Annotated in this window: 36 protein-coding genes (1 of these 36 cut by a window edge); 14 read left to right on the forward strand and 22 right to left on the reverse strand. The window is 63.7% G+C overall.

From position 1 onward, the window contains the following. Both pheT and H0482_RS10430 read left to right on the forward strand, forming a co-directional pair. On the forward strand, positions 1-1,681 hold the 3' portion of the coding sequence (pheT, locus tag H0482_RS10425) for a phenylalanine--tRNA ligase subunit beta (RefSeq protein ID WP_193729987.1). Its footprint begins 743 nt before the window's first position; the window shows 1,681 of its 2,424 coding nt (coding positions 744-2,424); its start codon lies off the left edge, out of view; its stop codon occupies positions 1,679-1,681. Between the two features lie 105 nt (positions 1,682-1,786). Beyond that, positions 1,787-3,076 (forward strand): bifunctional folylpolyglutamate synthase/dihydrofolate synthase, encoded by a 1,290-nt coding sequence (locus tag H0482_RS10430; RefSeq protein ID WP_193729988.1) that lies wholly within the window; start codon positions 1,787-1,789, stop codon positions 3,074-3,076. A 62-nt stretch (positions 3,077-3,138) separates the two neighbouring features. Here H0482_RS10430 and H0482_RS10435 read toward each other — a convergent pair whose 3' ends face one another. Next, positions 3,139-3,606, reverse strand: a complete 468-nt coding sequence (locus H0482_RS10435; protein WP_193729989.1) for a PTS sugar transporter subunit IIA — start codon at positions 3,604-3,606, stop codon at positions 3,139-3,141. A 48-nt stretch (positions 3,607-3,654) separates the two neighbouring features. Further along, positions 3,655-4,230 carry a ribosome hibernation promotion factor gene (locus H0482_RS10440; protein WP_193729990.1) on the reverse strand — a complete coding sequence of 192 codons (576 nt, stop codon included), beginning with the start codon at positions 4,228-4,230 and terminating at the stop codon, positions 3,655-3,657. Between the two features lie 233 nt (positions 4,231-4,463). Here H0482_RS10440 and H0482_RS10445 point away from each other — a divergent pair, with 233 nt between their 5' ends. Beyond that, complete coding sequence (locus tag H0482_RS10445; RefSeq protein WP_193729991.1) at positions 4,464-4,787, forward strand: hypothetical protein; 324 nt, start codon at positions 4,464-4,466, stop codon at positions 4,785-4,787. Between the two features lie 119 nt (positions 4,788-4,906). Here the strand turns inward: H0482_RS10445 and H0482_RS10450 are convergent, their stop codons facing one another. The 11 genes from H0482_RS10450 to H0482_RS10500 all read right to left on the reverse strand — a co-directional run bounded on the left by H0482_RS10450 (position 4,907) and on the right by H0482_RS10500 (position 22,656). Then, positions 4,907-5,380: a universal stress protein gene (locus H0482_RS10450; RefSeq protein WP_193729992.1), complete on the reverse strand. Its 474-nt coding sequence runs from the start codon at positions 5,378-5,380 to the stop codon at positions 4,907-4,909. 14 nt (positions 5,381-5,394) lie between these two features. Then, positions 5,395-6,432 (reverse strand): tryptophan--tRNA ligase, encoded by a 1,038-nt coding sequence (trpS, locus tag H0482_RS10455; RefSeq protein WP_210319145.1) that lies wholly within the window; start codon positions 6,430-6,432, stop codon positions 5,395-5,397. A gap of 810 nt (positions 6,433-7,242) precedes the next feature. Further along, positions 7,243-8,805 carry a murein biosynthesis integral membrane protein MurJ gene (gene murJ / locus H0482_RS10460; protein ID WP_193729993.1) on the reverse strand — a complete coding sequence of 521 codons (1,563 nt, stop codon included), beginning with the start codon at positions 8,803-8,805 and terminating at the stop codon, positions 7,243-7,245. A 9-nt stretch (positions 8,806-8,814) separates the two neighbouring features. Beyond that, positions 8,815-11,610, reverse strand: coding sequence for a [protein-PII] uridylyltransferase (locus H0482_RS10465; protein WP_193729994.1), 2,796 nt, complete (start codon positions 11,608-11,610; stop codon positions 8,815-8,817). Then, complete coding sequence (gene mutS, locus H0482_RS10470) at positions 11,591-14,293, reverse strand: DNA mismatch repair protein MutS (protein ID WP_193729995.1); 2,703 nt, start codon at positions 14,291-14,293, stop codon at positions 11,591-11,593. Before mutS ends, H0482_RS10465 begins: the two co-directional genes overlap by 20 nt. Before the next feature lie 102 nt (positions 14,294-14,395). After that, complete coding sequence (locus H0482_RS10475; protein WP_193729996.1) at positions 14,396-15,211, reverse strand: DUF2189 domain-containing protein; 816 nt, start codon at positions 15,209-15,211, stop codon at positions 14,396-14,398. A 141-nt stretch (positions 15,212-15,352) separates the two neighbouring features. Further along, positions 15,353-16,624 (reverse strand): O-acetylhomoserine aminocarboxypropyltransferase/cysteine synthase family protein, encoded by a 1,272-nt coding sequence (locus H0482_RS10480; RefSeq protein WP_193729997.1) that lies wholly within the window; start codon positions 16,622-16,624, stop codon positions 15,353-15,355. A 114-nt stretch (positions 16,625-16,738) separates the two neighbouring features. Further along, positions 16,739-18,361 (reverse strand): glycoside hydrolase family 43 protein, encoded by a 1,623-nt coding sequence (locus H0482_RS10485; RefSeq protein ID WP_193729998.1) that lies wholly within the window; start codon positions 18,359-18,361, stop codon positions 16,739-16,741. 163 nt (positions 18,362-18,524) lie between these two features. Further along, positions 18,525-19,832: a xylose isomerase gene (gene xylA, locus H0482_RS10490; RefSeq protein ID WP_193729999.1), complete on the reverse strand. Its 1,308-nt coding sequence runs from the start codon at positions 19,830-19,832 to the stop codon at positions 18,525-18,527. Next, positions 19,829-21,292 (reverse strand): xylulokinase, encoded by a 1,464-nt coding sequence (xylB, locus tag H0482_RS10495; RefSeq protein ID WP_193730000.1) that lies wholly within the window; start codon positions 21,290-21,292, stop codon positions 19,829-19,831. The genes xylA and xylB overlap by 4 nt, the downstream gene beginning before the upstream one ends. A gap of 320 nt (positions 21,293-21,612) precedes the next feature. Further along, positions 21,613-22,656 carry a LacI family DNA-binding transcriptional regulator gene (locus H0482_RS10500; protein ID WP_193730001.1) on the reverse strand — a complete coding sequence of 348 codons (1,044 nt, stop codon included), beginning with the start codon at positions 22,654-22,656 and terminating at the stop codon, positions 21,613-21,615. A 125-nt stretch (positions 22,657-22,781) separates the two neighbouring features. Here H0482_RS10500 and H0482_RS10505 point away from each other — a divergent pair, with 125 nt between their 5' ends. Beyond that, positions 22,782-23,792, forward strand: coding sequence for an aldose epimerase family protein (locus H0482_RS10505; protein ID WP_193730002.1), 1,011 nt, complete (start codon positions 22,782-22,784; stop codon positions 23,790-23,792). Between the two features lie 136 nt (positions 23,793-23,928). After that, positions 23,929-24,639, forward strand: a complete 711-nt coding sequence (locus H0482_RS10510; RefSeq protein ID WP_193730003.1) for a helix-turn-helix transcriptional regulator — start codon at positions 23,929-23,931, stop codon at positions 24,637-24,639. Here the strand turns inward: H0482_RS10510 and H0482_RS10515 are convergent. Beyond that, positions 24,636-26,045 carry a helix-turn-helix domain-containing protein gene (locus tag H0482_RS10515; RefSeq protein WP_193730004.1) on the reverse strand — a complete coding sequence of 470 codons (1,410 nt, stop codon included), beginning with the start codon at positions 26,043-26,045 and terminating at the stop codon, positions 24,636-24,638. The genes H0482_RS10510 and H0482_RS10515 overlap by 4 nt on opposite strands. A 151-nt stretch (positions 26,046-26,196) precedes the next feature. On the opposite strand from H0482_RS10515, the gene H0482_RS10520 reads away from it, so the two are divergent. Further along, entirely contained in the window at positions 26,197-26,424 is a 228-nt protein-coding gene (locus tag H0482_RS10520) for a hypothetical protein (RefSeq protein ID WP_193730005.1), read from the forward strand. A gap of 188 nt (positions 26,425-26,612) precedes the next feature. Continuing rightward, complete coding sequence (aceA, locus tag H0482_RS10525; RefSeq protein WP_193730006.1) at positions 26,613-27,908, forward strand: isocitrate lyase; 1,296 nt, start codon at positions 26,613-26,615, stop codon at positions 27,906-27,908. Between the two features lie 60 nt (positions 27,909-27,968). On the opposite strand, the gene H0482_RS10530 is transcribed toward aceA, so the two are convergent. Genes H0482_RS10530 through H0482_RS10540 form a run of 3 tightly spaced genes read right to left on the reverse strand, consistent with a single transcriptional unit; the run spans position 27,969 to position 30,620 of the window. Beyond that, the gene (locus H0482_RS10530; protein ID WP_193730007.1) at positions 27,969-28,625 is read right to left on the reverse strand and encodes a DUF1294 domain-containing protein; all 657 of its coding nucleotides are present in this window, start codon (positions 28,623-28,625) and stop codon (positions 27,969-27,971) included. Between the two features lie 3 nt (positions 28,626-28,628). Further along, the gene (locus H0482_RS10535; RefSeq protein WP_193730008.1) at positions 28,629-29,081 is read right to left on the reverse strand and encodes an NUDIX domain-containing protein; all 453 of its coding nucleotides are present in this window, start codon (positions 29,079-29,081) and stop codon (positions 28,629-28,631) included. Positions 29,082-29,093: 12 nt separating this feature from the next. Continuing rightward, positions 29,094-30,620 carry a YifB family Mg chelatase-like AAA ATPase gene (locus H0482_RS10540; RefSeq protein WP_193730009.1) on the reverse strand — a complete coding sequence of 509 codons (1,527 nt, stop codon included), beginning with the start codon at positions 30,618-30,620 and terminating at the stop codon, positions 29,094-29,096. Between the two features lie 182 nt (positions 30,621-30,802). On the opposite strand from H0482_RS10540, the gene H0482_RS10545 reads away from it, so the two are divergent. The 4 genes from H0482_RS10545 (at position 30,803) to H0482_RS10560 (ending at position 34,578) form a co-directional block, all read left to right on the forward strand. After that, positions 30,803-31,642: a glycoside hydrolase family 25 protein gene (locus H0482_RS10545; protein ID WP_193730010.1), complete on the forward strand. Its 840-nt coding sequence runs from the start codon at positions 30,803-30,805 to the stop codon at positions 31,640-31,642. A gap of 93 nt (positions 31,643-31,735) precedes the next feature. Further along, complete coding sequence (locus H0482_RS10550) at positions 31,736-32,743, forward strand: SPFH domain-containing protein (RefSeq protein ID WP_193730011.1); 1,008 nt, start codon at positions 31,736-31,738, stop codon at positions 32,741-32,743. A 1-nt stretch (position 32,744) separates the two neighbouring features. Further along, positions 32,745-33,194: an NfeD family protein gene (locus H0482_RS10555; protein WP_193730012.1), complete on the forward strand. Its 450-nt coding sequence runs from the start codon at positions 32,745-32,747 to the stop codon at positions 33,192-33,194. A gap of 115 nt (positions 33,195-33,309) precedes the next feature. Further along, entirely contained in the window at positions 33,310-34,578 is a 1,269-nt protein-coding gene (locus H0482_RS10560; protein ID WP_193730013.1) for an outer membrane beta-barrel protein, read from the forward strand. Between the two features lie 15 nt (positions 34,579-34,593). On the opposite strand, the gene galU is transcribed toward H0482_RS10560, so the two are convergent. Next, entirely contained in the window at positions 34,594-35,478 is an 885-nt protein-coding gene (galU, locus tag H0482_RS10565; protein ID WP_193730014.1) for a UTP--glucose-1-phosphate uridylyltransferase GalU, read from the reverse strand. Positions 35,479-35,578: 100 nt separating this feature from the next. On the opposite strand from galU, the gene galE reads away from it, so the two are divergent. Both galE and H0482_RS10575 read left to right on the forward strand, forming a co-directional pair. After that, positions 35,579-36,565: a UDP-glucose 4-epimerase GalE gene (gene galE, locus H0482_RS10570; RefSeq protein ID WP_193730015.1), complete on the forward strand. Its 987-nt coding sequence runs from the start codon at positions 35,579-35,581 to the stop codon at positions 36,563-36,565. Between the two features lie 133 nt (positions 36,566-36,698). After that, on the forward strand, positions 36,699-37,865 hold the full coding sequence (locus H0482_RS10575; protein WP_193730016.1) for an SGNH/GDSL hydrolase family protein: 1,167 nt from the start codon (positions 36,699-36,701) through the stop codon (positions 37,863-37,865). Between the two features lie 8 nt (positions 37,866-37,873). On the opposite strand, the gene H0482_RS10580 is transcribed toward H0482_RS10575, so the two are convergent. The 4 genes from H0482_RS10580 to rsmI form a co-directional block, all read right to left on the reverse strand. Next, positions 37,874-38,497, reverse strand: a complete 624-nt coding sequence (locus H0482_RS10580; protein WP_193730017.1) for a MarC family protein — start codon at positions 38,495-38,497, stop codon at positions 37,874-37,876. A gap of 139 nt (positions 38,498-38,636) precedes the next feature. Next, positions 38,637-39,581 (reverse strand): glutathione synthase, encoded by a 945-nt coding sequence (gshB, locus tag H0482_RS10585; RefSeq protein ID WP_193730018.1) that lies wholly within the window; start codon positions 39,579-39,581, stop codon positions 38,637-38,639. An 8-nt stretch (positions 39,582-39,589) separates the two neighbouring features. Then, positions 39,590-39,976: a YraN family protein gene (locus H0482_RS10590; protein ID WP_230989566.1), complete on the reverse strand. Its 387-nt coding sequence runs from the start codon at positions 39,974-39,976 to the stop codon at positions 39,590-39,592. Continuing rightward, positions 39,945-40,832 (reverse strand): 16S rRNA (cytidine(1402)-2'-O)-methyltransferase, encoded by an 888-nt coding sequence (rsmI, locus tag H0482_RS10595; protein ID WP_193730020.1) that lies wholly within the window; start codon positions 40,830-40,832, stop codon positions 39,945-39,947. Before rsmI ends, H0482_RS10590 begins: the two co-directional genes overlap by 32 nt. 91 nt (positions 40,833-40,923) lie before the next feature. Between rsmI and H0482_RS10600 the strand changes: the two genes are divergently transcribed. Next, on the forward strand, positions 40,924-42,177 hold the full coding sequence (locus H0482_RS10600) for a penicillin-binding protein activator (RefSeq protein ID WP_230989579.1): 1,254 nt from the start codon (positions 40,924-40,926) through the stop codon (positions 42,175-42,177). The last annotated feature ends 207 nt before the right edge of the window (positions 42,178-42,384 follow it).

Consider the following 42,384-nt stretch of genomic DNA (forward strand, 5'->3'; position numbering starts at 1 on the left):
TCTGCGCCCGATCAACTGCGTGGTGGACATCACCAATCTGGTCTCGCTCGGCTGGGGCCGCCCGCTCCATGCCTATGATGCCGACAAGATCGAAGGCCAGATGGTGTTGCGCCCCGCGCGCAACGAGGATTTCGACGCGCTGGACAACAAGATCTACCAGCTCGATCCCAGCATGAGCGTCATCGCCGACGACAAGGGTCCGCTCTGCCTGGGCGGCGTCATGGGCGGCATCCGCTCCGGGGTCACCGACGAGACAATCAATGTCTTCATCGAATGCGCCTCCTGGGACGCCGATCTCATCGCCCGCACCGGCCGCAAGACCGGCATCGTCTCCGATGCCCGCTATCGGCTCGAACGCCATGTCGATCCGGCCCTCACCGAGAAGGGCATGGAATTGGCGACGCGCCTGGTGCTGGAATTGTGCGGCGGCGAAGCGATGGAGCCGGCCATTTCCGGGGCCGATATCTTTGCCGATACCAAAATCGACTTCCCCCTTGCCGAAGTCAGGCGCCTGACCGGGCTCGAGGTTTCCTCCGGCGAGATCGAAGCCATTCTCACCCGCCTCGGCTTTGATGTCGAAGGCGCGGGCGAGGTGCGCGCGGTGAACGTGCCGAGCTGGCGGCCGGACGTGACGCAGAAGGCGGACCTCGTCGAAGAGGTCATGCGCATGGTGGGCGTCGACAAGGTGCCGGTCGAGCCGCTGACCCGGCTCAATCACGTGGCGCCGCTGATGCTGACCAATATCCAGAATCGCCGCCGCCTTGCCCGCCGGGCCCTGGCGGCGCGCGGTCTCGATGAAGCGGTCACCTGGAGCTTTATTTCCCACGAGGACGCCACCCGTTTCGGCGGCGGCTCGGAAGAATGCCAATTGGCCAATGCCATTGCTTCGGACATGACCGATATGCGGCCCTCGCTGCTGCCGGGCCTGATCGCCGGGGCGCGCCGCAATGCCAATCGCGGCTTTGCCGATATTGCCATGTTCGAGGTCGGGCAGGTCTTCCTCTCCGACCGCCCGGAGGGCCAGCATACCTATGCCAGCGGCATCCGCACCGGCACGGCCGGCCTGGAGGGGTCAGGCCGCCATTGGTCGGGCAAGGCGGGGCCGGTCGGCGTCTGGGACGCCAAGGCCGATCTCGCCGCCGCGCTCGATGCGCTGGGCGTGGACATCGACAAGGTGCAGATCCTGCCTGAGGCGGCCAGCTGGAGCCATCCGGGCCGGGGCGGGCGCGTCGCGCTCGGCCCCAAGGTGAACCTGGGCTGGTTCGGTGAATTGCATCCGGCGCTGGCCGCCGAACTCGACATCGAAGGCCCAGTTGCCCTGTTCGAGATTGATCTCGACGCCCTGCCCGAGCCGCGCCGGAAGGCGACAAAGACCAAGCCGGCGCTCGCGCTCAGCCCGTTCCAGCCTGTGTCGCGCGATTTCGCCTTCATCATGGACCGTGCCGTCACCGCCGCCAGCGTGCTCAAGGCGGCGCGCGGTGCCGACAAGGCGCTGATCAGCGATGTCGGCATTTTCGACGTCTTCGAAGGCAGCCATGTCGGGGAAGGAAACAAGTCAATCGCCATCGAAGTGACCTTGCAGCCGCGCGACAGGACGCTGACCGAGGAGGAGATCGACAAGGTCTCCGCCGCCGTGGTGGCGGCAGTGACCAAGGCGACGGGTGGCGAACTCAGGAAGTAAGCGCCGCCCCCGCAGGCGGTTCATCTCTCCATCAGCATGGACCACCGGGGCAGGCCCGGTGGTGACGTTTTACCGATAGCGTGTCCGCCCATCCCGGAGACAAATATGTCCCGCACCGATTCCATCCTCGCCCGTCTCAGCCGGCTCCATCCCAAGCTGATCGATCTCAGCCTTGATCGCATGCTGCCGCTATTGGACAGGCTGGGCAATCCGCAGGACAGCCTGCCGCCGGTGATCCATGTCGCCGGCACCAATGGCAAGGGCTCGACCATCGCCTATCTGCGCGCCTTTCTCGAAGCGTCGGGCAAGAAGGTGCATGTCTACAATTCGCCGCATCTGGTGCGCTTCAACGAGCGTATCCGCCTTGCCGGACGCTATGTTTCGACCCGCCGGCTCAATCAGGCGCTGGAAGCGGTCGAAAGGGTCAATGATGGCGATCCGATCACCTTTTTCGAGGTGACGACGGTCACCGCCTTCAAGCTCTTTGCCGAAACGCCCGCTGATTACCTGCTGCTCGAAACCGGCATGGGCGGCACCTTCGACACCACCAATGTGGTCAAGCACCCCCTCGGCACGGTTATTACCCCCATCGATTACGATCATCAGGGTTTTCTCGGCCATAGCCTCGGCGAGATCGCGGCCAACAAGGCCGGAATCCTCAAAGCCGGGGCCAAAGCCGTGATGGGCCTGCAACAGGACGAGGCGCGGCGGGTGCTCGAACGCGCCGCTTTGCGTCTGGGGGTACGGCCGCTCTGGCAGGGCGAGGATTTCCACGGCACCGGCCAGGATGGGCGTCTCGTCTATTCCGATGAAGCGGGGCTGCTGGACCTGCCGCCGCCCGCTCTGGTCGGCGCGCATCAAATCGACAACGCCGCGCTCGCCATCGCCGCCTGCCGGCATTTCGGCCTGCCGGTCGACGAGGCCGCTTTCGCCGAAGGGCTGCGCCGCGTCACCTGGCCGGCGCGCATGCAGCCGATCCGCAGCGGCAAATTGCGCGCTCTCCTGCCGGACGGGCACGAGGTCTGGCTCGATGGCGGGCACAATGCCCATGGCGCCGCGGCGCTGGCCCGGGCCATTGCCGCCATGCCGGCACGACCGCTGGTGCTGATCGTGGGGATGATGAACACCCGCGCGCCCGAGGATGTGCTGGCGCCCTTCCGGGCTCTCGCGCCGGTGGACATCCTCACCCTCACCATTCCGGGCGAGCCCAATGCCCACAAGGCAGCCGAGATCGCGGCGCGGGCCCGTGCCATGGGTTTCAATGCCCAGGCCAGGCGTTCGATTGCCGCCGCTCTCGCCAGCGCGGCCGAAATCGAGGGGGCACGGGTGCTGATCTGCGGCTCGCTCTATCTGGCGGGCGATGTGCTGGCCAGGAACGGCACGCTGCCGGATTGATGGCGCAAAAGCATCGGGCCACCCACAGGGGCGGCCCGTTCGTCATTGCTAATCTGATCCGATCAGGCGGCGCAGTCCGATTCCTGCGATGCGGTCAGCACTTCGCGCATCCGGGCCGTGTCATTGCTCGACCGCAGCTCATCCACCGCCGCTTCGGTGCGCAATAGCCGCGCCACGCGCGACAGGGCCTTGAGGTGATCGGCACCGGCGCCGACCGGCGCCAGCAGCAGCATCACCAGGTCCACCGGCTGGTCGTCGACCGAGTCGAACTCGATCGGCTCATCGAGCCGGGCGAAGACGGCGACGACGCCGCTGAGACCCTTGAGCTTGCCATGGGGAATGGCGATGCCGTTCCCCAAACCGGTCGAGCCCAGTTCTTCACGCGCCATGAGCGCATCGACGATTTCCGCCTCACCGAGACCGGAACGTTCGGCTGCTTTTTGGGCTAGCACTTCGAAGAGCTGGCGTTTGTCGGTGATCCCCGTGCAAGTCAGCACGGAGTCTTCCGCCAGAATATCGGCCAAATCCATCAATCTGCCTTGGGAACTATTTATCCATTTTCGGGCCTAAGCGCCGATTTAGTTGGCGCCCAGGGCTGGATCGATCCAGCCGATATTGCCGTCAGGGCGGCGATAGACCACATTTAGCCCGCCATGTCCAGCGTGGCGGAAGATCACCACCTGCTGACCGGTCAGGTCCATCTCCATCACCGCCTCCTCGACGCTCATGGCGCGCAGGCTCTTGGTGCTTTCCGCAATCACCGGCGGCGCGTAATCCTCGTCCAGTTCCTCGAACTGATCGGCGGCCCCCAGAACGGTATATTGGGCCAGGATCGCATCGGCGGCGCTGCCACTGCCCTTGCGATGGCTGCGCAATTTGCGGTTATAGCGACGCAGGCGCTTTTCGATATTGAGCGCCATGACCTCATAGGCGCTGGTGGCGTCGCCGCCCTGGGCGCTGGCCTGCAGGGTCGTGCCTGAATCCAGATGCACCACGCAATCGGCGCGGAACCCGATTCCGTCCGGCGTCAGGGTCAGGTGGCCGTCATAGCCACCATCGAAATATTTGCCGACAACATTGGCGAAATGCTCTTCCGCCTTGCCCCTGAGGGCATCGCCGACGTCCATGTTCTTTCCCGAAACGCGTAAGGTCATGGCTTTTTTTCCTTTCGGTCGTTAAGCGCGACGCGATAAGTCCCAAAGCCGCTTCCCGGCTTGACGGGATCACGTCTGCCGACAAACCTGATATGGGTGGCCGGCAAGGACGATGCTAGTCCGGCCATGCGGCGCCTGTCCATGTTCAAAGCCGGCGCGCCCCGCCAATTCAGGGGGTGACAGGGCACATGCCCTGCCATAGCCTTTGCCGGTCAGTTTCGGGGGAGAGGCAGATGGAGGTTCCGGCCCTGGCGGTCGGCGGCGTGACGCCGGTACTGCCGCCGCTCCTGATCGTGTTCCTGGCCATGGCGGCCATGGGCGGCTTCATGTTCGTCGTCGCGCTGCTGCGCCGCAATGTGCTTCTGGTAACGCGGCAGGGCCTCAAACCGTGGCGGGCGGCCGATCTGCAAAAAGCCGCCGATCCGGGCTTTTCCACCCGCAGGCCGGGCAGCAGGCCCTTCGTCGACACCGCCTATGCGCGGTTCGCCATGGCGCTTCTGGTCATCGGCGGCGCCGGCATCGCGGCCATGGGGGTCTGGGGCCTGTTCAGGGGATAGACAGGTCCGTCCGGCACCGGCAGAGGTGGCGACTTCACGCCGTCCCGCCATTCGAGCATGGCTCTCGTGGCCTGCTGCGTAAAAATCGCTCCAATGGAGCGATTTTTCCTGTGGCACGCCTAGCAGATCGCGATGATTTCCTCGTCGCTCATGCGGCCCGGCACGATGGTGAGGGGAATGGGCAGGATATGGGCGCGGGCGGCGAAATGGCTCACCAGCGGCCCCGGGCCCTCGGTCGAATTGGAGGCCGCCAGCACCAGAATGGCGATATCGGTGTCCTTGGCGATCACTTCCTCGATCTGTTCGGGCCCATTGCCCTCGCGGATCACCGATTCGGTGCGCACGTCGCCGATTTCGCGGATACGGGCGAGGCGCATGTCGAGATTGCGCTCGGCCTCTTCCACCGCCTCGGCCCGCAGGACGGCCTCGACGCCCATGCCGATGAATTCGGGCTGAGGCACCACGCTCATCAGCACCACCGTACCCCCGGTGCGCCTGGTCCGCCAGGCGGCGAAGGTAAGGGCGCGGTCGCATTCCTCGGTCTCGTCGATCACGACGAGGAATTTGCGCTTATATTCGATGGTGGAGACCATACTCCCTCCTGAATTCAGCGGATGAAGCCGATAATATCGCGAACTTGGGTCATTGTCTGTTCGGCAATGGCGGAGGCCCGTTCGGCGCCATCGCGCAAGACCGCATCGATGGTCTGGGGGTCTTCGAGCAGGCGGCGCATTTCCGTGCCCATCGGAGAAAGCACCGCGACGGCGAGTTCCGCCAGCGCCGGCTTGAACTTGCCCCAGCCCTGGCCACCGAATTCGGCCAGCACTTCGGCCTTGGTCCGGTCGGACAGGGCCGCATAAATGCCCACCAGATTGTCCGCTTCGGGACGATCTTTCAGCCCCTCAAGCTCAAGCGGCAATTCGGCCGGGTCGGTGGTGGCCTTCTTGATCTTTTTGGCAATGGCATCGGCGTCATCGAGCAGGGAAATGCGCGACTGATCGGAGGGGTCCGACTTGCTCATCTTCTTGGTGCCGTCGCGCAGGCTCATGATGCGGGTGGCGGGCCCGGCGATCAAAGGCTCGGTGATGGGGAAGAACTGGCCATCGATCCCAAGGTCGCGTTCGGCGATGGAGGCGGCATAGTCATTGTTGAACTTGGCGGCGATGTCGCGCGCCAGTTCCAGGTGCTGCTTCTGGTCGTCGCCGACCGGCACATGGGTGGCCTTGTAGAGCAGGATGTCGGCGGCCATCAGCGAGGGATAGGCGAACAGGCCCAGCGAGACATTTTCGCTGTTCTTGCCGGCCTTGTCCTTGAACTGGGTCATGCGGGCCATCCAGCCCATGCGCGCGATGCAGTTGAACACCCAGGCCAGCTCGGCATGCTGGACCACCTGCGACTGGTTGAAGACGATGGAGCGCTTGGGATCGACCCCGGCGGCGATGAAGGCGGCGGCGACTTCGCGGGTGGCGCGGCGCAGCGCATCGGGCTCCTGCCAGACGGTAATGGCATGCATGTCGACCACGCAATAAATGGTCGCATGGGTCTCCTGCAGCGGCACGAAACGGCGGATGGCGCCAAGATAATTACCTAGATGCAGGTCGCCCGAAGGCTGGATGCCGGAAAAGACGCGGGGGCTGAACGTCATGATGCCCTTCTAACCAAGACGAGAATTGTCACGGCCCGTTCTATACGGGCGGATGACGGATGGGAACGGGCTAGAATGTGTCACGTCCGGCTGGGAACGAGCCGCCCCGATATTTTCGAGCCTTGCGAGGTTGACAATATCGCCCGACGAACCTTTTTCTACCGTCATTGCCCGGCTCCTCCGGGCAATCCATCTCGCCCCAACCATGGCGGCTCCCATGGACCACCCGGACGAGCCGGGTGGTGACGCGGGGAAGAGGGCGGTGTTGGAGCATCGTGCAGAAAAGTGGAATCCGGTTTTCTGCAAAAACGATGCGATAACAAAAAGATAGAGCGGCACTATGCGTTCGATAGAACGCACGCCGCTCTAGGCCTGAAGATTATCCTCAGCCCAACCGAAGTTTAGCACTCAACCTCCGCACCTGTCGGTCCCTCCATCGTCATTGCCCGGCTTGTCCGGGCAATCCAAGACGCCGCGGCCTGTGGACATATGAATCACCCCGACAAGTTTATCCTCGGGCGCGAAGCGACCCGTGGGCCGGGTGATGACGCGGGGGGAGGGCGGTGTTAGGCCCGAGAAGATTCTCCTCGGCCCAACCCAAGTTCAGCACTCAACCTCCTCACCTGTCAGTCCCTCCATCGTCATTGCCCGGCTTGTCCGGGCAATCCAAGACGCTGCGGCCTGTGGACATATGAATCACCCTGACAAGTTTATCCTCGGGCGCGAAGCGACCCGTGGGCCGGGTGATGACGATGGCGGAAGCGTTCCGCCCCATAATAGCAACATTGTCGTCGCGTTCGGCCGATGCGCCTAACCGCCGCGCCGCAGGCGGCGCAGCAACAGGTCGAGCCGCTGGGTGCCCGAAATGTGGATCAGGATGAAATAGGTCGCGATCCCGAACACAATCAGCGCTGCCAGCACCCCGGCCTGGCGCCAGAGCGGCACGCCCGACAGCAGATGCGCCGCGCCCTGTTCGGCCAGCAGATACAGCGCTCCACCCATCAAAAGCGCGATCAGGAGGATGGCGAGCTGGCCGCGCCATTGGGCGGCGCTGAGGCGGAAATGGCCTCGCAGCGCCAATGTCACCGCCAAGAGCAACACATTCACCCAGGCGGCGGCGGCAGTGGCGATGGCGATGCCGATATGGAGGAGGCCGGGAAACAGCAGCAGCGAGATGGCGATATTGACCACGACGCTCACCCCGGCAAACAGGGTCGGCGTCAGCGTGTCCTCGCGGGCAAAAAAGCCGGGCTGCAACACCCGGACCAGCACATAGGCCGGCAGGCCCGCCGAAAAGGCCACCAGCGCCTGGGCGGTCTGGGTGGTCGCCAGCACCGAAAAGGCGCCGCGCTCGAACAGCACCCGCACGATGGGCTCGGCCAGCACCATCAGCGCGATCGCCGCCGGCATGGTCAGCAGCATGGCGACGAAAAGGGCCTGGTCCTGGCTGGCGCGGGCCTCGCTTTCGCGCCCGCCCTTCAGGTGGCGCGACAAGTCAGGCAGCAGCACCGTGCCGATGGCGATGCCGATAATGCCCAGCGGCAATTGATAGAGCCGGTCGGCATAAGAAAGCACCGAAATGGCGTTCGCGGCGCCCGAGGCGATGATGGTGCCGACGAAGATATTGATCTGGGTAATGCCCCCGGCGAGGATGGCGGGGATGGCCAGGATCCAGAAGCGCCGCACTTCCGGGTCGAATCGGGGCAGGCGCAGATCGGGGCGGAAACCGCTGCGCTCGATGGCGGCCCAGACCAGAGCCAATTGTGCGACGCCCCCGCCCATGGTGGCGATGGCCACCCAGATGGTGGCGCTTTGCGGATCCTGCACGAAAACCGTCGCCAGCGGCACCAGCATGGCGATGTTGACGAGGTTGAGCAGAACCGGCGCGAAGGCGGCGGCGAAGAACCGTCCCAAAGTATTGAGGATCGCCCCATAGGCCGCCATCAGCGACATGCAGGCAAGATAGGGGAACATGATCCGGGTCAGCAGCACGGTCAGTTCGAACTTTTCCCGGTCCTCGACGAAACCGGGCACGAAGGCGACCATGACCTGGGGCATGAAGATTTCGGCAAGGATGGTCACCACTACCAGCATGGCGACCAGCCAGCTCATGATGCGCGCCGCCAGAAGTTTTGCCTCTTGCTCGCCGTCGCGCTCCAGCGCGCCGGAAAACATCGGCACGAAAGCGGTATTGAAGGCGCCTTCGGCAAAGAGCCGGCGGAACAGGTTGGGAAAGCGGAAAGCGGCGAAAAAGGCGTCGGCGGCGGGCCCGGCGCCAAGCACGGCGGCCATCAGCGCATCGCGGAGGAACCCGGCGACCCGACTCACCAAGGTCAGCGAGCCCACGGAGACGAAATTGCGGAACAGGCTCACGCCCCGGTCCTAACCATTGGCCGGCCTCTTGTCCTCGGGCCGCTCAAACACGGCGAGGAGCGCGTCGTGGATTTTCTTCTGCCGTGCCTTGACCTGAATTTTCTGGCCGGTGAGATCGGTGACATAGAAAACGTCCACGGCTTTTTCGCCATAAGTGCCGATATGGGCCGAGCCGATAGTGAGGTTGAGATCGGAAATTTCGCGGGTCAGCGCATAGAGCAGGCCAATGCGGTCGAGCCCGGCCACTTCGATGACGGTGAATTTCTCCGAAATTGCATTGGAGACCACGACCTGCGCCGGCACGGCGAAGGGACGCAGGCGTTTATTGTACCGGCTTTGCTTGCCCAGATCGATCAGCACCTGGCGCTGACCCTGCAATAGCTGTTTGACATTGTCGATGATGCGGGTGGCGCGCACCTTTTCGTCCTCGTCGGAGGTGAAGGAGCGGCGCAGCCGGAAGGTGTCGATGGCGCGCCCGTCGCGGGTCGAAAAGATCTGCGCCCCGATAATGGAGGCGTCCTGCATGGTGCAGGCGCCGGCGATCAGCGAAAGCAGGCGCGGATGGTCGGGCGTATAGAAGCTGACCTCGGTAATGCCCTCGAAGGCCCGGACCCGGATCGAGCCGGCGAAAGGCTCGCCGGATTTGTCGGCCTGGCGGATCATCCGGGCATGGACGAGCTGCAATTCCGGCTCGGCCCGCAGCCAGTAATGGTCGTAATGGCGGGAGGCATAGGCCGCCATCTCCTCGGCCGGCAAATTGTCCATGGCGCGGGCCAGCATGGCCTTGGCCTCGTTGACGCGCACCGAATGGCTGACCTGACTATGCCCGCCCGAAAGCAGCGGCTCGGTGGCATAGTAGAGCGAGCGCAGCAGGCTTCCCTTCCAGCCGGTCCAGGTGCCGGGGCCGACGGCGCGGATGTCGCAGGCGGTGAGGATCATCAGCAGGGCCAGGCGCTGGGGCGATTGTACCTGTTCGGCGAAGGCCTTGGCGGTCTCGGGGTCCTGGATGTCGCGGGCCTGGGCGATCTCGCTCATCAACAGGTGATGCTCGATCAGCCAGGCGACGGTATCGGTTTCGGCGGGGGTAAGACCGAAGCGTGGACAGAGTTTTCGGGCGATGCGGGCGCCGGCGATGGAATGGTCCTCGGGCCGTCCCTTGGCGATGTCGTGGAGGAACAGCGCCACATAGAGCAGGCGCGTATCGTTGAGCTGGGGCCAAAGCTCGTGGGTGAGCGGCAATTCCTCGCGCAAGCCACCATTGGCGATGTCGGCCATGACCCCGACCGAGCGGATCAGATGCTCGTCCACCGTATAATGGTGGTACATGTTGAACTGCATCAGCGCGACGATCTTGCCGAAATCGGGCACGAACCTGCCCAATACGCCGCTTTCGTTCATCTGCCTGAGGATGCGCTCGACAGAGAGCGGGCTGGTCAGAACGGTAAGGAAATGGGCATTGGCACGCGGATCGGCGCGCAGCCTGTTGTCGATCAGCCGCAAGCTGTCGCGGATATGCTTGATGGCGTCGGGGTGGAACAAAAGCTCCTCGCGCCCCGCCACCATGAACATGCGGATGAGATTGACCGGATCTTTCTCGAAGGCGTCGGGCGCGGCGAGATTGAGCCGGCCATTGTCGAGAATGAAGGCGGTCTCGCCCTTGATCTTGGACTTGCCCGAGCGGAACGGCGCCAGAACGCGCCCCACCAGGTCCATATCCTTGGCGTGGTGGAATTCGAGGCTGGCGCAGATGATGCGGGTGAGGTCGCCCACATCCTTGGCGACGAGAAAATAGCGCTTCATGAAGCGCTCGACCCCGAGCAGACCGAGGCGTTTTTCATAACCCATGCGGCGGGCGAGGTCCGGCTGCACGTCGAAGGTCAGCTTTTCATCGGCTCTGCCGGTGATGAAATGGAGATGGCAGCGCACCGCCCACAAAAAATCCTCGGCGCGGGAAAACAGCCGGTATTCGGCAGCGCTGAGCACGCCCTTACCAACCAGTTCCTGGCTGGTCTTGACCTGGTAGAAATATTTGCCGATCCAGAACAGCGTATTGAGGTCGCGCATGCCCCCCTTGCCGTCCTTGATATTGGGCTCGACCACATAGCGCGAATTGCCCATCTGGCGGTGGCGCTCGTCGCGCTCCTCCATCTTGGCGGCGATGAATTCGGGGCCGGTTCCCGGCATGATCTCGGTTTCGAAGCGCTGCACCAATTGATTGTAGAGCGCCGCGTCGCCGGTCAGGAACCGGGCTTCGAGCGTGGCGGTGCGCACCGTCATGTCGGCGCGGGCCATGCGGATACATTCATCCACCGAGCGGACCGCATGGCCGACCTTCTGGCCCAGATCCCAGAGCATGTAGAGCACATATTCGGTGACCTGCTCGCCCCAGGGGGTCTGCTTGTAGGGCAGGATGAAAAGCAGGTCGATGTCGCTGCCGGGGGCCAGCGTGCCCCTGCCATAGCCGCCCACGGCCGAGAGAGCGATGGCCTCGGCGCCGGAGGGATTGTCCAGTCGATAGACCCTTGTCGTGGCGAAGCGGTGGATGGCGGCGATGATCTCGTCCTGCGCGGCGCAGATATTCTGCGCGCAGCGGGTGCCGCGATTGCTGGCCAGAAGCTCGGCTTCGGCGTCCGAGCGCGCCTCGGCCAGGACAAGGCGCAGATGGGCAAGGACCATTGCGCGGGCCGAAGGCGATTTGGCCGGCTCCTCCCCGACAAGGGCATCGAGTTCGGCAAGGATCGTTTCGGCGGATTTGAGCGCGAAGAGGGACTTTTTGGGCCTTGCCTCAACTTCGGCGAGCGTCATCACGGATTTTCTTCAGCTGGTACAAGGTCTCGATGGCCTGTCGCGGCGTCAATTCGTCGGGGCGCATCTTATCGAGCGCTTCGTAAACGGGGTCCTTACCTTGAGGCGCGGCGGGCGCGGAATGGGCAAAGAGCGGCAGATCGTCTAGCACGCTGGCCTTCTGGCGGGAAGATGCAGTGCCGGCCGAACGCTGTTCGAGAATGTCGAGAACCTGTTTGGCGCGGGCAATGACCGGTTCAGGCAGGCCGGCGAGCCGGGCGACCTGGATGCCATAGGACCGGTCGGCCGCGCCGGGGCCCACTTCATGCAGGAACACCACCTCGCCCTCCCATTCGCGCACCTTCATGGTGACATTGGCGACGCGGGCGAGGGTTTTGGCGAGGCTGGTCAATTCGTGGAAATGGGTGGCGAACAGGGCCCGGCAGCCGGTCTGCTCGTGCAGCGCCTCGACCGAAGCCCAGGCGATCGAAAGCCCATCGAAGGTGGCGGTGCCGCGCCCGATCTCGTCCAGCACCACCAATGAACGACTTGTGGCGCGGTTGAGAATGGCGGCGGTTTCGACCATTTCCACCATGAAGGTGGAGCGACCATGGGCGATGTCGTCGGAGGCGCCGACGCGCGAGAACAGGCGATCCACCACCCCGATATGGGCGGCATCGGCGGGCACGTAAGAGCCCATCTGCGCCAGGATGGCGATGAGCGCGTTCTGCCGCAGAAAGGTGGATTTACCGCCCATATTGGGGCCGGTCACCAGCCACAGGGCCCCGCCGCCGCTCTCCTCGCTGCCGGAGAGATCGGCGTCATTGGCGACAAAGGAGAGCCCCTCCTGCTTGACGGTCAATTCCACCACCGGATGACGCCCGCCGGAAATGGCGAAGGCCAGGCTGTCATCGACCCTGGGGCGGCAATAGCTCCGCAGCGCCGACATTTCGGCGAGAGCGGCGTTGACGTCGAGTTCGGCCAGGGCGTCGGCTAGCCCCTGCAGCCCGGCCAGTTCAGCCAGAACGGCGGCACGCAGGCGGGCGAAAATGGCGTGCTCGATGTCCAGTGCAGCGCCCTGCGCCCTGGCGATGCGGGTTTGCAGCTCCGCCAGCTCGGTGGTGGTGAAGCGCATGGCATTGGCCAAGGTCTGGCGATGGATGAAGCTCTGCCGATGCGGCTCGTCCAGCAATTTCTGGCCCTGGCCGGCCGGCACTTCGACGAAGAAACCAAGCACGCCATTGTGCCTGATCTTCAAGGAGCGCAGCTCGGTCTCGTCCATCAGCCGCGCCTGCAGGGCGGCGATGACGGCGCGGGTCTTTGTGCCCAGCGCCCGTTCCTCGTCCAGCAGCCCGTCATAACCGGCGCGCACGAAGCCGCCATCGCGGCTGAGGAGCGGCAGATCGTCGGCGAGCGCCAGGCCCAGTTCGGCGGCGAGGGCGCGCGGCGCGGCACCCAGAATCATCGTCAGCCGGGCCAGAACCGGGGGCAGATCGGCCTGCCGGCTCAATTGCCCCGCCAGTTCCAGCGCCGCAGCCACGGCCTTGCCGATGGCGGCGAGGTCGCGCGGCCCGCCCCGTTCCAGCGCCAGCCGCGATAGGGCGCGGGCAAGATCGGGCGCGGCCTTGAGATCCTGGCGCAGCCGGGCGCGCAAGAGCGGATCGTCCACCAGATGGCCGACGGCGTCGAGCCTTTGATTGATGGCAGGCGCTTCGCGCAATGGCGCCGCCAGCCGGGCGGCAAGCAGGCGCGCGCCGGGCGCGGTGACGGTGAGGTCAATGCTCTGGCGCAGCGAGCCCCTGGCCTGGCCGCGCTGGGTGAGAAGAATTTCCAGGCTGGCGCGCGTTGCCGCATCGATGGCCATGACGCCATCGGCGGCGTCCAGCACCGGGGGGCGCAGGGGCACATTGCGGCCCTTCTGGCTCTCGGTGACATAGGCGGCCAGCATGCCGAGCGCCGCCCGGCTGGCGCGGGACAGCGATGTCGGATCGAAATCGCCGGCGGGAAAGCTCTGGCGCAGACGCGCGGAGGCGGCCTCGCTGTCGCCGGCCTCGTCCGGCAGCGTCACCGCAATCGCCGCCCATGCCGGCGCCAGGAGATGCCGTTCCGCCAGGGCAGCCCGCGCCGTTTCGGTGAGGAGCAGTTCCGCCGGGGCGATGCGGGCCATTTCGTCGGCGAGCCGGTCGGCAGCAAGATCGGCGACAAAGCTCTCGCCGGTCGAAATATCGGCCCAGGCCAGGGCGAAATCGGTTTCGCCGTGGCGCACCATGCCGAGCGAAGCCAGATAATTGGCGGAGCGGGCGTCCAGATGGTCATCCTCGGTCAGCGTGCCGGGCGTCACCAGCCGCACCACGTCGCGCCGCACCACCGATTTGCTGCCGCGCTTCTTGGCCTCGGCGGGGTCTTCCATCTGTTCGCAGATGGCGACGCGATGGCCCAGCCGGATCAGCTTGTTGAGATAATCGTTGGCGGCATGGATAGGCACGCCGCACATGGCGATGTCTTCGCCCAGATGCTTGCCGCGCTTGGTCAGCACGATACCGAGCGCGGCGCTGGCGATCTCGGCGTCCTCGAAGAACAATTCGTAGAAATCGCCCATCCGGTAGAAGAGGAGATAGCCGGGATTGACGGCCTTGATCTCGAAATATTGCGCCATCATCGGCGTCAGGGCCGCTGGCGCGGCCTCGAAGGGGGTCTGGTCCATGGACAGGCAGTCAGCGCTCCAGGTGGAGCGCTGACCTTAGGCAATCGGGCGGGTCATGCCAACCCGGGGAGCCATCACTATGCCCAGCTTCCCGTGGCCGGTTCAGGCGCCCCTTATCAGGGAAGCCGGTCCCACCAGCCTGCGATAAAGATGCCAGGTCGCGTGCCCGAAGATCGGCAGGGCGATGGCGAGACCGACAAAGAAGGGCAGCGCTGCCAGGAAAAGCCCCGCCCCCACGATCACGCCCCAGACCAGAAGCGGCAGGGGATTGCGCAGCACGGCGCGGAACGAGGTTTCCACCGCCACATAGGCGCCGACATCGCGGTCGAGCAACAGCGGGAAGGCGATGACCGAGCTACAGAGCACGACCAGCGCGAAGAGCGCGCCAAGCACGCTGCCCGCCAGCATCAGGGTCAGGCCCGCCGGCTCGATCATGATCTGGTTGAAGAGCCCGGCAAAGGTGTGGGGCGCGGCGGCGCCGAACAGGCTTTCATAGAGCGCCTGGGCGCTGGTCAGCCAGAGGGTGAACAGCACGAACAACATGGCCCCTACCGCCATGATCGAACCGCGGGCCGGCGAGCGCAGCACGCCGAAAGCGGCGCGCCAGCCCGGATGCTCGCCGCGTTCGCGGCGGCGGGATATTTCATAGAGCGGCAGGGCGGCGAAGGGACCGATCAGCGCGAAGCCGCCGACCAGCGGATAGAGCAGGGTCCAGGTCTGCCAGCCATCCATCCACATGGCCAGGACGATGCCGATCAGGGGGTAGATCAGCGCCAGCAGCACGTAATGGCTGGGCCGGGCGCGAAAATCGGCGAGGCCGCGCCGCAGGGCTTCGCCCAGATCGGCAAGGGAGATTTTGCGGATGACCGGCAGGTCGAGCTTGTCGCCGATACCGGAGATGACGTGCATTCGGGCCATGATCGACATTCCTCCAGGCTGGAGGCCGCGAGGCGACTGACCTGGCGCTGCCCGGGCGCGAGACGCAGAAGCTCTCGACCGCTATGGCACCATATTAGCCCCCGAGCCGTGGGCTGTCGCCCCCGGCTCGGGAAAATGTGATCAGGCCTTGTCGAGCGCCTGGGCGATATCGGCGATGATGTCGTCGATATGCTCGATGCCCACCGAGATGCGCACCAGGTCTTCAGAGACGCCGGCCTTTTTCAGCTCCTCGGGCGAAAGCTGGCGATGGGTGGTAGAGGCCGGATGGCAGGCCAGCGACTTGGCGTCGCCGATATTGACCAGCCGCAGGATCATGTTGAGGGCGTCGATGAAGCGGCCACCGGCCTCCTTGCCGCCCTTGATGCCGAAGGACAGGATGCCCGAGCCTGAGCCCTTGGAAATCTTCTTGGCGACCTCGTGATAGGGACTGTCCTCGAGGCCGGCATAGCTCACCCATTCCACCTTGGGATGGCTCTTGAGGAATTGGGCGACCTTGAGCGCGTTCTCGCAATGGCGTTCCATGCGCAGGCCAAGGGTTTCGAGACCCTGCAGGATCAGGAAGGCGTTGAAGGGGGAGAGCGCCGCGCCGGTATTGCGCAGCGGCACCACGCGGGCGCGGCCGATAAAGGCCGCCGGCCCCAGCGCCTCGGTATAGACGACGCCGTGATAGGAGGGGTCGGGCTCGTTGAGCATGGGGAAACGCTTGGCATTGGCCTTCCAGTCGAACTTGCCGGAATCGACGATCATGCCGCCGATGGAGGTGCCATGGCCGCCGATATATTTGGTCAAAGCATGCACGACGATATCGGCGCCGAAATCGAAGGCGCGGGTCAGGTAGGGCGTGGCCACAGTATTGTCCACGATCACCGGCACGCCATGGCGATGGGCGATCTCGGCAATGCGCTGGATGTCCACCACATTGCCCGCCGGATTGCCGATGGATTCGAGGAACACCGCCTTGGTCTTGTCGTCGATGGCCTTTTCGAAGCCCTCATAATCGTCATGGGAGACGAGGCGCGCCTCGATGCCCTGGCGGGGGAAGGTATGGACGAAGAGGTTATAGGTGCCGCCATAAAGCTGGGAGATCGAGACGATATTGTCCCCGGCCTGGGCGATGGTCTGGATGGCATAGGTGATGGCCGACATGCCCGAGGCCAGACCCAAGGCGGCAATGCCGCCTTCCATTTCGGCGACGCGGGCTTCGAGCACCGCGGTGGTGGGGTTCATGATGCGGGTATAGATATTGCCCGCCACCTTCAAATCGAACAGGTCGGCGCCGTGCTGGGTGTCGTCGAACGTGTAGGAGGTGGTCTGATAAATCGGCACGGCAGCGGCCTTGGTGGTCGCCTCCGATTCATATCCATGGTGCAGGGCGATCGATTCGAGCTTCATCAGAGCGTCTCCAAAGGTCCGGTTTGAGCGCCACAATCCTCTGTCGACCCGGAAATGACAAGGCGCGGGAGAGGCAAGCCGTCCTCTCCCGCGCCCATTTGTTGGAACGAAAACCTATTGCAGGGCCTCAACCTCGTAACGGTCGGACGGATCGTGCTGCGGCCGATAGATGAAATAGTCGAAAGTGGCGGGCCGGGCGGTGCCGTTGAGGTCCTGGGCCGCCATGCCGACAAAGGCGCCGGTAAAGCTGCCATGGGCCTGATGACCGCCGCATTCGTCCGAAAGCAGGCTGGCATCGAGCACCGGGCCGATGGGCTGCAATTCCTCTCCCTCTAGGGCATAGAAGAATTGCAGGCGGCGCCCGCGAATGGTGAGCGCCAGGCGCACCTTGCCCTGATTGGGGATCTTGACCGGCTCGGCGGGGAAGCGCAGCCTGCCATCGGGCCAGCTCATTTCCGAGGCCATGAGCAGCAATTCGCGCTGCCCGTCGGAATGGGCTGTCACCGCCAGATAGAAGAAATTGTAGCGGCTGTAATAGGCGGTCAGGCCCGCCATATGGCGTTCATCGACGGGCTGGAAGTCGATCAGCGTCTCGGCATCATAGGAAAAATGCGTCTGCCGCCGCGCCAGGAGCGCCTGCTCGAACCAGGAGCCGATCGCCTCCCGCCCGAACAAACGCAGTTTGTTGTCCCTAAGTGTAAAGATCCGCTCGGTTTCCGGGGTGCGCAGCCACTGGAAATCCTTGTCGAGCCCGGCTTCGAAACTGTAGCGCCGCTCGGCCCAGTATTTCGCTTCGTCGCGCGTTCCGGGCACCTCGACATGGAGCGAAGGCACCGGGCCGTTCTTGACATAGAGCCAGTCGTCCTCGCCCCAATAGGCTTCCTGGATCGAGGTCTCGCGGCCCAGCACGCAGCGACGCTCCTGGGTAATCGGGCGGCCGCCGAGATGGACGAGGTAGGTCTTGCCCTCAGGGCTCTCGACGAGGTCGCCATGGCCGGCGCGCTGGATGGGGGCGAGGGGGGCATCCTTGGCGGTGAGGATATGCTGGTCGGGATGGGTCTCGTAGGGCCCATCGATGTTGCGCGAACGGGCAAAGGTCACGGCATGGTCATAGGCGGTGCCGCCCTCGGCGGTCAGCAGGTAATAATAGCCGTTGCGCTTATAGAGATGGGGCCCTTCCACCAGTTTGAGGTCGGTGCCCTGATAGATGTTCTTGATCGGGCCAAAGAGCTTGCCGGCCTCTGGATCGAATTCCTGCAGGGCGATGCCGGCGAAGAGCAGCGGGCGCACCCGATGGTCCCAGATCATGTTGACCAGCCATTTGCGCCCGTCATCGTCGTGGAACAGGCTCGGATCAAAGCCGGAGGAATTGGCATAGACCGGGTCGGACCAGGGCCCTTCGATGCTGTCGGCCCAGACGATGTAATTATGCGCGTCCTTGAACGAGCCGTCCTTGCGCTTCACATCGGTATAAACCAGCCAGAATTTTTCTCCGTCATGGCTGAGGCAGGGAGCCCAGACGCCGCAGCTATCGGGGTCGCCGCGCATGTCGAGCTGACTCTTGCGGTTGAGCGGGCGGGTGACCAGCTCCCAATTGGCGAGATCGCGCGAATGATGGATCTGCACGCCCGGATACCATTCGAAGGTGGAGGTGGCGATGTAGTAATCCTCTCCCACGCGCAGGATGGAGGGGTCCGGATTGAAGCCCGGAAGAATGGGATTGGTGATTTGCGGCATGACAAGCCTCAGCTATCGGGAGTGAACTAAGCTCTCCACCACGTCGTCACCGGGCTCGTCCCGGTGATCCATCTTTCAGCACCGGCCGGGCAATGGATTGCCGGGACGAGCCCGGCAATGACGATGATGATGACGTCGGCAGACAGGATCAGGTTCTGGCCGATCACACGAAACGGTTGACCAGGTTTTCGAGATATTCCTGGCGGCCCGAACGCGGCTGCGGGTTGATGGCGTCGGCATGAACCTTGGCGGCAATGTCGGCGAGGCTCAGTTTGCCGGCGAGAATGTCCCGGCCCAACCCCTGGTCCCAGCCGGCATAGCGCTTGTCGAGCAGGGCATCGAATTCGCCGTCCTCGATCAGCGCCGCCGCGCCCTTCAAACCGCGCGCCAGAGTGTCGAGGCCCAGAATATGGCCATGCAGCAGATCGGCGGGGTCGAGCGATTGCCGGCGCACCTTGGCGTCGAAATTGAACCCGCCCTTGCCCAGCCCGCCCTGCTTCAAGATGTAATAGAAGGCCAGGGCCATTTCGCCGGCATTATTGGGGAAATGGTCGGTATCCCAGCCCGATTGCAGATCGTTGCGATTGGCGTCCACCGAGCCGAGCATGCCCAGCGAGGACGCGACGGCCAGTTCGTGCTCGAAGGAATGGCCGGCGAGGAAGGCATGGCCGACCTCGATATTGCACTTCACCTGCTTTTCTAGGCCGTATTTCTGCAAGAAGCCGTAAACGGTGGCGACGTCGTAATCATATTGGTGCTTGCTCGGTTCCTGCGGCTTGGGCTCGATCAGGATCTGGCCCTTGAAGCCGATCTTTTCGGCATGCTCGATCACCAGCGTCAGGAAGCGGGCCATCTGGTCCTGTTCCTGGCCGATCCTGGTGTTCAAGAGGGTTTCATAGCCCTCGCGCCCGCCCCAGAGCACGTAGTTTTCGCCGCCCAGTTCATGGGTCAGCTCGAGCACGGATTTCACCTGGCCCGCCGCATAGGCGAAGACTTCCGGGTCGGGATTGGTGGCGGCGCCCGCCATATAGCGGCGATTGGAAAAGAGGTTCGCCGTGCCCCAGAGCAGCTTCTTGCCGCTTTGCTGCATTTTCTGCGCCAGGATATCGCCGATGATGCGCAGATTCTTGTTGCTCTCGTCCAGGTTTGCCCCTTCGGGGGCCACGTCCACATCGTGGAAGGCGAAAAAGGGCACATCGATCAGGTCAAAGAATTCAAAGGCCACGTCGGCCTTGAGCCTGGCCCCATCGAGCCCCTTGTCGAACCAGGGGCGATCGAAGGTGCGGCCGCCGAACGGGTCGCCGCCTTCCTGGGCAAATGTGTGCCAATAGGCGATGGCCGGACGGATATGGTCCTCCATCCTCTTGCCGGCGACCACTTCGTCCTTGTTGTAGTGGCGATAGGCCAGCGGATTGCGGCTGTCCCGGCCTTCATATTTGACCTGGCTCAGGCCCTTGAAAAAATCAGTCACGAACGTGCCTCCTCGATGGCGGGATAAAGGGCGCGATAGCGCGCATATTGATCGGAATAGGCGGCCGACAAATCGGTGTCGGGCGCGATAATTGCCTTGATCGGCGGCATGGTCATGACCTCTTGGGGCCTGGCGCCGGTGGCGGCGCAGAGGCCGAGCCGGGCGGCGCCCAGTGCGCCGCCGAAATCGCCGTCCGCGGGCAGGGCGATTTCCATATCAAGATTGGTGGCCAGCATTTTGAGCCACAGCGCCGATTTCGAACCGCCGCCCACCGCCAGCAGGCGATTGATGGAGGTGCCGGCATCGGCCAATACGCGCTGGCAATCGCGCATGGCAAAGCTCACCCCTTCCATCAGGGCCCGCGTCAATTGCGCGACATCGCTGGATTGGGAAAGGCCGACGAAAGCGCCGCGCGCCTCGGCATTGTTATGCGGGGTGCGCTCACCCGAGAGATAGGGCAGGAAAATGGTCTCGCCCGGCCCCTTGAATCCGGCTTCGGCGGCGGCGGACAAAGCCGCCTGGCTCTGGCCGGTAATACGGGACAGCCAGTTGAGGCTATCGGTGGCCGAGAGAATGACGCCCATCTGGTGCCAGGTATCAGGAATGGCGTGGCAGAAGGCATGCACGGCCCCCGCGACATTGGGGCTGAATTTTTCGTTGGAGACAAACAGCACGCCGGAGGTGCCGAGCGAGACAAAACCCTCGCCGGGCCTTATGGCGCCGATGCCGCAGGCGGCGGCGGCATTGTCGCCGGCCCCCCCCGCCACCACTACCGGCCCGGCCATGCCCCAGCGGGCAGCAAATTCGGGCTTGAGCTGGGCCGAGACGGCCGAGCCTTCGACCAGACGCGGCATGTGTTCGCGGGAAAGGCCGGTAACGCCGAGCAGGTCGTCGGACCAGTCGCGCCGCGCCACGTCGAGCCAGAGCGTACCCGCCGCGTCGGACATGTCCTCCACATGCTCGCCGGTCAAGAGCAGGCGCACATAGGCCTTGGGCAGCAGCACCTTCCTGATCTGGCGAAAAATCTCCGGCTCGTGCTTTCTCACCCAGGCGATTTTCGGCGCGGTAAAGCCGGGCATGGCAATATTGCCGGCCAGCTCGCGCAGGCGGGGCAGGGCCGCTTCCATCTCGGCGCATTCCTGGGCCGAGCGCCCGTCATTCCAGAGGATGGCGGGGCGCAGCACCGCGTCATTGTCGCCCAGCAGGGTCGCACCATGCATATGGCCGGACAGCCCGATCCCCGTAACCGCCGCCAATTCGCGTGGATGGTTCAGCTTGAGCGCGTCGATGGCGCCCAGCGTCGCCGTCCACCAATCGGCGGGATTTTGTTCCGACCAGCCCGGATGGGGACGCACCGGTTCGATGGCGGCGGCCGAGGCGTCGCCCAGCGCCCTGCCATCGTCGTCGATCAACAGCGCCTTGACCCCGGACGTGCCGATATCGATGCCCAGAAAGGTCATGATGCACGTACCTCATTTCGGTGCGGCAAAATCATCTCAATCTCCTCCATCACCCCGTTTCCGGGGCAGCGCCTCTTTGTGAATGCGGCTTCTTAGCGCCGATTGTGGCTCAGGAACATCCCAATTTCAATGGCGGCGCGCGGCGATGGCATGGTGGTTCCGTTTTCGTCACCACAAGGCTCATCCGGGTGGCGACAAAAATCGCGCACCTGGATTGCCCCGACAAGCCGGACAATCCATCGCCACCGCTTAATGCCATGGACCAGGGATGGGGCGAAGGAACAAGACCATGATGGCCAAGCCAGGCCGGGGCGCGACACTCAGCGCAGATTATCCTTGAGGAAAATCCCGATTTCGATGCGGTCGGTCACCGCTTCCCGCGCCGTGCCGAGCGCCAGCGTCCTTGCCGCCGCGATGGCTTCGCGGATTTCTCCGTCCGGGTTCTGGTCCAGCACCACGTCGATGACCCCCTCCATGAGGCCGGCGCGGGTGGGGGCAGTCAGCTCATGGGCGATCACCCGCAGCCCGCTTGCCCGGCCCGAGGCGTGCAGCGCCGAGACCAGCCCGCCATTGCCGGCGCCCAGATTATAGAGCCCGGCCAGATCGGGATGCTCGGCAAGGAGAGCCTCGATGATGGCCGCGGTTTCGCTGCGTCCGTCATGACCTTCGAGCGGGCCGATCAGGACAAGCGCGGGAAATTCGCCGCCGAGCGCGGCGACAAAGCCGTCGAGCCGTTCGGCATGGTCGCGCAGATGCAGCGAGCCGGCGACAATGGCCACCTTGCCGCCCTGGGGCAGGAAGCGTCCCATCAGCGAGGCGGCGGTGCGCCCGGCCGCCACATTGTCGATGCCGATGAAATGCCGCCGGGCCGAATGGGGCAGGTCGGAGACCAGCGTCATCACCGCAATGCCGCGCCGCTGCGCCGCATCGACGGCGGCGATCAGCTCGGGCGCTTCGCTGGCCACGATCACCGCGCAATCGCATTCCGCTACATCGAGCGCGTCGAGCGAGCGGGCCAGTTCGGCGCTGTCCAGCGCCCTGACGCGCCTGGTTTCGAGATGGATACGGTCGGCCAGGGCGGCGTCGAAGCGGCGCGACACCGCCTCGGCCAGATTGTCCATGAATTCGTTGGAGCCGTCGGGAATGAAGAACACGATGCTGAGGTCGCGGGAACGCGCCATCAACGAGGCATTGAGATCGCGCGAAAAGCCCAGGCTTTGTATGGCCTCATCGACCTTCTGCGCCGTCGCCGCGCGCACGCCGGGCCGGCCATTGAGCACCCTGTCCACCGTGGCCAGCGACACGCCGGCGGCGCGGGCCACGTCATGAACGGTCGCCCGTCGCTTTACCTTGTCTTCGCTCAAGCCGGTTTCCCCTGCCGTGCCATTCACCGAGCACACTTGTTGCCGGTCGCGAAAAGGTCAAGTGCAGCGTTGCGGCCCCCAACCAATGGGGATAATGCTCGCCCCCGACAATTGGGGAGACAGAGATGGCGGTCAGCGTTTCAACCTTCGGGGATCATGACGGCAAGCGGGTCGATCTGTTCCGCCTCAGCAGCGACGATGGCGTCAGCGTCGACATCATCTCCTATGGCGTGGCGGTGCGCGACTGGCGCGTGCCGGTCGCCGGCGGGGAACGCTCGGTGGTGCTCGGCTTCGAGCAATTCGAGGCCTATCCCGCCCATAGCCCGCATTTCGGCTCGCTGGCGGGACGCGTCGCCAACCGCATCAAGCATGCCAGTTTCGAGCTGGACGGGGTCACCCACCGGCTCGCCGCCAATCTGGACCAGATGCAATTGCATGGCGGGGCCGAGGGCCTGGGCCGGCAGGTGTGGAACGGACAGGCCGACAGCGCCAATAATGCCGTCCGCTTCACGCATTTTTCGCCCGACGGGGCCATGGGCTATCCCGGCAATGTCAATTTCGCCGCCACCTATAGTTTGATCGGCAAGCGCCTGCGGCTGGAATTGCGGGCCACGACCGATCGGGCCACCCCGATCAGCCTGGTCCAGCACCAATATTTCAATCTGGGCACCAGCGACCACGTGCTCGATCACAGGATTGAGGTGCCATCGAGCGCCTATACCGAACTGGGCAGCGATCTGGCGCCCACCGGCGCCATCCTGCCTTCGGCGGGGACCATCTATGACCTGCGTCAGGGCCGGACCATGCGCGACCAAAACGGTGCGCCTTTGGATTACGATATCGGCATGGTGCTCGATACCGGCCGCCGGCATGCCGATCCCATCGCCACGGTCTTGTCCCCGGATGGCGATCTGACCCTAAAACTGTGGAGCGACCGCCCGGGTCTGCAGGTCTATAACGGCGTCTGGACCGATGTGCCGGTGCCCGGTCTCAATGGCCGGCGCTACGGAAAGCATTCCGGCTTCTGCCTCGAAGACCAGAGCCCGGCCGACGCGGTGCACAATCCGCACTTCCCCAATATCATCCATACGCCCGATAGGCCCTACAGCCATTGGTGTGAGTTCGAGATCGCGTGAGCGCAAATGCTAGCAGTCTGTCAGCGGATTGCCTTGAAAGGCCAAACCAGAGGCGCTTTCTGCTGACATAATCGGACAATATGATGAGAAATCATCCTGATCCGCCAAAGCGGGAGGATGATATGCGAAGAGGGCCATGGACAAGACCGAACGCCTGTTTTCGATCATGGACGCCTTGCGCCGCCATCGGCTTCCGATCACTGCCGCGGCTCTGGCCGAGCAGCAGCAGGTCTCGGTCCGCACTCTTTACCGCGACATCCAGACGCTTATCGGGCTGGGCGCGCCCATCGATGGCGAGGCCGGGGTGGGTTATATGCTGAAACCCGGATTTTTCCTGCCGCCACTGATGTTTAGCCCCGAGGAGCTGGAGGCGCTGGTGCTGGGTGCGCGGTGGGTCGAGACCCAGCCCGATGATGGCTTGGGCGCCGCCGCCCGCAATGCCCTGGCCAAGATCGCCACCGCCTCGCCCGAAGATCTGCGCGACCGGATCAGCGACACCGCGCTCTGGCCGGTGGCGATCTGGGGCCAGCGCAAGCCCATCCCGGTTCTGGCCGACATCCGGCTTGCCATGCGCCAGGAAAAGGCCGTGGCCATCGACTACGAGGACGTCGAGGGCCGGCCCACGAGCCGCACGATCTGGCCGGTCGGGCTGGCTTTTTATGAAGGAAAACAAACGATTGCCGCCTGGTGCCTGTTGCGGCAGGATTTTCGCAGCTTCCGTACCGACCGGATCGTTCGCCTCCAAATCACTGAGGCCCGCTACGGCAAGCGCCGCGCCATTCTCGAACGCGAATGGCGCGCCAGCTGGGTGGACGACGCCCGCCATGAGGCGGGCGGAGAAGGCTAAGTCATTCGCGCGTAAAGGCTTTCTGGCCTCATATTCTCATCGATCCGGAAACGGTGATCGGCCGGAGGATGCGCCCGCTGCCCGCATTCGAGGCGCGGGCAGATCCGGCATCCAACCCCGATCGGCACCACCTGCTGCTCGCTGGCCAGGTCGATACCGTCGGAATAGATCATGTCACGAGCATGATGGATGGCGCAGCCCAGCCCGATGGAAAGATAGCGGCGCGGCGCGTTGTAGCGGTAATCGCCCTTGGTAATGGTGCGGGCGATACAAAAATAGCGTTGCCCGTCAGGCATTTGGCTGACCTGCACATTGATCCGTTCCGGCGCAAGAAAAGCGGCGTAGATGTTCCAGCGTGGGCAGGCGCCGGAATGGCGCGGAATATGGATGCCCGAGAGCGAAAAGCGCTTGGAGATATTGCCGGCAATATCGGTGCGCACCAGATGCAGCGGAATGCCCGACGCGCCCTTGCGCTGCAAGGTGGTCATGCGGTGGCAAATCTGCTCGAACGAGGCGCCAAAGCGCCGGCCCAGCCGCTCGATATCGTAGCGATAGTCCCGGCAGGCCTTGAGAAAAGGCGCATAGGGCATGATCAGGGCGGCGGCAAAATAGGCCGAGAGCACATTGCGCGCCAGCGCCGGCGCATCACCCTCCGGCAGGTCGGACGCGGCCAGGATCGCCTCGATTTCGGCGCCCGAGGCCACTTGCCCAACATGTTGGGCCAGAAGGAAATTCGCCGTTTCCATGGGCAAAAGATCGGAAAGCAGCATCTGGCGTCGGGCCGGGTCGAGCTGGCGGGCAATGCCATGGGGCAGAGAAGCAAGCCGGACGTCGAGGCCGAAGACATTGAACAGATAGGTTCGGATGCCGGCCTCGAAGGAATCGCCGGAATTATCGATATCCCCGCGTATGCGCTCTGCACTATCCTCCAGACTGGAAAAATAATTGCCATTGTTCTGGAGGAAATCGGAAATCGCATCGGTAGCCAGATGAAAGGGCGCAGTTTCCCCCTCTTGGCGTGCGCTAGGCTCATCCGAGCGCAGCAGGCGATAGCGATCGTATAATTTGAGCACGGCGCGGGCGGCGCCGGGATTGGCCTGGGCCAGATCGCGGATTTCGAGATTGGTCACATCGCTATCGGCGAAAATATCGTCGCCGAACGCTTCCATCAGATCGCCGACCAGCCGCCCCTCGTCGCCATCGACCAATTCGCCCGGCTCGACCCCAAAATAGCCGGCGATGGAGAACAGCAGCGGCACCGTGACCTTGCGCCGATTGTGCTCGATCAGGTTGAGATAGCTGGCGGAAATGCCCAGGGCCTGCGCCAGGTCCGCCTGATTGAGACGATGCTGGCGACGCAGCCGCTTGATCCGGCCACCGACCTGGTTTTCGGCCATGTCCACCATGATATTCCTCCACCCGATTTTTACAGAATTTACAAAACAATCCTGCCGAATTGACCGCCGATTTACAGCTTTACAGGCTGTAATGTGGTTATTTCTTGCATATCGGTCGTGTTTGTCAAATCTTTACAGACACCAACGAGGAGAAATTCCGATGATCCCGAGCAGCGAACAGCGCGACGAATACATCACCATCATCGCCCCCACTGCCAATGAGGCCATGGCGCAATTCAAGGCCCGTGGCCTCGACGCCCTGGGCTATACGATTGCCGGCCGCATCGGCCGGCACCAATTCACCCTGGTCGGCGGCGAAGACACGCAGGAATTGTTTTCCGGCGCCGGCATGATCGCCGCGACCTTTGCCCGCAGAGTCGCGGGCTAATATTGCGTAAGTCCGGCGTTCACGGCGCGGCCATTCGCGCATAGCGCTCAGGGCCTTATCGCCTGAAAACGCTCCACCGGAGCGTTTTCGCAGCCAGGCCGCCGGCTCGAAGTTTCACGTGAATCACCTGTTTTGTGGCTCCACTGAAATGGAGACCGGCAAAGCCATGTCCAGATGAGGAAAAAGACATGCTCGACAAGCCCAATCGACCGGAAGCCTTCCCGGCGCCCGATTATGCGCCGGACCGTTGGAGCAATATTGCCCGTTCCTATACGCCCGCCGATGTGCGCCGGCTCGCCGGATCGCTCCCCATCCGCCATTCCCTGGCCGAAAACGGTGCGAAAAAGCTCTGGCAATTGCTGCATACGGAAGATTTCCTGCCCACGCTCGGCACGTTTACCGGCAATCAGGCGGTGCAGCAGGTCAAGGCCGGGCTCAAGGCCATCTATCTCTCCGGTTGGCAGGTGGCGGCGGACGCCAATTCGTCGGGCGACATGTATCCCGACCAGTCGCTTTATCCGGTGGACAGCGTGCCCGCCGTGGTCAAGCGCATCAACAAATCCCTGCAACGCGCCGACCAGATCCAGACCATGGAACAGGCCGACGGCATCGCCACCACCAATCACGATTTTCTCGTGCCGATCATCGCCGATGCGGAAGCCGGTTTCGGCGGCGCGCTCAACGTGTTCGAACTGATGAAGGCGATGATCGAGGCCGGGGCGGCGGCAGTGCATTTCGAGGACCAATTGGCCAGCGAAAAAAAATGCGGCCATCTCGGCGGCAAGGTTCTGGTGCCTACCAGCCAGTTCGTGCGCACGCTCAATTCCGCCCGGCTGGCCTCCGATATCATGGGGGTGCCGACGCTGATCATGGCTCGCACCGATGCCGAAGCGGCGCGGCTCATCACCTCCGACATCGACGATCAGGATAAGCCCTTCGTCACTGGGGAGCGAACCGCTGAAGGCTTCTATCGCCTCAAGGGCGGCATCGACTGCGCCATCGCGCGGGGCCTCGCCTATACCCCCTATGCCGACCTTATCTGGTGCGAAACTTCGACACCCGATCTGGCAGAGGCGCGCAAATTCGCCGAGGCCATCCGCAAGCAATATCCCGAGCAGATGCTGGCCTATAATTGCTCGCCCAGCTTCAATTGGGCCAAGCATATGGATGAGACCGCCATGGCCAAGTTCCAGCGCGAGCTTGGGGCAATGGGCTATAAATACCAGTTCATCACCCTGGCGGGCTTCCACAATCTCAGCCTCACCACGTTCGAACTGGCGCGCAGCTACAAGGAAAACGGCATGGCCGGCTATTCCAAATTGCAGCAGGCCGAGTTCGCCGCCGAGCCCCATGGCTTCTCCGCCGTACGACATCAGCGCGAAGTGGGCACCAGCTATTTCGATGCCGTGTCGCTGACCGTCAGCGAAGGCCGCAGCGCCACCACAGCCATGGCGGAATCGACCGAAGCAGCGCAGTTCCACTAGGACATCATCGCGCCGGAGCTTCCGCTCCGGCGCGATTCACGTGAAACATTATCCACTGGCCTATCCACCGCTTAGGGACACCAGTCCCATGAGGTCGTCGAGCCGGATCAAATCAAGAGCCAGAGTGCCCAGCCAGAGCAGATGTACGCCGGCAATGAGCAGTGTCGTCGCCACATAGAGAGGCTTGCGCGTCTTGTGACGCCACAGCGACTGTCCCGATAACCCACCCATTATCCCGAAACAGAGATCGACACCGAGCAAAGTGGCTTCGCTGATCCGCCAGCGCCCGGCCAGGGCGAAGCCTTTATCGAGCCGATAGAGCACCAGCGATAGCAGGCCGAAAACCAGATAGGGCCATGAAGCCTGCCAGGGCAGGCGATTCAGCGCAATGCCTACCCCCAGCGCGCCCATGAGCAGCCACAAAAGCGGCCAGCGCCACTCCAGTCCGAACCGATGACCCGGCGCATTGCGGCGGGGCGATTGTGTGAAGGCGCGGGGATTGGCGCCGAGAATGGCCACCGACTTGGCAACTGGCCTTCCATCGCGCCCGCGACCGGGCGTGAAACTGACCCTGTCGCCATTGCGGGGCCGATTGGCGATGCGCCCGATATCAGAAATATGAACGAAATAGCGCTGCTCATCGCTGCCTCGGACAAAGCCGAAGCCGCGCGCATCGTTCCAATCCAGCAATTCACCCGAAAGCCTGTCGTCCCGCATCGGCTAAAATAGGGAACGCCGCAGGGGCAACTTGATTGGAGCGGGAAAGCCGGTCTCGAGATCGGTCCAGAACCGGTCGCGCAGAATCTCGGGAAACACATAACCGGATGGGAGCGCATTGCGGGCGAACCAGCCGGCCTCGCGGATCGATTCCCCATCGGCGGGATTGGCGGTGACATCGAGCGCGCCGGAAACGTAGCGGGCCAGGAACCAGAATTTGACGATGCGGCCCGAGCCGTCGACCAGTTCATCGATATAGGCCAGCGGCCCGGTTTCAACCGCGATCCCGGCCTCCTCCAAAGCCTCCCGCCTCGCCGCCTCGTGCAATTGTTCATCACCTTCGACGCCGCCGCCAGGCCCGCACCAGAAATCGTGAATGCCGGGGCGATAATGGCGCACCAGCAGCACGCAATCGTCGCGAAGCGCCAGAGTTCCGGCGGAAATACGATGTTTCATAATTTTTCCGGCTCACGCCGCCCCGAAATTGAGGCGATAGCCGAGGGCCTCGGCGATATGGGGCCGCGCCACATTGTCCGATCCTGCCAAATCGGCAAGGGTGCGGGCAACCTTCAGGACCCGGTGATAAGCCCGGGCGGAAAGGCTGAAGCGCTCCGCCGCCTGCAACAACAGGGCCTGGCTTTCGCGATCAGGCTCGACCAGTCTGGCGATCAGCGCCGCCCCGGCAGCGGCGTTGGTGGTTATCTCGGGATGACCCGCATCGGCATAGCGGCTGCGCTGGCGATCGCGCGCAGCGGCCACCCGGCTCGCCACCATAGCGGACGATTCCGCCATACCAGCGGGCGCGATCATTTCGGTGGCGGACACCGCCGGCAGATCGATGCGGATATCGATGCGATCAAGGAAAGGACCGGAAATTCGCGCCTGATATTCGGTGGCGCAGGCGGCGCCACGCTTGCAGACATGGCCCGGCGTGCCGGCCATGCCGCATTTGCAGGGATTCATGGCGGCGATGAGCTGGAACCGGCTGGGATAGGAAATCCGCGCATTGGCGCGGGCAATGACGATTTCCCCGCTTTCCAGCGGCTGGCGCAGGCTATCAAGCACGCTGGGCGAAAATTCGGGCAATTCATCGAGAAACAGCACGCCATTATGCGCCATGCTCACCTCGCCCGGGCGCACCTTGAGCCCGCCCCCGACCAGCGCCGCCATGGAGGCCGAATGGTGGGGCGCGCGAAACGGCCGGCGATCGGAGATCGCGCCGCCGGCCAATTCCCCCGCGACCGACTGGATCATCGACACATCGAGCAATTCGCGGGGGCCGAGCGGCGGCAGGATGGAAGGCAGGCGCGCCGCCAGCATGGATTTTCCGGCGCCGGGCGGCCCGACCATCAGCATATTGTGTCCACCCGACGCCGCCACTTCCAGCGCCCGCCGGGCCAGCGCCTGGCCGCGCATATCGGCAAGATCGGGCATGTCGCCCGCAAGGCGGGGCTGACGGCTAGGCCGGGGGCGGGCCTGCATCTGATGGCCGGTCAAGTGATTGATCAAAGCGAGGAGGGTTCCCGCCGCGACGATGTCGATCTCCTCACCCGCCCAGGCCGCCTCGGGACCGGTCTCGGCGGGGCAGATAATGCCTTTTCCCTGGGCCTGGGCCGCGATGGCGGCAGGCAGGACACCGCCGACCGGGGCGAGACGACCATCCAGGCCCAGTTCGCCCAGTGCGAGGAAATTGTCGAGGCCGTCCTGGGGAATGGCCCCCAAGGCCGCCATCAGCGCCAGCGCAATGGGCAGATCGTAGTGACTGCCCTCCTTGGGCAGGTCAGCCGGGGCAAGATTGATGGTGATGCGCTTGGGCGGCAGGCCCAGACCTGAAGCCATGAGCGCGGCGCGAACCCGCTCGCCGCTTTCCCGTACCGCCTTGTCGGGCAGGCCGACCAGAATAAAGGCCGGCATACCGGGCGCGATCTGCACCTGAACATCGACCGGTACGGCCTCAATGCCCTGGAACGCCACTGTCGCAACGCGGGTGACCATCTGCCCCATCCCCCGATTTCAGCGCGACGATAGCAATAAAGGTCACGACGAACAAGAACACATGAAGAACAAGTCAGGGCGCGTTAACCATGCTCATTGCCACAGAGGTTAACCTAAAGCTCCATTAACCGGGCCATGTTGAATAAAAGTCGATTTAGTCCTGCGTATCGAGTGTTCCGCCCATGGCCATCGCCCCGGTGACCCGTCCCTTTTCCACCCTCATGCGTGGCGTGATGATCGGCATCATTGCCGCCGCCTTGGCCGCCTGTGCAACGACCGGCGGGCTCTATGGCGCCATTCCGGGCGACAAGCGTCCCCATTCGGGCGTGGATCGGGCGCGCGGCATGCCCATTCAGGGTATCGACGTGGCGCGCTACCAGGAGAATGTGGACTTTGCCAAGGCCCGCGCCGCCGGCACCCATTTCGTCTTCATGAAGGCCACCGAAGGCAAGGATTACGTCGATCCGGACTTCCAGCGCAATTGGGCGCGGGCGCGCGAATCCGGCATGCCGCATGGCGCCTATCATTTCATGACCTGGTGTTCGACCGCCGCTGAACAGGCCGAGTGGTTCATGCGCAACGTGCCGGCCGATCCGAGCGCCATGCCGCCGGTGCTCGACCTGGAATGGAACAACCATTCGAGCTGCAAGACCAAGCCGAGCAAGGCCGACGCCATGGAAAAAATCCGCGTCATGCTGGTCGCCATGGAACGACATACCGGCAAATTGCCGATCATCTATACCGACATGAATTTCCACCGCGACATCCTGGAAGGCGAATATCTTCCCAATGCCTTCTGGCTGCGCTCCACCGCCGCCGAACCGCATGAACGGTATCGGAACCGCACCTGGACCTTCTGGCAATATACCCAGACCGGCGTCGTGCCCGGCGTGCGGGGGGAAGTGGACCGCAATGTCTTTTACGGCAATCGCGAGGATTGGCTGATGTTCCTGTGGACCGGTTGCGATCCGCGCGCCATCGCCGCCTTGCAGGCCAGTGGCCGCTGTCAGGCCGCGAAATAGGCGAAGCCATTTTCCTTGGCCCCAAAAGCCTGTATTCATCGCCGGGAACCCGCGCTTCAGCAGGCGCGGCGGCGATGAAGAGGGAAACGGGACATGAATATTTTCAGCGAGTTCGGACTTGACGGGCTGAGTGTGGTCCTGATCGGGCTGGGGCTCTTGTTCGTGCTGGTCCTCTTCGCCGGGGCCAAGACGGTGCCGCAGGGCTATAATTTCACCATCGAGCGGTTCGGAAAATATACCCGCACGCTCAAGCCCGGCCTCAATCTGATCGTGCCGTTCATCGATACGATCGGCAAGCGCATCAATGTCATGGAGCAGGTGCTGGACGTGCCGCACCAGGAAGTGATCACGCGGGACAATGCCTCGATCACCGCCAATGGCGTCACCTTCTACCAGATCCTGGATGCCGCCGCTGCCGCCTATGAAGTGGCCCATCTGGAAAACGCCATCCTCAACCTCACCATGACGAATACCCGCACGGTGATGGGTGCGATGGATCTCGACGAATTGCTCAGCCATCGCGACGAGATCAATGAGCGGCTGTTGCGCGTGGTGGATACGGCCGTCGCGCCCTGGGGGGTCAAGATCACCCGCATCGAGATCAAGGATATCGACCCGCCCAAGGATCTGGTGGAATCTATGGGCCGACAGATGAAGGCCGAGCGGGAAAAGCGCGCCACCATTCTCGAGGCCGAGGGCCAACGCCAGGCCGCAATCCTGCAGGCCGAGGGCGCCAAGCAGGCGCAGGTGCTGGAGGCAGAAGGTCGCAAGGAAGCCGCGTTCCGCGACGCCGAGGCCCGCGAACGCTCGGCGGAAGCGGAAGCCAAGGCAACGCAAATGGTGAGTGACGCCATCGCGTCGGGCAATGTGCAGGCGATCAATTATTTCGTCGCCAACAATTATATCGAGGCGCTGGGCAAGCTCGCCACCTCGCCCAATCAGAAGGTGCTGATGCTGCCGGTCGAGGCGTCGAGCGTCATCGGGGCCATTGGCGGCATTGCCGAAATTGCCCGCGAAACCTTTGGGCCCGAGCGCCCGGCCGGCGCAGCGCGCTCCACCAGCCGACCACCGAGCAGCGGCGGACAGGGCGAGCGCACCTAAAATGGAAATCATCGCCTTTCTGGCCGAAAATGGCCCCTGGAGCTGGATCGTCGCGGGGCTGGTGCTGCTGGCGCTCGAACTGGCTTTGCCCGGCGGGTTCCTCGTCTGGCTGGGCATTGGCGGCATCCTCACCGGCCTCCTCACCCTGGTCCAGCCGCTGCCCTGGGCAGTGCAATGGCTGATTTTCGGTGTGTTTTCGCTGGTCAGCATCGTGCTTTGGCTGCGCATCGCCCCTAAAAGACGCCGCGCCGGACATCGACCCGAACTCAACCGCCGCACCGACCGATATATCGGCCATGAAGCGGTCCTCGATGCTCCCATTCAGGATGGCGTCGGGCGGCTGGCGCTGGGCGACAGCATCTGGCGCATTGCCGGTCCCGACCTGCCGGCAGGACAGCGCATCCGCATCGTCGCCGCCGAAGGCCCGGTGCTGCGGGTCGAGGCGGTATAACGTCCCCGACGCAATGGTTCATTAACCATAAACTGCAAGGATCGGTGTTCGTGGCCCCTCGGGCCCAATGGCCGATGCGATCAGCGATTCCGTCGGTGTTCTGGCGGAGCGGAATGTGGCCGGGCGAAATTTGACATTGCTGCTCGTCCTGGCTGCGGGCCTGCTGCCGGCTGGCGCCAGCAAGGCCGATCCGCTCGGACCCGAGAGCGCCAAGCTGGACATGGATAGGCTGCAACCTGGCCTCTATCCGGCGGCACCCGGCTTGACCGGGGAATGGAGCGAAGCGCCGCATACGCCCTTTCACCTCGACTGGTCAATCGGGCTCAAGGGCGCCTATACGAGCAGCAATACGGGCGGGTATTTCCTCACCACGCTCAATCCCGCCTTCACCGCCAGACATGATGGCCAGCGCACCGATATCGTTATCGAGGGTGATGGCACGATGGCCCGGCAATGGGACAATGGCGGCCATGCCGGGTTAACCGCGCTGCGACTGGGCCTGTCCACCGATAGCGCGCTCGACGCCAATATGCGGGTCAAGGGCAATGCCGCAATCAATTTCGGCCAGGCCCTGCCGGGCACGCAAGGGCTCAATGCCGACATCATCACCCCACCGCAAGTGCTGAGCGGATCGGCGGGACTGGGCATCGAGCGCAGTTTCGGCCAGATCAATCTGGCCCTCAAGGGTAATGTGGAACGCGCCGTCTATGGCCCGACAATGCGCCGGGATACCGGCCGCACCGACAATGCTGACCAGAACCTCTGGCAGGCCGATGCAATATTGCGGGCCGGCGTGCAAGTGACACCGATCCTCGAAGTCTTTTCCGAAGCCACGCTGGGCCGCGACATGTTCGATGCCGCCTCGCCCACGCTCGGGGTCAGAACCGACGCCACCAGCACGGCGCTGCGCGGGGGCATTGCCGGAAACTGGAACGGCATTGTGCGGGCCAGCGCCTCTATCGGACGCGGAAAGCACGATTTCGATGCCGCGGGCCTCACCGATATCGACACCTGGCTCTACGACGCGAGCCTCAGCTTCAGCCCTGATCCCACGCTCAACCTGACGGCGTCGTTGTCAAGCGCTGTCGAGCCCACAGGCAGCGACAGCAATGGCACGGCGCGCGTCGTGCACACCGCACAGACGAAGCTCGACTACACCGTTAATTCCTGGCTGCGCCTGCGCGCTTCGGCCGATTGGGGCCTATCCAGGCTCGAAGGCAATGGCGAAACCGAACAGCGCCGAGGCCTGGGCGCCGGCGCTGACTACGCCGTCAACAAGCATACGGCGCTCTCCGCCGATTACGGCTATGGCCATCGCGACAACAGCAATAACGGGCAGAGCGACACGCATACGATCAGCGTCGGGATCACCCTCCGGCGCTGACGCCACAGCGCAAATTCAGAGCCGGTCTTCGAGGTCGAGCTTGCGCAATTCCTTGAGGAAGCCGTCGCGAATGTCGTCGCGGTCGAGCGCATAAACCACATTGGCGGTGAGGAAGCCGATCTTGGCGCCACAATCGAAGCTCTGGCCGCGATATTTGACCCCGGTGAAGGCCTGCTGCGTCATCAGCGTCTGCATGGCGTCGGTGAGCTGGATTTCGCCGCCGGCGCCGCGCGGCTGATTGGCCAATAGCGCAAAAATCTCCGGCTGCAGGATATAGCGGCCCGAAATGATGAGATTGGAGGGGGCATCCTCACGCTTGGGCTTTTCCACCATGCCGGTAATGGAAAAGCCGGTGTCCGGGCCATCACCACGAGCGACCACGCCATAGGAGGAGACATCGCTCTCGGGCACTTCCTCGACCGCGATGACATTGCCGCCCGTCTCCTCATAAGCCTCGATCATCTGCTTGAGCACGCCGGGCTCGCCCTTGAACAGCATGTCGGGCAGCAGCAATGCAAAGGGGCTGTCCCCGACAATGTGGCGGGCGCACCAGACGGCGTGGCCGAGACCCAGGGGTTCCTGCTGACGGGTGAAGCTGGTGCGGCCGGCCGAGGGGAGATCCTGCTGTAATTCCCGCAGCGCCGCGGTCTTGCCGCGCATTTCCAGCGTGGTTTCCAGCTCGAACTGGCGATCGAAATGGTCCTCGATCACGCCCTTGTTGCGGCCGGTGACGAAGACGAAATGCTCGATCCCGGCCTCCCGCGCCTCGTCCACCGCATATTGGATCAGCGGACGATCGACCACGGTCAGCATTTCCTTGGGCATCGCCTTGGTCGCCGGCAGGAACCGCGTTCCCAGGCCGGCAACGGGAAACACGGCGGTACGAACACGCTTGGACACTGAAAATATCTCCTCTTGGACCCGCTGCAGACGTAAAGCTAAATCAACGTCTGGGCCATATCATTGCCACCACATAGCATTTCTCGCGCGGAGACAAAACATGACCGTCCTGGTGACCGGCGGCGCCGGTTATATCGGCAGCCATATGGTACTCAATCTGGCTGATAGCGGCGAAGACGTGGTCGTGCTGGACAATCTGGTCACCGGGTTCGACTGGGCGGTGGACGGGCGAGCGCGTTTCGAGCCGGGCGATGCCGGAGACATCGATCTGGTGCTGCGGCTGATCGAGAAACACGGCATCACCGAAATCGTGCATTTCGCCGGCTCGATCGTGGTGCCCGAATCGGTCACCAATCCGCTCAAATATTACGCCAATAACACCGCGACCTCCCGCAATCTGATCGAAGCCGCGGTCCGGGGCGGGGTGAAGCATTTCATCTTTTCGTCCACCGCGGCGGTCTATGGCATGACCGGGCTGGCGCCCGTGGTCGAGGATACCCCGCTCCATCCCATGTCGCCCTATGGCCGTTCCAAGCTGATGACCGAGTGGATGCTGGCCGATGTCGCGGCCGCCCATCCCATGACCTTTGGGGTGCTGCGCTATTTCAACGTGGCGGGCGCCGATCCAGCCAAGCGCTCGGGCCAGTCGAGCCCGGAGGCCACGCATCTGATCAAGGTCGCCTGCCAGACCGCATTGGGCCAGCGCGAAAAGATGAGCATTTTCGGCACTGACTACGAAACGCCGGACGGCACCTGCGTGCGCGACTATATCCATGTCACCGATTTGATCGCCGCCCATGCGCTCTTGCTCAAGCATCTGCGAAGGGGGGGCAACAGCACCACGCTCAACTGCGCCTATGGACGGGGCTATTCGGTGCGCGAAGTGGTCGATACGGTGCGCCGCGTCTCCGGGATCGATCTGCGCGCCGAGGAAGCGCCGCGCCGGGCGGGCGACCCCGCCTCGATCACCGCCACGGGCGAAAAAGTGCGCCAACTTCTGGGCTGGGTGCCCCAGCATGACGACCTTACCGAAATCGTGGAAACCGCCTATGCTTGGGAACGGCATTTGATGACCCGCAATCGCTGATCCCAAAGGACCATTGCGCCGGATCGTCTATGACGGAGGGGTGAACGCCATGCCTTGTGCGCCCCGGCAAGCGGCGTGGCCATGCCGGGGGCGGAATGCTAAAAGACCAGGGATAGAGTCCTGGACAGATTGAATGAAACGGCTCGTTGTTTTCCTGCTGATTGCCATGATCGGCCTAATCGAAACCGGACCGGCGCTGGCTCAGGCGCTGTCCGGCGATCGCGTCCTTGTGGCCCAGCAGGCCGAGCCGCGCCGGCGCACATTGTTTGACCTCTTATTCGGCGAGCAACCGGCGCCGCCTGCGCCGGTGCAGCAGACCCAGCCGCGCCAGAGCGCGCCCAGCGCGGCGCTGCCCCCGTCCACGCCAAAAATCGACAAGGCGCCAGATGCCACAAGGCTTACCGTCTTCGGCGATTCGCTGGCCATCGACCTGTCGCGCGCCCTCGAGCGTTTTTATGCCGACGACCCCAATCTGGCGGTGATAGGGCAGGGGGTCAGTTCTTCAGGCTTTGTGCGCGACGATTATTTCGACTGGAACAAGGCGCTGGCCGAACAGATCGCGGCCGACAGTTTCGACATCGCTGTGGTGATCATCGGCATCAATGACCGGCAGGAAGTGCGGGCCAATGGCCACACCTATCCTGCGCTGAGCGAGGGTTGGACCTCAGTCTACCAGGCCCGGCTCAATGCCTTTCTCGACCAATTGCGTAGCGCTCGCAAGCCGGTAATCTGGCTGGGATTGCCCCCCATGTCACGCGGCGAATATTCAACGGCCATCAGCCAGATCAGCGCTTTGCATCGTCTGGCGGCCTTTTCGGGCGGTGCGGAATTTGTCGACATTTACGAGCGGTTTCTCGGTGAGGACGGCCGCTATTCGGCCTATGGGCCGGATGTGAACGGCCAGAACGGGCTGATGCGCAAGGATGACGGTATCCATTTCTCCGCCGCCGGGTCGGACAAGCTGGCCTTCTATATCAGCCAGGCCATGAAGAGCTTTTATCGCGGCGGCGGCGTGAGCATTGCCGTCGCCGACCCCCTGGCCGGAACTGATGCCGCAACCCTCTTGCGCCCGCCCTATCAGGGCCTGGGACAGATGCGCCTGCTGGAAGTCGCCGGTGCCGTCATTCCCCTTAGCCGCGCGCCACAGCGCGCCGACGACCTGCTGCTGATGGACGGGCGGCAGGCCACTGGCCCCGGTTTTGAGCTCGACCAGCTCGTCCGGGCGCCCCAGGGAAGGCTGGATGCATTCGGGGTCGGAATCGATCTGGAAGCGGCAGCGGCGGCCGGGCCGGTCGAATAGGATCGGGCTCAGCCCAAAAGACCGCTGGCCTTGATGCCGTCGAAGACGAATTGCACGGCAAGGGCGGCCAAAAGGATGCCGACGACGCGCGACACCACCGAGAGGCCGGTCAGGCCGAGCAGACGCTGAATGGGAATGGCGATCAGCAGCGTCAGCCAGGCCAAAGCCAGAATGACCACGATCGCCGCCAGTACCAGCCAGAATTCGAGATCGGACTTGGCGCCCGTGGTCAGCAGGATGACGGCGCTGATGGCGCCCGGCCCGGCCATGAGCGGCATGGCCAGTGGAAACACCGAAATGTCGTGGCTCTGGCGCGCTTCGATCTCTTCTTCATCGGTGGTGCCGGTGCCGCCCGAATGGCGGGCAAACACCATGTCGATGGCGATGAGCAGCAGCAGGATGCCGCCGGCGGTGCGAAGCGCCGGTATGGTGATGCCGAAGACATCGAGGATGGCATTGCCCAGGACCGCAAAGAACAAAAGAATGGCCAAAGCCACAAGGACGCCCCGGGTGGCGAATAGCCGCCGCTGCGCCGGCGTATTGTCCTTGGTCAGGGCCGCAAAGATGAAGGCGATGTCGGCGACGCCCACCGTGGCGAACAAGGTGGCGAATGCGACAAAGAAGCTGTTCATGCGTTTCCCCCGGCCCAGAACACAGGACTAGGGCATTTGCCGGCCGACGCCAAGCCCGGCCGCAGCAGGGCACGATCTCGGCAAGTGCAAAATGTCGCCCCGGAGTCCTCTCTATGCATGGGATGCTGCGAGCAGGTGATCAGCGCCGCCTTTTTTCGATGGCGTCCCAGATCAGCACTGCGATGTCGGGGCCGCCGAAGCGCTTGATCTCGCGAATGCCGGTGGGCGAGGTGACATTGATCTCGGTGAGGTAACCGCCGATGACGTCGATGCCGACAAAGATCATGTCGCGCTCCTTCAGCGCCGGAGCGATCGCAGCGCAAATCTCGCGCTCGCGCTCGGTGAGCGGGGAGAGTTCGGGACGCCCGCCCACATGCATGTTGGAGCGCGCCTCGCCATCGGCGGGAATGCGGTTGAGCCCCATGATCGGCTCGCCGTCGATGATGATGATGCGCTTGTCGCCCTGGCGGACATCGGGCAGGTAGCGCTGCACCATGAAGGGCTCGCGGTAATTGGCCTCGAACAATTCCAACAGGCTCGCCAGATTGTGGTCGCCCTCCTGGATGAAAAAGACGCCGGCCCCGCCATTGCCGTAGAGCGGCTTGACGATGATATTGCCGTGCTCGCGGCGAAAAGCCTGAATTTCGGCGCGGTCGCGCGTCACCAGGGTTGGCGGCATCAGCTCGGGAAATTCGGTGACCAGAATTTTCTCCGGCGCATTGCGCACGGCAGCCGGCGGATTGACCACCAGGGTCTTGGGGTGGATACGTTCGAGCAAATGGGTAAGCGTGATGTAATTCATGTCGAAGGGCGGATCCTGGCGCATCAGCACCACATCCTGGGTGGAGAGGTCCACCCGCCGCTCTTCCCCAAGGCTGAAATGCTGGCCCTTTTCGGCATCGGTAACGACGATTTTCTGGGCCAGCGCGCTGACCACATTGTCCCGCAGGGAAAGGGTGTCGGGGGTGTAGTGGAGCAGTTCATGCCCGCGCGTCTGCGCTTCGAGCATCATGGCGAAGGTCGAATCGCCCAGGGGGTTGATCGTGGCGACATGGTCCATCTGGACCGCAACTTTGAGGCTCATGACTTCACTCAGCTAGCGGAAAAGGCATTGATGAGATGGCGCGGCCAGCGGCCGGGTGCAAGGAAAATAACGTCGAAGCGCATATCCTTACCGCTTTCGGCGGGATGGCGGGCCAGCCAATATTGCGCCGCTCGCACGATGCGGGCGCTGTTGACGGCGCCCAGCGCCTCGGCTTCGCTGCCCTGATGGCCTCGGCTCTTGACCTCGACAAAGATTATTGCGCCGCGCTTTTCGGCGATGAGGTCGATTTCTCCCACTGGGGTTTTGAAGCGCCGGGCCCGTAGCCGATAGAATTTCATTTGCAACAACAGCCCAGCCAGCGCTTCGCCACGATGGCCCTGCTGCTCGGCCGCCAGTCGCCGCTCAGCCCGCGTTCTTGAGCGCCAGCGCGGCATCATAGACCTCCTTGCGCTTGAGGTTGAAGCGGGCGGCGACCGCATCGACGGCGGCGCGAAGCGGTTGATTTTGCATGGCTTGCGCCAGCTCCGCCTGCCAGTCCTCGGCGGCGGGCAATGCCGGTTCAGCGGCGCCCGCCACGATAATGACCGCTTCGCCGCGCGTTTCGGCGGCAGCAAATTCAGCCGCCAGATCCGCGAGCGTGCCGCGATGGGTACGCTCGAAACGCTTGGTCAGCTCCAGCGCCACCAATGCCTGCCGGTCGCCAAATATGGCTTCCATGGCCGCCAGCGTGTCGCCGAGACGGCGGGGCGATTCGTAGAAGACCAATGTTTCACGTGAATCGGCGTGCTTTTTCAAAGCGTTAAGGCGCGCACCGGCCTTGGGGGGCAAGAAACCACGAAAGGCGAAGGCGTCGGTGGGCAGTCCGGCAATGACCAGGGCCGAGAGAAGGGCCGAGGCCCCGGGGATGGGAAAAACCGGCAGGTTTTGCTCGGCCAGGGCGCGGATCAGGGGGAAGCCCGGATCGGACAGAAGCGGGGTTCCGGCGTCGGAAATCAGCGCGATTGCCGACCCGGAGGCGATGCGGGTGGCTATCTCCTCGATGCGGCCGCGCTCGTTATGTTCATGAAATGCCTGCTTTTTTGTCGTGATACCGTAATGATCGAGCAAGCGGGAAGAGGTTCTGGTGTCTTCGCAAAGGATGAGATCGGCTCCCGCCAGCGTCTCGAGCGCGCGCAAGGTGATATCGCGCAGATTGCCGATCGGGGTGGAAACGACATAAAGGCCCGGCGCCAAAGCGGGGGCGCCAAAGCGCGTTCCGGCGATAAAATAGTCCGCAATTGGCTCGGTCATGCGCCCCGATCATCCCTTTTCAATCCTTGATTAACCAAATGGGGGGAGTTTGTTAACAGACTGTGCACGTTAAGGACCGCATCGGGTGAATATGGGTGGCGAAGCCGCAAAATGGACGCGACGCTCGGCGATGATCGGGTTGGCCTCGGCCCTCGCCGCCTGTTCGGGCGGCACCTATCAGCTCGGCTCGCGCAGCCTGACCCTGCCCTGGGGTAACGACGGGTCCAGCGGCGGCGATGGAGGCGGGGGCGGGGGCTCACCGATGACACCCTTGACGCCGACCGGGAGCGGCAATGTCGAACGCTTCGGGCGGGGGCCGGTCCAGGTGGCGCTGCTGCTGCCGCTCTCGGGCGAGCCGGCGCTGGCGCAATTGGGGCGGGGCCTGGCCAATGCCAGCAAGCTGGCCATGGCCTTTATCGAGGCCAGTCCCAATATCGGGGACAATATCACCATTTCGCTGCGCGACAGCGGCACGACGCCGGCCGGAGCCGTCAATGCCGCCAATGCGGCTGTGGCCGGGGGCGCCAAACTGGTGCTGGGACCGGTCAGCGCCGAGCAGATCAGCGCCGCCGCCCAGGTGACGCGGGCGGCTAATATTCCGCTGATCGGCTTTGCCAATAATGGCAATGTGGCGGGACCGGGCGTCTATGTGCTCAACGTGCTGCCCGACACCGAAATGAAGCGGGCCATTACCTATCTCCGCGAGCAGGGACGGCGCGGGCCGGCCGGCATCTTTCCGGCAACGCCCTATGGCGAGGCGCTGGCCACCGCCTTCCGGCAACAGGCCATGGTGGCGGGGTTCTCCCCCAGCGCCGTCTATACCTTTTCCGATCTCTCCGAAGCACCGGGCATTATCAATCAGGCCAAGCCGATGTTCGACAATGGCATGATCGATGCGCTGTTCCTGCCGGACCGCGCCAGCGCCCCTGCCTTTGCCGGGCTCATCGCGCAAACCGGGCTGGACAAGGATTTCGTGCAATTAATCGGCTCGGCCGATTGGGCCAATGATCCGGCGCTCCTGGCCAATCCGGCGCTGAGCGGGGCCATTTTCCCGGCGGTGGACGAGGCCGGGCTCAACGCCATTCGCGCCGATTACCAGCGCCAGTTCGGGGCGCCGCCGCCGCCAATGGCGACCATTGTCTATACGGCGACAATCCTGGCCAATGTGAACACGCTGTCGCTGGCCAATCCACCCTATAGCGCGGCGCTGCTCACCAATGGCTCGGGCTATTCCGGGCGGGACGGGCTGTTCCGCTTCAACGCCAATGGCCGCAGCGATTATGCGCTGGTGATCCGACAGATCGGGGCAGGCGGGACTACGACGCTGGAGGGCGCGCGGCTCTGAAACGGCAGCGCGGCCCAAGAAAAAAATCTCCCCGCCCTTGTCGCAGCGGGGAGATTTCAATCATTCGTCTTATCGGCCGTCTTATTCCTCTGCCCAATGTCCGTACATGATGGGCATGAGGCCGACCAGGGCCTGGAAGCGGTCCCAGCTCTTGCGCTCGGGGATTGTCCAGCCGGCTTCGGCGACGGCGGAGAGGCGGGGGAAGAC

Origin of the sequence: Devosia faecipullorum (assembly GCF_015158295.1) — a bacterium.
GTDB classification, from domain to species: Bacteria; Pseudomonadota; Alphaproteobacteria; order Rhizobiales; family Devosiaceae; genus Devosia; species Devosia faecipullorum.

What these genes read in the sequence shown, in the direction of transcription:
- H0482_RS10430 (WP_193729988.1), top strand. Translation starts at nt 1,787, where the DNA reads ATGTCCCGCACCGATTCCATCCTCGCCCGTCTCAGCCGGCTCCATCCC.
- H0482_RS10435 (WP_193729989.1), bottom strand. Translation starts at nt 3,606, where the DNA reads ATGGATTTGGCCGATATTCTGGCGGAAGACTCCGTGCTGACTTGCACG.
- H0482_RS10440 (WP_193729990.1), bottom strand. Translation starts at nt 4,230, where the DNA reads ATGACCTTACGCGTTTCGGGAAAGAACATGGACGTCGGCGATGCCCTC.
- H0482_RS10445 (WP_193729991.1), top strand. Translation starts at nt 4,464, where the DNA reads ATGGAGGTTCCGGCCCTGGCGGTCGGCGGCGTGACGCCGGTACTGCCG.
- H0482_RS10450 (WP_193729992.1), bottom strand. Translation starts at nt 5,380, where the DNA reads ATGGTCTCCACCATCGAATATAAGCGCAAATTCCTCGTCGTGATCGAC.
- trpS (WP_210319145.1), bottom strand. Translation starts at nt 6,432, where the DNA reads ATGACGTTCAGCCCCCGCGTCTTTTCCGGCATCCAGCCTTCGGGCGAC.
- H0482_RS10465 (WP_193729994.1), bottom strand. Translation starts at nt 11,610, where the DNA reads ATGACGCTCGCCGAAGTTGAGGCAAGGCCCAAAAAGTCCCTCTTCGCG.
- mutS (WP_193729995.1), bottom strand. Translation starts at nt 14,293, where the DNA reads ATGGACCAGACCCCCTTCGAGGCCGCGCCAGCGGCCCTGACGCCGATG.
- H0482_RS10475 (WP_193729996.1), bottom strand. Translation starts at nt 15,211, where the DNA reads ATGGCCCGAATGCACGTCATCTCCGGTATCGGCGACAAGCTCGACCTG.
- H0482_RS10480 (WP_193729997.1), bottom strand. Translation starts at nt 16,624, where the DNA reads ATGAAGCTCGAATCGATCGCCCTGCACCATGGATATGAATCGGAGGCG.
- H0482_RS10485 (WP_193729998.1), bottom strand. Translation starts at nt 18,361, where the DNA reads ATGCCGCAAATCACCAATCCCATTCTTCCGGGCTTCAATCCGGACCCC.
- xylB (WP_193730000.1), bottom strand. Translation starts at nt 21,292, where the DNA reads ATGACCTTTCTGGGCATCGATATCGGCACGTCCGGGGTCAAGGCGCTG.
- H0482_RS10505 (WP_193730002.1), top strand. Translation starts at nt 22,782, where the DNA reads ATGGCGGTCAGCGTTTCAACCTTCGGGGATCATGACGGCAAGCGGGTC.
- H0482_RS10510 (WP_193730003.1), top strand. Translation starts at nt 23,929, where the DNA reads ATGGACAAGACCGAACGCCTGTTTTCGATCATGGACGCCTTGCGCCGC.
- H0482_RS10515 (WP_193730004.1), bottom strand. Translation starts at nt 26,045, where the DNA reads ATGGTGGACATGGCCGAAAACCAGGTCGGTGGCCGGATCAAGCGGCTG.
- H0482_RS10520 (WP_193730005.1), top strand. Translation starts at nt 26,197, where the DNA reads ATGATCCCGAGCAGCGAACAGCGCGACGAATACATCACCATCATCGCC.
- aceA (WP_193730006.1), top strand. Translation starts at nt 26,613, where the DNA reads ATGCTCGACAAGCCCAATCGACCGGAAGCCTTCCCGGCGCCCGATTAT.
- H0482_RS10530 (WP_193730007.1), bottom strand. Translation starts at nt 28,625, where the DNA reads ATGCGGGACGACAGGCTTTCGGGTGAATTGCTGGATTGGAACGATGCG.
- H0482_RS10535 (WP_193730008.1), bottom strand. Translation starts at nt 29,081, where the DNA reads ATGAAACATCGTATTTCCGCCGGAACTCTGGCGCTTCGCGACGATTGC.
- H0482_RS10540 (WP_193730009.1), bottom strand. Translation starts at nt 30,620, where the DNA reads ATGGTCACCCGCGTTGCGACAGTGGCGTTCCAGGGCATTGAGGCCGTA.
- H0482_RS10545 (WP_193730010.1), top strand. Translation starts at nt 30,803, where the DNA reads ATGGCCATCGCCCCGGTGACCCGTCCCTTTTCCACCCTCATGCGTGGC.
- H0482_RS10550 (WP_193730011.1), top strand. Translation starts at nt 31,736, where the DNA reads ATGAATATTTTCAGCGAGTTCGGACTTGACGGGCTGAGTGTGGTCCTG.
- H0482_RS10555 (WP_193730012.1), top strand. Translation starts at nt 32,745, where the DNA reads ATGGAAATCATCGCCTTTCTGGCCGAAAATGGCCCCTGGAGCTGGATC.
- galE (WP_193730015.1), top strand. Translation starts at nt 35,579, where the DNA reads ATGACCGTCCTGGTGACCGGCGGCGCCGGTTATATCGGCAGCCATATG.
- H0482_RS10575 (WP_193730016.1), top strand. Translation starts at nt 36,699, where the DNA reads ATGAAACGGCTCGTTGTTTTCCTGCTGATTGCCATGATCGGCCTAATC.
- H0482_RS10580 (WP_193730017.1), bottom strand. Translation starts at nt 38,497, where the DNA reads ATGAACAGCTTCTTTGTCGCATTCGCCACCTTGTTCGCCACGGTGGGC.
- gshB (WP_193730018.1), bottom strand. Translation starts at nt 39,581, where the DNA reads ATGAGCCTCAAAGTTGCGGTCCAGATGGACCATGTCGCCACGATCAAC.
- H0482_RS10590 (WP_230989566.1), bottom strand. Translation starts at nt 39,976, where the DNA reads ATGCCGCGCTGGCGCTCAAGAACGCGGGCTGAGCGGCGACTGGCGGCC.
- rsmI (WP_193730020.1), bottom strand. Translation starts at nt 40,832, where the DNA reads ATGACCGAGCCAATTGCGGACTATTTTATCGCCGGAACGCGCTTTGGC.
- H0482_RS10600 (WP_230989579.1), top strand. Translation starts at nt 40,924, where the DNA reads ATGGGTGGCGAAGCCGCAAAATGGACGCGACGCTCGGCGATGATCGGG.